The sequence below is a fragment of the Ectopseudomonas oleovorans genome (assembly GCF_029845265.1).
GTDB lineage: Bacteria > Pseudomonadota > Gammaproteobacteria > Pseudomonadales > Pseudomonadaceae > Aquipseudomonas > Aquipseudomonas oleovorans.
This window is the reverse complement of record NZ_JAOCLK010000019.1, coordinates 1-57164: the sequence shown is the minus strand read 5'-3', so window position 1 is coordinate 57164 and position 57164 is coordinate 1. Positions and strand designations below refer to the sequence as shown.

The following is a 57164-nucleotide window of genomic DNA, read 5'->3' as shown; positions in this document are numbered from 1 at the left end:
GCTCAACCCGCAACGCGCGGATTGGGTGGCCGCGCTGAACCAGGCGATTGCCGACGATCCACGCCCGCTTATCCTCATCGCCCACAGCCTGGGTTGCGTGACGGTGGCGCACTGGGCGGCGCAGGCGCCGCTCGAACTGCTGCGCCGTGTACGTGGCGCACTGCTGGTGGCGCCGGCCGATGTCGAGCGGCTGGGCTGCCCTGAACCGCTGCGCAATTTCGCACCGATGCCGCGCGATCTGCTGCCCTTTCCCAGCCTGCTGGTGGGTTCCGACAACGACGCAGCGGCCAGCGCCCTGCGCGCGATGGAGCTGGCGCGGGCCTGGGGTAGCGAGGCGGCGATTCTGAGTGGTGCCGGGCATATCAACGTGAAGTCCGGGCACCGCCACTGGGAGCAGGGCTTCGGCTATCTGTATCGCCTGCAGAGCCGCATTGAGCAGCAGGCGCGGCTGCGCGCCTGATTTTGCACAACTAGGTAGGAGCCAGCTTGCTGGCGATGCTTTTCGTCAGCGGACGCCGGATCGCCGGCAAGCCGGCTCCTACGGTTATGCCATTGCGCTTTCTTCCAGGGTGTCACTCGTGCCGAACACGTCATCTCCACTGACCTTCACCGACGCCGACAAAAGTCCACTGAGCATCCGCGCCAAGGCGCTGGTATTCGTCGATGCGCGTTCGCGCCAGTTGCGCGAGCGTGCCGAAGCCTTGGCGGGCAATGGCCAGCCGTTGCTGATCCTCGGTGAAACCGGCACCGGCAAGGAATTGCTGGCGCGCTATATCCATCGCCACAGTGAGCGCGGCGGCCTGTTCGTGGCAGTGAGCTGCGCGGCGCTCAGCCCACAATGGGGCGAGGCCGAGCTGTTCGGCCATGTTGCAGGCGCCCATGTCGGCGCCGCCAGCAGCCGCGCCGGATGGTTCGGTTCGGCCAATGGCGGCACGCTCTACCTGGATGAGATCGCCGACCTCTCGCGGCCTCTGCAGAGCAAGCTGCTGGCCGCGCTGGAAACCCGCGAGGTGTATCGCGTCGGCGCCAGTCAGGCGCTGCCGGTGGATGTGCGTCTGCTGGCGGCGAGCAGCATCGACCTGGCCCGCGCCGTGGCGGCCGGCACTTTCGACGAGCGCCTGTATGCCTATCTGTACGATGGCCAGTTGCTGTTCCCGGCGCTGCGTCAGCGCGTCGGCGATATTCTGCCGCTGGCCGAATACTTCCTCGGTATCCATGCATCGCGCCTGGGCCTGGGCATTCCGTCGATCAGCCCGGCGGCGCAGGTCGTGCTGGAGGCGCACCACTGGCCGGGCAATACCCGCGAGTTGGAGAACGTCATCCACTTCGCCCTGCTGCTGGCCGGTAACGCCGAAATCGGGCCGGAACATCTGGAGTTGCCCGGGGGCGTTTGATCGCCCCGGATTGCATCCGGACTACGAACCTGCGGCATCTGCGTGTGCTCGGTGCGCGCGGCGCACCCTAGGGCGCGAGCAGCGACACTGACTTGATCTGCGCCCAGAGCGCCTGGCCGACATGAATGCCCAACTGATCGAATGAATAGCGGGTGATGCGTGCCAGCAGGCGCTGCTCACCCAGGCGCAGGGTCAGCAGCATCTGCGCGTCCAGCGCCTGGCAACTGTCCACCTGCACCGGCAGCCGATTGAGCAGGCTGCTGCCCTCAGCGTGCTGCAGGCTGAGGCTGACGTCACGTGCCTTGATCTTCACCCGTACCCGGTGCCCGTCAGGCAGTGCTGTATGGGGTAGGCGCAGCTGGGCTTCGCTGCCGGGCAGGCGCAGATGCAGCAAGTGGTAGGCGGCATCATGGCAGCAGACCTCACCCTCGATCACCGCTTCGGCATCGTCCTCGCTGGCGAAGGGCAGGTCGGGCCGCAGCAGGATGTTCTTGAGCGGGCCGCTGGCACGTACCTGGCCTTCGTCGAGCAGCACCAGGTGATCGGCCAGGCGCGCCACTTCGTCCGGCGCATGGCTGACGTAGAGCACGGGGATGTCCAGCTCCTCGTGCAGGCGCTGCAGATAGGGCAGCACCTCCTGCTTGCGCTTGAGATCGAGCGAGGCCAGCGGCTCGTCCATCAGCAGCAGGCGCGGGCTGGTCACCAGTGCACGGGCGATGCCGACGCGCTGGCGTTCGCCGCCGGACAGCGCCGAGGGCATGCGCTCGAGCAGATGACCGATACCCAGAAGTTCCAATGCCTGATCCAGCGCCACCCTGCGCTGCGCGGCCGGGATGCGTTTCTGCCCGTATTCCAGATTGCCGCGCACGCTCAGGTGCGGGAACAGGTTGGCGTCCTGGAACACGTAGCCGATGGCGCGCTTGTGCGCCGGCAGAAAAAAACCACACGCACTGTCCTGCCAGCGCTCGCCAGCCACCTGCAGATAGCCCTGCTGCGGGCGATCCAGCCCGGCGAAGCAGCGCAGGCAACTGGTCTTGCCCGAGCCGGAATGGCCGAACAGCGCAGTGACGCCGCGCCCGGGCAGGTCGAGGTCGACATCCAGGGTAAAGCCCGCATGCCTGACTAGAAAACGCGCATGAATGCGCCCATCGTCAGCGACGACCGCTGCCGGGCGCTTGCCGAAACCGAACATCACAGCGCCCTCATCTTATGGCTGCGCCCGCTGTACAGCGTGAGCAGAACGATGAAGGAGAACGCCAGCATGCCGCCGGCCAGCCAGTGCGCCTGGGCGTATTCCATGGCTTCGACATGGTTGTAGATCTGTACTGACACCACCTGGGTCTTGCCAGGGATATTGCCGCCGATCATCAGCACCACGCCGAACTCGCCGATGGTATGGGCGAAGCTGAGAATCGCGGCAGTGATGAAGCCGGGCCGCGCCAGCGGCAGCACCACGCTGAAGAAGCTGTCCCAGGGGCTGGCGCGCAGGGTCGCCGCCGCTTCCAGCGGAGCACGGCCAATGGCCTCGAAGGCGTTCTGCAGCGGCTGCACGACGAAAGGCAACGAATAGAAGATCGAACCGATCACCAGGCCGGTGAAGGTAAAGGTGAAGGTACCCAGGCCCAGGCTCTGCGTCAGCTGACCGAAGAAACCATTGGGCCCCATGCTCACTAGCAAGTAGAAACCGATCACCGTCGGCGGCAGCACCAGCGGCAGCGCCACCACCGCGCCGACCGGGCGCTTGAGCCAGGAGTCGGTGCGCGCCAGCCACAGGGCAATCGGCGTGCCGATAATCAGCAGCAGCACGGTGGTCAGCGAGGCCAGCTCCAGGGTCAGGAGGATGGCGTCGAGGTCATTCTTCGACAGCGGCATGGGCGGGTTCCGGCACCTGGCGTCTGGACAAACGTAGCCCGGATGAAATCCGGGGCCTGTTCAGGCAACTGGCCCCGGATTTCATCCGGCTACGGGGATTAGAGTTTATAGCCGAACGACTCGATCACCCTGACGGCTTCCGGGCCTTTCAGATACTCAACCAGTGCCGCCGCTGCCGGGTTGTTCGCGCCCTGCTTGAGCATCACCGCGTCCTGCTTGATCGGGTCGTACATGGTGTCCGGGACGATCCAGGCCGAGCCGCTACTGACCTGGCCGTCCTTATACACCTGCGATAGCGCGACGAAACCCAGCTCGGCATTACCGGTGGAGACGAACTGATGCGCCTGGGTGATGTTCTGGCCCTCGACCAGCTTGGCTTTCACCGCCTCGCTCAGGCCCAGCTTGTCCAGCACCTGCATCGCGGCCAGCCCATAGGGCGCGGCCTTGGGGTTGGCGATCGACAGGTGCCTGAACTGGCCGGCCTTCAGCGCCGCGTCCGTGCCGTCGAGGTAGCTGGCATCGGCTGACCACAGCACCAGGCTGCCGATGGCATAGGTGAAGCGCGAGCCGGGCACGCTCGCGCCCTCGCGCTCCAGCCTGGCCGGCGTTAAGTCGTCGGCGCTGAGGAATACATCGAAGGGCGCGCCGTTATTGATTTGCGCATAGAACTGCCCGGTGGCGCCGAATGAGGCGACCAGCTTGTGCCCGGTGGCTTTCTCGAACGCGGGCGCGATGGCCTGCATCGGTGCGGTGAAGTTGGCGGCTACGGCGACCTTGACCTCATCGGCCGCCACGCCGCCGGTGAACAGCAGGGCGAGGCCGAGCAGGCTGCGTTGCACTGTCTTGATCATGGGAATGTTGCGTACCTGAATCTCGTTGCTCCGGTCTGTGGGGCCGTTGATGAATCACGCAGCCATACTACTTCGTTATATTTTTTTGTATATAGCGACAGGCACGATGCACGCCGGTGACTGGCCAAGCCATCATAGCAGGGCTCAGGCCGGGAGTAGATGGCGTTGTGCGTGCTGCATCAGGCCAAAACCTGACTTGCAAGTCAATGCGACAGAGATCAGCTGCGCCGCCAGACACTGGCCAGCCAGGGCTGCTGATCGCGAGGCAGGCCAGTGGGGCGGTAGTAATGTTCCAGCTCGACGAAACCGGCCGCGGTGAGACGCGCGCGCCAGCGTTCCAGATCGTGATAACTGCCGTAGCGCGGGCCGTTCCAGCCTTCCTGATTCTCGCCACGTGGGTTGGAGCTGAACAGCACGCCGCCGGCCTTGAGTGCCGCATGCAGCTCGCCGAGCACGCGCGGCAGCTCCTGATCGGGCACGTGGAACAGGCTGGCGTTGGCGAAGATGCCGTCGAAATGCCCGGCCGGCAGCTCCAGTTCGAGGAAGCTCTGCTGCCACACCTCGCAGGCGCTGTCGGCACGCGCCATGGCGACGAACTCGGCGCAGCCATCCAGGCCGATGGCTTCGTGGCCGAGGCCGCTGAAGGTGCGTAGGTCGCGCCCCGGCCCGCAGCCGAAATCGAGGATGCGCCAGGGCTTCTCGCCCTCGATATGCCGCAGCAGCGCAGCGATGTTCTGGCTCACGTCATGGTCGCGCGTGCCTTCGCGAAAGTCCTCGGCGCTGCTTTGGTAGTGGGCCAGGGTGAGAGCGCTGATCTGCGCGAGTTCATCGGGGCTGAGCGGCATGGCGGTGTTCCGGCAAAAAGGGCGATTACTCTAATACCTATCGGGCACGGCTACCAAAAACGCTTTTCGTAGGAGCTGCGGCCCGGGGCGAAGCTGTCCGTCCAGCACGGCCCTCGTTCGCGGCGGGGCGCCACTCCTACACCTGCCTCGCGCCACCTCCTGCAGCCATGCAGTCTCAATTGCGGCAGTGCGGTGGCCTGCTTCAAGCGTGTGTCCATCGTCGTCACGCAATGGCGCAACCTGCGCAACAGCCTGTTCGCCGGTTTGCCCAGAGCTGGCGCTTTACCGTAGATTGGCCGGCCCGCCTCGACCGGAGCCGACCGGTCATGCCCCGAGGTTTGCACCGTGTCCGCTGCTGTTCCCGCTTCCGTCTATCGCCTGCCCGGTTTCCTGGCGTTTCTCATCGCTCGCATCGTCGTGGTCTTCGCCGTACAGATCCAGGCCGTTGTGGTGGCCTGGCAGGTCTATGACCTGACCCGCGACCCGCTGTCGCTGGCCTATGTTGGCCTGGCCCAGTTCATCCCCATGCTGGTGCTGCTGATGCCGGCCGGCGACCTGATCGACCGCTACGACCGCAAGCTGATCCTGATGCTCAGCTGGCTGGTCGAGGGGGTGTGCGCGGCAGCGCTGCTGTGGCTGTCGCTGAGCGAGGCGGCGGTCAGTTGGTACTACGCGGTGCTGGTGCTCTACGGCTGTGGCCGCGCCTTCACCGGGCCGGCGTTGTCCAGTCTGCTGCCGCAGATCGTGCCGCGTGAGCGCCTGGCGGCGGCCATTGCCGCCAACAGCATGATCATGCGCGGCGCGACCATTTCCGGCCCGGTGATCGGTGGTGGCCTGTATGCCATCGGCGGTGGCGGGCTGACCTACTCGGTGTGCCTGGCCTGCTTCCTCGCCGGCTGCGTGCTGCTGCTGCGGGTGCCGGTGCGCTATGCCGAGAAAATGCAGGCACTGGAAGCCACTGCCTGGGCGCGCTTCACCGCCGGCATCCACTTTATCCGCACGCGCCCGATCATCCTCGGCACCATCTCGCTGGACCTGTTCGCGGTGCTGCTCGGCGGCGTGATCGCACTGCTGCCCATCTATGCCCAGGAAGTGCTGGAAGTTGGCCCGACCGGCCTCGGCCTGCTGCGCAGCGCCATGGCCATCGGCGAGGTATCGGTGGGGCTGTACCTGAGCATGAAACCCTTCAACCGCAATGTCGGCCTGGTGATGTTCGGCGCGGTGGCGTTATTCGGCGTGGCCAATCTGGTGTTCGCCTTGTCCAGTCTGTTCTGGCTGTCGTTCGCCGCGCTGGTGGTGGCCGGTGGTGCGGACATGGTGAGCATGTACATCCGCTCATCCCTGGTGCAGTTCTCCACCCCGGACGCCATGCGTGGTCGGGTCAATGCGGTGAACATGCTGTTCATCGGCTCTTCCAACGAACTCGGCGAATTCCGCGCCGGCACCAGCGCCGCCTGGTTCGGCGTGGTGCCGGCTGCGCTGATCGGCTGCGCCTGCACCCTGACCGTCACCGGCGGCTGGATGCTCGGCTTCAAGAGCCTGCGCCAGGTGAATCGCTTCGAGGATGCTTCGCCGGCGAAGGTGGGCTAGCGTCTTCGTTTCAAGGCGTAGCCCGGATGAAATCCGGGGGCTTTGTTTGTTCGAGGTATTTGGGTATGACGGGCATGAATCCGATAGTTTCATTCGAATAAAAGCGCTTTTCGTGCAGAGGGTAGCGGTCGCCTGGATTAACTGGTTGACCGATATTTCTGGTTTCGCCCCCTCGGGCGAGTCACTTTTGTCTTGGCAAAAGTAACCAAAACCGCCCGCCCCGCCATCCGGCCCCGGCTTCGCCGGGGTTCGTTCGCTCCATCATCGTTCCAGAGGCACGCGGCGAAGGGCCATCCTTGGCCCATCGCCGCTCTCGCGGCATCCATGCCGCTCAACCTCTTCCACGACGATTCCGCTCACCCTCCTGAAGGGGCTATTCGCGCGTCTGATATATCGGGGTTCTTATCGTAGGGTGCGCTGTGCGCACCGTGCTTTTAATGCTCTGTAGGTCGCAAGGACAGTAAATAAATCTGTCCCCTTTTCACTTGAAACCCATCACCGCAATTGCTCTGGGTATTGCTTTGCTCTAACCAGCCTAGTTGCTGTTCCGACACGTGGCACGGTGGACAAGCTCCGCGTTGTCCACCCTATGCGGCGGGTATTTCTGCGTAGGTTTTCATCCACTGTGGTGCGAGGTTGTCCGGGCTACTTGCTATTCCATCCAACGCGAGGCTGTCCACGCTTCGCGGGCAAAATGCCCTCTCGGTTGTTTTCTTGCGCCAGAGTCGGCAGTTCATACCTTGCCAAACCCACCCACAAATTCTGTTAACAGCGCTGTGGATAACCTTTGCAAAAGCCCTCTGCGCCTAGGGCCTGTTGCCGTTTTACATGGGCAACCATAGGAAGGCGCAGGCCATGGCCACCACGCTCTCGTAATTTCTCTTGAGCTTGTCGAATCGAGAGGCCACCGCCCGGTAGTGCTTCAGCCGGGCGAAAGCGTTTTCCACCAGGTGGCGATTGCGGTACAGACCTCTGTCCAGATTCGCGTTGCCTTTCACAGAGTTACGCTTCCTCGGGATCACGGCCTTGGCCCCTTGTCGCTCAACTTGCTCTCGGATTCTCTCGCTGTCATAGCCCTTATCCGCAACGATGGTTTCTGCCGCTGGGAGCTTGGAAATCAATGCGGGTGCCTGAGTGCAGTCATTGATTTGGCCTCCCGTGATTTCAAACTCGATGGGCAAGCCATGGGCGTCCACCGCCAGATGAATCTTGCTGGTATTGCCGGCTCGGCTTTTCCCTATAGCTTCATCGTTTGCGCTGGCAGCACCTGCGCTGTGCTGGTGAGCCTTGGCATAGCTGCCATCAATGAACACCCACTCCATGTCGGGCTCCTCCACCAGCATCTTGAAGACCTTGAACCATTTGCCGGCAGCAGACCATGCGTTGAAGCGTTTGTAGACCTTATTCCAGTTACCAAACTCCTTGGGCAGGTCTCTCCAGGGACATCCCGTGCGCATGCGGCACAGCATGCCCTCCACGGTCATTCGTAGATCACGCTTGTTGTAGATGGCCTTGTGCAGGAGAATTTCCCGCAGCTTCGACCAATGCTCGTCGTTGAGTAGTAATCGGGGCATTGCAAGCTCGTATCGATGTCGGGTCAGAGCTTCAACGATACGAGCTTGCTCTTATAAATCAATTGGTTAGCGCGAAACGGCAACAGGCCCTAGCATTCAAGCGGGTCTCGGCAGGCCGCTCAGTTTTTGCCCAATGACGCTTTGCTGGCGTTATCGCCGGGCGGAATATCGCTTCTAATCAATCACTTGGCTCATGTTTTCAACAGTAGGGCAAGGTGGGGGCGTGTTGCCGGGTGTCGTGCACAGAATCTGGGGAAAGTGCTGTGGATAAGATGCGGGAAAACTCGGCCGGGCCAGGTAGGGCAAGGGCTGCGTGGGGTTGGTGATTTTTCGTGCGCTGTCGCACGACGGTCACGTTATACGGCTATAGTACCCGGTCGATTTTGTCCACCGATGGAGCCCTTCGATGTCCGAGTCCCCTGAGCGTCCCGCCCCGGTCAGTCTGCTGCAGGCCTTCTGGTTCTGGTTGAAGCTGGGGCTGATCAGTTTCGGTGGGCCGGCCGGGCAAATTTCGATCATGCATCAGGAGTTGGTGGAGAAGCGCCGCTGGTTGTCCGAGCGGCGTTTTCTGCATGCGCTGAACTACTGCATGTTGCTGCCCGGGCCGGAGGCGCAGCAGTTGGCTACCTATATCGGCTGGCTGATGCACCGCACCTGGGGCGGGGTGATCGCCGGGGCGCTGTTCGTGCTGCCGTCGCTGTTGATCCTGATCGTGCTGTCCTGGGTCTATCTGGTGTTCGGCGATGTGCCGCTGGTGGCGGGGATCTTCTATGGCATCAAGCCGGCGGTGACGGCCATCGTGGTGCAGGCGGCCTGGCGCATCGGCGGGCGGGTGTTGAAGAACGTCTGGCTGTGGGCCATTGCAGCAGCGGCTTTCGTCGCCATTTTTGCGTTGCAGTTGCCGTTCCCGCTGATCGTGCTCGGTGCGGCGCTGGTGGGGTATATCGGTGGGCGGCTGGCGCCGCAGCACTTCGCGCTTGGTGCCGGGCATGGCAAGGCGGGCGGGGCGCATGCGCCGGCGCTGATCGATGACGAGACGCGCCTGGCGCATACGCATTTTCGCTCCAGCCGCCTGGCGCTGATCCTGCTGGTCGGCGCGCTGCTCTGGCTGCTGCCGATGGGCCTGCTGACCCTGGCGTTCGGCTGGCAGGGCACGCTGACGCAGATGGGCTGGTTCTTCACCAAGGCAGCGCTGCTTACGTTCGGCGGTGCCTATGCGGTGCTGCCTTACGTGTACCAGGGCGCCATCGACCACTTCGGCTGGCTGACGCCCCGGCAGATGATCGATGGCCTGGCCCTCGGCGAGACCACGCCGGGGCCGTTGATCATGGTGGTGGCCTTCGTTGCCTTCGTCGGCGCCTACGGCCAGCCGGTGTTCGGGGGCGATGCGGCCTTCGTCAGCGGTGCGCTGGCGGCGGTGCTGGTCACCTGGTTCACCTTCCTGCCGTCGTTCCTGTTCATCCTCGCCGGCGGGCCGTTGGTTGAGTCGACCCATGGTCAGTTGAAGTTCACCGCGCCGCTGACCGGCATCACCGCTGCGGTGGTCGGGGTGATCCTCAACCTGGCGCTGTTCTTCGGGTATCACGTGCTCTGGCCGGAGGGCTTTGCCGGGGCGTTCGACTGGGTGTCGGCGCTGATCACCCTCGGTGCGGGCGTGGCGTTGCTGGGTTTCAAGCGAGGGGTGATCGAGACCATTGCCGGGTGCGCTGTCGTTGGGCTGGTGGCGCATCTGTTTTGAGTTGAGTGGTGGGGGTATGCGGTGCATTGCGTGGCGGCGCTGTTGCGCGTCGCCACCCACCCACCAGGCTGGCGGGCTGTGATGGCCGGGCGCGCTGTTTGGCAGGCGCCATGTGCGGGCTTTAGGAGGGTGTGGCGAGTAAATCGAAATATTCTTTAGTTATAAATAAATCGTTATTTATTCCTCTTTAATTTCGTTCCTGAGCATAGTGAGCACCACGCAAGCGACTGCCAAGGAGCACGATCATGACCATCCGCCTGGGCGATATCGCCCCCGACTTCGAACAGGATTCCAGCAAAGGCCGCATTCGTTTCCACGAGTGGCTGGGCGATAGCTGGGGCATCCTTTTCTCCCATACGGCCGATTTCACCCCGGTGTGCACCACCGAACTGGGCTTTACCACCAAGCTCAAGGATGAATTTGCCAAGCGCGGCGTCAAGGCCATCGCCCTGTCCGTCGACCCGGTGGATTCGCACATCAAGTGGATCGACGACATCAACGAGACGCAGAACACTGCGGTCAACTTCCCGATCATCGCCGATGCCGACCGCAAGGTGTCCGACCTCTACGACCTGATCCACCCGAACGCCAACGACACCCTGACCGTGCGTTCGCTGTTCATCATCGACCCGAACAAGAAGGTGCGCCTGACCATCACCTATCCGGCCAGTACCGGGCGCAATTTCCACGAAATCCTGCGCGTGGTCGACTCGCTGCAACTGACCGACAACTACAAGGTCGCCACCCCGGCCAACTGGCAGGACGGTGATGAGGTGGTGATGGTGCCGTCGCTGAATGATGAAGCCGAGATCGCTCAGCGCTTCCCGCAAGGTTATCGCGCGGTGAAACCCTATCTGCGCCTGACCCCGCAGCCGAATCGCTAATGAAACGCTGAAAAAAACCATACCTCGTCACTCCCGCGCAGGCGGGAGTCCATGTACTGCGGGGGCTGGTTTCCCGCCTGCGCGGGAATGACGACTACTTCAGACCATCGCTAAGCATCGATCATGCATGTTGTGTTGCTTGCCGGCAGCCCTGCGGCGCGTTCGCGCACCGAGCTGCTGCTGGATTACTTACGCCAGCGCCTGGAAGCGCAGCAGGTGGAAGTGAGCCTGCTGCGGGTGCGGGATTTTCCCGCCGAAGATCTGCTGCATGCGCGCTTCGACAGCCCGGCTGTCCAGCAGCTGCAGGCCGTGGTGGCCAGCGCTGATGGCCTGCTGGTCGGTACGCCGGTGTACGAAGGCGTCGTTCACTGGCGCCTTGAAGGTGCTGCTGGATCTGCTGACTGAACGCGCCCCTGGCGCACAAGGTGGTTCTACCCCTGGCCAGTGGTGGCAGCCCGGCACATCTGCTGGCGGTGGACTACGCGCTCAAGCCGGTGCTGGCCGCGCTGAAGGCGCAGAAAATGCTCTCCGGCGTGTTCGCCGTGGACAAACAGATTGCCTACCCGGAAGGGGGCAGGCCCGCGCAGATCGACGACGAATTGCGCGAACGCCTCGATGATGCACTGGAACAACTGGGCGCAGCCCTGGCGCGACGGCCGAAGCCGATCGACCCGAACCTATTGAACGACCGGCTGGTAAACGCCCGCTGGAGTATTTGACACGGGCTTTGCCCGACTGTAAGCCCCGTAACACCCGAATGCTGTTCACTTAAGGTTGCACACGTTTGGCTCCCCTCTCCCATTTATTGGGGGCACGCCTAGTGGAGAGGGGCTGGGGGAGAGGGTTGAAAGCGCCGCAAAACTGCCAGTTTCCCCTCTCCTCTCCCCAAAGGGGCGAGGGGACTCATCGTAGGCAGTCGGCGCTTAACTGATCAGCATTAGGGGAGAGAGTGCTTTTATCAGTCGTAGCCCGGATGCAATCCGGGGCGGCTGAAGAATTCCCCGGATTGCATCCGGGCTACATCAGTGAACCATCAGGAGAAACACCATGACCATCAAAGCCATCAACGTGCGTAACCAGTTCAAGGGCAACATCAAGGAAATCGTCATCGGCGACGCGCTGTCGGAAATCGACGTGCAGACCGCTGCCGGCATCGTCACGTCGGTGATCACCTTCGTCAAATCCACCGAGGTGTCCATCGCCAAACTCTGATCGGCGAATGATGGCTCCCTCGCTTCAGCGTGGGAGCCCAAATCTGGGCGCTCTGATGCTGCACCAGCATCTGACGCGGAGCGTCTCAGGATGCATTCCCACGCGGAGCGTGAGGAACGATCAAATAGAATCCGGTTATAAGAAGAAAATAAAAAGATATTTTTCAGCTATATGTTTTTTCTGCAGAATCACGCCATCAAATAGCCTGCCTGCAGGTTCCTCTCGCGATAAGAAGGACGCCATAGATGCTGAAGAAGATCGTTCTGGCCACCGTGGCCAGTGCCACCCTGCTGACTGGCTCGCTGAGCCATGCTGCGGCCGACACGCCATTCCACAACGCCTCCTACGACATTGCCCGCGAACTGTTCGGCGAGATCAACCCGCTGTTCGTCGAGCACTGGAAGCAGCAGAGCGGCAAGGAAGTGAAGATCATCCAGTCTTTCGCCGGCAGCTCTCGTCAGGCGCAGGACATCATCCAGGGCAAGAAGGTCGACGTGGTCACCTTCAACCAGGTTTCCGACGTGGACATCCTGGCCAAACGTGGCTTGCTGCGTGAAGACTGGGCCAAGCAGTTCCCCAACAACGCCTCGCCTTACTACAGCACCACCGCCTTTCTGGTGCGCGAAGGTAACCCGAAGAACATCAAGAGCTGGGATGACCTGATTCGCGACGACGTGAAACTGGTATTCCCCAACCCCAAGACCTCCGGCAACGCCCGCTACAGCTACCTGGGCGCCTGGTTGTTCGCCAACGAGAAATTCAACGGCGACCAGGAGAAGGTCAAGGCCTTCGTCGGCAAGCTGCTGAAGAACGTCGAGAACTTCCCCACCGGCGGCCGTGGTGCCACCGTGGCCTTCGCCCAGAACGGCCAGGGCGACGTGCTGCTGACCTTCGAGTCGGAAGTGATCAACATCGCCAAGGGCGACGAGTTCAAATCCGCCAACCTGGAAATCGTGGTGCCGGAGGTCAGCGTACTGGCCGAGTTCCCGGTGGCCATCGTCGACAAGGTGGCTGACGAGCGCGGTACTCGCGAGCAGGCCAAGGCCTTCCTCGACTTCCAGTACAGCAAGGACATTCAGCAGCTGCTGACCCGCTACAACTACCGCGTGCACCACCCGGAAGTGGTCGAGGCGACCAAGGCGCAGTTCGCCCCGGTACGCCTGATCAACCCGACCGAGGTGCTGGGCAGCTGGGACGAGATCACCGCCAAGCACTTCGACAACGGTGGTATTCTTGACCAGCTTCTCGCAGAGGGTCGCTGACCTGGACGCTGGGCGGGGTAACCCGCTCTGGTGTTGTGCCACGGATCAATTCTCGGTCGGACGGCTTTTCGTAGGGTGCGCCTTGCGCACCCTACGTCAAAGCACCCGAGCACATGTCGATATCTGATCCGTGTTGTGACGCTGAGTACGTATCGTAATGGTCCATGGCCGCCTTATTGGCGGCCAACTGCATTTGTAGAGCCGAGCTTTTTCGTGAGTAAACCAACGCTGTTCTTCCTGCAGACTCCGCTGCTGCCTGGCTTCGGCCTGAGCTTCGGCGTCAGCGTGCTGTACCTGTCGCTGGTGATCCTGCTGCCATTGTCGGCGCTGCTGCTGTACGTCAGTGACATGAGCTGGGCGCAATATTGGTTCGCCATCAGCGATCCGCGCGTGGTGCAGACCTACAAGGTGACCATCTCGGCGGCCTTCTACTCGACCCTGGCGGTACTGGTGATCGGCCTGCTGCTGGCCTGGATCATCACCCGTTACGATTTTCCCGGTCGGCGCATCGTCGATGCGCTGGTCGATCTACCCTTTGCCCTGCCCACCTCGGTGGCCGGCCTGACCCTTGCCACACTTCTCGTGCCTAATGGCTGGATCGGCCAGTGGCTGGGCTTCAAGGTGGCCTACGCCTACGCCGGTATCGTGGTGGCGATGGTGTTCACCAGCATTCCCTTCGTGGTGCGTACCGTGCAGCCGGTGCTGCAGGATCTCGGTTCGGAATACGAAGAGGCCGCGCGCACATTGGGCGCCAGCCGCATGCAGACCTTTCGCAAGGTGATCCTGCCGACCCTGACCCCGGCGCTGGTCACCGGCGGCTCGCAGGCCTTCGTGCGCAGCCTCGGCGAGTTCGGCGCGGTGATCATGATCGCCGGCAACATTCCCTACCAGACGGAAGTCAGCTCGCTGATGATTTTCGTCCGTCTGCAGGAGTTCAACTACCCGGCGGCGGCAGCCATCGCTTCGGTGATTCTGCTCGCGTCGCTGACTCTTCTGTTCCTCCTGCAAGTCGTGCAGGGGCGTCTGTTCGCATGGCAACGGCAAGGTCGATGAAAAAACCTCAGGATTGGCGCCAGTGGGCGCTGGTAGTGCTCGGCCTGATGGTCGTCACGTTGATGTTGCTGGTGCCGCTGGCGCTGATCTTCACCAAGGCGCTGGCCGGCGGGCTGGATCTGCTGTGGAGCAACCTCGGCGAGGACTACATGCTCCACGCCATCGGGTTGACCCTGCTGGTAGCGGCGATCACCGTGCCGCTGAACCTGTGCTTCGGTATCTGCCTGGCCTGGTGCGTGACGCACTACGATTTTCGCGGGCGCAAGCTGCTGACCACGCTGATCGACATTCCCTATGCGGTGTCGCCGGTGGTCGCCGGTCTCTGCTACCTGGTGGTCTACGGCCTGGAGAGTTTCGTCGGGCGCTGGTTCTACGATAACGGCATGCAGCTGATGTTTGCCTGGCCGGGCATTGTCATGGTCACCGTGTTCGTCACCGCGCCCTATGTGGCGCGCATCCTGATTCCGGTGATGCAGGCTCAGGGGCAGGACGAGGAAACCGCCGCCTTGTGCCTGGGCGCCAGTGGCTGGCAGATCTTCCGCCGCATCAGTCTGCCGAAGATCAAGTGGGCGCTGCTGTATGGCGTGGTGGTGACTAACGCCCGTGCGGTCGGTGAGTTTGGTGCGGTGTCGGTGGTGTCCGGTACCATCATCAACCAGACCCTGACGTTGCCGCTGCTGGTCGACCAGCTCAACAACGACTACAAGCCGGCAGCGGCCTTTACCGCCGCCGGGTTGCTGGCGTGCATGGCGCTGCTCACGCTGTTCCTCAAGACCTTCATGGAGTGGCGTCAGCGCCAGCTGATGCAGCGCGCCGAGGCGTAAGCCGAGCGCAGCCCCGTGTGAGCGCACTGCACGGGTTCATCTGGTGTCGGTAGCGGGTGCAAATCGGGCAGATAAGGTCGCTAGGGCGGCTTTGCGCAGCTCTCGTCCCTTTACTGGTGCTGCGCCGCGGGCGCCGCTTCTGCGCAGCGCAGCGTCTGACAGGCATCAGGCCGTGGGCTGGTTTTTTCCGGCCTCGTCGGGCGAGCTGATGTCGGCGCATATAGCGCCTACTGGCTGTGGCCGACCGAAATGGTAGCCCTGGCCATAGTTGCACCCCAGCCCGCGCAGGAAGTCGGCCTGCTCGGGTTGCTCGATACCTTCGGCCAGCACCTTGAGGCCCAGGCTCTTGCCCAGCGCGATCACCGCGCGGGCGATGGCGGCGTCCTCGGGATCATCGGGCAGGCCGCGCACGAAACTCTGATCGAGCTTGAGCTTGTCTACCGGCAGGCGTTTCAACCGCGCCAGGGAGCTGTAGCCGGTGCCGAAGTCGTCAATGGCCAGGCGCACGCCCAGGGCGCGCAGGCTGATGAGCAGTTTCTGCGCTGCATCCGGGTCTCCCATGATGGCGCTCTCGGTGACTTCCAGCTCCAGCTGCTCGGGCGGCAGGCCGGTGGCAGCCAGCACGCCGGCAACTTTCTGGTCCAGCTCGCCTCGGCTGAACAGGCGGCTGGAGACGTTCACCGCGACGAAACTCAGTCCACGACCTTCGGCGTTCCAGCGCACCATCTGGCGGCAGGCCTGCTCCAGTACCCAGGTATCGATGGCGCCGATCATGCCGTTGTCCTCGGCAATCGGGATGAATTCGCCAGGCGCAATCAGCCCACGTTGCGGGTGCTGCCAGCGCACCAGTGCCTCCATGCCCACCTGGCTACCGGCACCCAGGTCATGCAGCGGCTGGTAGTAAACGCGTAGCTCGTCATTGTCCAGGGCATGGCGCAGGCTGCTGGCCAGTTCCACGCGCTGACGGGCGTAGTCGGTCAGCTCCTGCACATAGAAGGCATAGCCTTCGCGGCCGCTGCTCTTGGCCTTGAACAGCGCCGAATCGGCATTGCGCAGGATCTGCTCGACGCTATCCCCATCGTCGGGGAACAGGCTGATGCCGATGCTGGCGCCAATGTAGAGCTCGTGACCGTCGAGGTGAAAGAACGTTTCCAGGCTGCGCAGCAGGCGTTGTGCAAGCTCAGCTGCCTGAGCGGCGTCGGCGCAATTTTCGCTGAGCAGGCCGAACTCGTCGCCGCCCAGCCGGGCCAGCGTGCAGCCACTGGGCAAGTCCTGCTGCAGGCGTTCACCGACGCCCTTGAGCAGCAGGTCGCCGACGTTGTGGCCGAGGCTCTCGTTGATGTGCTTGAAATGGTCCAGGTCGATCAGCAGCACTGCGCCGCGCAGTTCCTCGATCTTGCTGCGCTCCAGTGCATGGGCGACGCGCTCGGTGAACAGCAGGCGATTGGGCAGGTTGCTCAGCGGATCGTGGTGGGCCAGGTAATCCAGCTCACGCTGCGAACGCTTGAGCGCCGTGATGTCGGAGAACACCGCCACGTAATGGCTGACGCGCCCCTGCGCGTCGTGGATGACGCGGATGCATTGCCACTGTGGGTAGATTTCGCCGCTCTTGCGTCGGTTCCACACCTCGCCACTCCAGGCCCCGCGGTTCTGCAGGGCGTGCCACAGGCTCTAGTAGAAGGCGGTGTCATGACGGCCGGATTTGAGCAGGCCGGGGTGCTGACCGAGGATTTCCTCGCTGCTGTAACCGGTGATGCGGCTGAAGGCCGGGTTGACGTGAACGATGCGTTGTTCGGCATCGGTAACCAGTACCCCTTCCTGGGTGGCATCGAACACCGCTGCGGCCTGGCGCATGCTGTCGTCGATGGCGCGTTGCTGGGTGATGTCGCTGGCGATGCCGATGAAGCGCTGTGGTTGGCCGTTTTCGTCACGCAGCAGGCGACCGCGCGAGTGAATCCAGCGATAGCTGCCATCGGCATGGCGCAGGCGATAGATGTTGTCGTAGTGCTGTTCGTTGAACTCGGTGTTGAGCGTATGCAGCGCGCGCTCCATGTCATCCGGATGCAGGCGCGCGGCCCAGTCTTCGCGGGTATCGCCCAGGGTTTGCGGAGTGAGGCCGAGGAGCCTGGCGTAGCTCTCGGAGAAGAATACCTTGCGTCTGGACACGTCCCAATCCCACAGGCCATCGCGCGTGGCATCCAACGCCAGGCGCAGACGCTCCTCGTTACTGGCCAGTTCCAGGCGTGCGCGGCGGTACTGCAGGGCATAGCGGTGCAGCACCAAGTAGAGCAGCGAACTGGTGAGCGCGACGAACAACAGGCCCTTGAGGGATTGCGCGTGCTCCTGCTGCGTCACGGACAGGCCCAGGGCGGTCAACAGATGGTCGCTGAAAAGAATCCACAGAGCGGCGAGCAGGAGGTAGCCCAGGGTCAGACGCAAGGCGGCGATGTCGATACGCATGGGCAGGCGGCAGTGCTCCCTGTAAATGCTGGCCAGTATATATGCTTCACTGCTGAAACATTCTCATCTAAAAGACCACCTGGTTTTCTGGCATGGGTCAGGGATAATGTGATCAGGTTCGTCCTTGCAGGACAAGCCGCGTTCCCCCCTTTCAAGAGACAACAGCGCCCATGTGGTACAACGGTTTACTCGACCTGTCGGTCTGGCAATTGGTGGCAGTCACTCTGCTGATGACGCATGTCACCATCGTCAGCGTCACCGTCTACCTGCACCGCTACTCCGCGCACCGTGCGCTGGAGCTGCATCCTGCACTCAAGCATTTCTTCCGCTTCTGGCTGTGGTTGACCACCGGCCAGAACACCCGTGAGTGGACGGCCATCCACCGCAAGCATCATGCCAAGTGCGAAACCGTCGATGACCCACACAGTCCGGTTATCAAGGGGTTGAGCACCGTGCTGCGCAAAGGTGCCGAACTCTATCAGGAAGAGGCGAAGAATCAGGAGACGTTGCGCATCTACGGCAAGAACTGCCCGGACGACTGGATTGAGCGCAATGTCTACAGCCGCTACCCGATTGGTGGTGTGACCCTGATGGCGATCATCGATCTGGCCCTGTTCGGTGTGGCTGGCATCACCGTCTGGGCGATCCAGATGATGTGGATTCCGGTGTGGGCCGCAGGCGTCATCAACGGTCTTGGCCATGCTGTCGGCTACCGCAACTTCGAATGCCGCGACGCTGCCACCAATCTGGTGCCCTGGGGCATCCTGATCGGCGGTGAAGAACTGCACAACAACCACCACACCTACCCCAACAGCGCCAAGCTGTCGGTGAAGAAGTGGGAGTTCGACATGGGCTGGGCCTGGATCAAGCTGTTCAGCTTCTTCGGCCTGGCTCAGGTGCAGCGTGTAGCGCCCATCGCCCATCGCGTCGAAGGCAAGCGCAATCTGGACATGGACACCGCCATGGCCATCCTCAACAACCGCTTTCAGATCATGGCGCAGTACCGCAAGCTGGTGATCGCGCCGCTGGTCAAGCAGGAAATGGCCAAGGCGGACGAGTCCGTGCGTCACCTGTTCCGTCGCGCCAAGCGCCTGCTCTCGCGTGAGCCGAGCCTGCTGGATGAACAGCACCACGCGCGTATCGCCGGTATGCTGGCGCAAAGCCAGGCACTCAAGGTGATCTACGAGAAACGTCTGGCGCTGCAGCAGATCTGGGTCAAGACCAGCAGCAATGGTCATGACATGCTCGAAGCCATGAAGCAGTGGGTGCATGAGGCCGAGGCCAGCGGTATCCAGTCGCTGCGTGAGTTTGCCGAGCAGCTCAAGACCTACTCGCTGCGACCGTCCAGCGCGACTGCCTGATCGCCGCTCGTTACAAGCAAAGGCCCGCCGAACTGGCGGGCCTTTGTGTATGTCCAACAGCTCGCACTATGTTCATTTCAATGCGAGGCGAAGGACGGATGGCCGCTGTAATGGACGATCAAGGCAACGCTGTTTCCGAGTTGGAAGAACTGACCTTGGCTCTACTGCACAGTCGGGCCGAAGTGGAGCGCCTGGGCGAGCGTGAGCAACTGTTCAGCAGCCTGCTTGGTAGCGTCAATGCCGTGCTCTGGGCCTTCGACTGGAACGAGCAGCGGATGATCTATGTCAGCCCTGCCTATGAGCGTATCTTCGGTCGTTCCGCCGCGCTGCTTTTGGCCGATTATGGCGAATGGCGCAACAGCATCTATCCGGACGATATCGACTACGCTGCCGAAAGCCTGGCCAAGGTGCTGGAAGCCGGTGCGGTGGAGTCTCGCGAGTACCGCATCATTCGCGCTGATGGCCAATTGCGCTGGCTCAGCGACAAGTGTTTCGTCAGCCCCCGCATGGGAAGCGCCGAGCAGGGCTGCGTGATTGTTGGTATTGCCGAAGACATCACCGAGAAAAAGCGTCTGGAAGGCGAACTGCATCGCCTGGCCACCACCGATGTGCTGACTCAGAGCAGCAATCGCCGGCATTTCTTCGAATGTGCCCGCAGTGAGTTCGAACAGGCGCGCCAGTTCGGCAGCCCGCTGGCTTTCCTACTGCTCGATCTCGATGATTTCAAGAAAATCAATGATCAGTACGACCATCAGGTCGGTGATGAAGTGTTGCGGCGCCTGGCGCATTGCGGCAGCAATGCCCTGAGGCGCGGCGATCTGTTCGGGCGTATTGGCGGTGAGGAGTTCGCGGCGCTGTTTCCTGGTTGTGAGCAAGATGTGGCCCTGCAGATTGCAGAGCGGCTGCAGCGTGAGGTGCAGCGCCTCGGCTTCCAGCATGAGGGCCGGCATTTCGGCATCACGCTCAGTCAGGGGCTGACCGTGATGCGAGCGACGGACGCCAGCCTCGATGCGCTTTATGCGCGGGCCGATGCCGCCATGTATACAGCCAAACGTCAGGGCAAGAACCGTATAGTCCTGGGGTGACGTGGCGGTTTTCCGCCTGAGAAGCAGTTATCATAGGCGAAAAATTGCCGGCCGATAGTCATCTTCGGCGGGTCACTGATCTGCAGAAAAACTGTAACCTACTGTTCTGGAAGCCTAAGTGGCGTGCCTAAAGAAGCTGGCGCGCTATCTGCATGGCTGCGTCATATGTCGGCCCCAGGTCGGCGAACAATAACAACGACTAAGCGAGTACCTCCCAATGCAGCGTGATTCTGCCTGTCCTGCCCCGGCCATCACCCTGTGCCCGCCGTTGTTCTGTTCAATCTGATGTTCATGTATCCCGAGCCAGGCTTCGCCGTGACCTGTCTCGCGGATACAGATGCCCCATTCGTGCCGGCCTGCCTCTTCGTGCCGAAGTCTGCGCCGGACGATGTGTCACCTTAAACACACTGGAGAGAAACATAATGAGAAAGACCTCCCTGGCACTGGCCGTAGCCGCCAGCACCCTGGGCCTGAGCCAAGTGGCCTTCGCCGACCTGGTCGGCGATACCAAAGTCAGCCTGGAAGCCCGTAACTTCTACTACAACCGTGATTTTCGCGAGGATGCTGGTCAGGCTAAATCCGAAGAATGGGCACAGGGTTTCATTCTGCGCATGAACTCCGGTTTCACTGAAGGCACCGTGGGCTTCGGTGCTGATGCCATCGGCATGTTCGGCTTCAAGCTGGATTCGGGGGATGGTACTGCTGGGAGTGGTCTGCTGGTTCCAGATCGTTCTTCGGGCGGTTCTCAGGATAACTACTCTGGTCTGGCCGTAGCGGCAAAAGCCAAGGTCTCCAACAGCACCCTGCGTGTTGGCCAGATGCAGTTCAAGAACGCTGCAATCGCGTCCAGCGATAGCCGTCTGCTGCCACAGGTCTTCCGTGGTGGTCACTTGGTTTCTCAGGAAATTGAAGGTCTTACTCTGGATGCGGGTTACCTGGATGAGGTAAACAACCGCAACTCGCAAGACTATGAAGACATGACGCTGAATACTTTCTCACTGAGTGGTATTCAATTCAGGGGTTTGAATCAGAGCAACGAGTTCATCTTTGCCGGTGGTAACTACAAGCTGACCAATGACCTGACAGCTGGTTACTACTATTCCAATTTGGAAGATATGTACAAGCAGCACTCTTTCAATCTGGTGCATGTACTGCCTCTGGGCGATAAGCAGAGCCTGAAAACTGACCTGCGTTACGCTCGCTCTACCGATGACGGTCTGAGCAATGTCGATAACAAAGCTTTTGGCGCCATGGTTACCTATGCGCTGAGCGGCCACTCGTTCGGTATCGGCTATCAGCAAATGGATGGTGACACTGGCTTTGCCTATGTCGGTGGTACCGATCCGTTCCTGGTCAACTACGTTCAAATCGGCAACTTCGCTGCCAAGGATGAAAAATCCTGGCAGGCGCGCTATGACTTCAACTTTGCCTCCATCGGTATCCCTGGTCTGACCTTCATGACCCGCTACCTGACCGGTGACAATATCGATCGTGGCGCTGGTGTTTCCGAAGGGCGTGAATGGGAGCGCAACACTGACATCGCCTATGTCTTCCAGGAAGGTGCACTGAAGAACCTGGGTGTTCGCTGGCGCAACGCCACCATGCGTAACAACTTCAGCCGCAACATCGACGAAAACCGTCTGATCGTCAGCTACACCCTGCCGCTGATGTAAGATCCGCATCTATCGGTGGGCTGACCAGATCAGTCGCTCCGAAGTGCTACGAAAAGCCCGCATCGAACGATGCGGGCTTTTTTTATTCTGCGCTCGCCACGTTCTCGCTCGTGTTCGCCGAGGCAGCAAGAATGGCGCTGGCCAGTGCCATATCGTCTGCTTCCTGCAACTGCGGGTTGGCGCTGCGCAGCTGCTGCATCGCAGCCTCCAGGTGCGGGCCGCGTATTTCGCCATTGCTGGCAACGAAGCTGCTGGCGTCTTCTTCGGCCGCTGCAACCAGCTTGCGATCCTTGAAGGTCAGGTAGGTCGAGGCCGTGGTGGCGCCGGAGGACAGAATGTCGCGCAGCAGGCCATCGGCGGCGGCAGTTTGGGCAAACAGGCAGGCACTGAAAGCCAGTGCAGCATGACGCGTTACACGCATGATGGAACTCCTTGTGGGGTGGCTCTGATCCTATGAGTGGTGCAGGCCAGCGATGGTTCCTCGCAGGCGATGGCCGGTTGCCCGTATCGGTGGTCTATCTAGCGGACAGTCCGGCGCTGGTGTCGCCGCCATAGCAATGCCGACAGTATCGCCAGCATGCCAAACAGCATGAGTTGCCAGGCCCAGTGCAACTCGGGAAGCAGGAAAACCACTGCGCCGACAGCGACAGCCATGAGGCCGACCCAGAGCAGGTAGCCGCCGGCACCAAACACTTCGAAAATCAGCAGCAGGGTAGCCAGGGCCAGCCAGTGCTCGAACGACAGGTTATGCAGATAGGTGATCATGAACGTATTGCACGACCCCGGCTGAGCGTGTTGCTTGCGCGCCCTTCAACAAGCATTGCATGGGCTCCTTTGCTTGCAGGCTGTTGAACAACTACCTGCCTTGTCTTGCCTGTCTCGCCTACGTTGTTCAACGGCGTGCCAGGGCGAACAATCTAAGCATAGTCACATGGCCGTTGCCGCCGACCCCTTCGCAGGGTGGGGGCGCATGCCTGTTGAGCGATGAGAACCCGTTCATATCGAAATGGTTTGTGCTTGCCGCGCTGGTGCGGCAGCTCAAAGAGGCTCAGTGTCTGCCCGCCTGGCCCCGCCGCTGGCGGGCTGCCACGCCTCAGCGTTGCTCGCTTTGTGGCGTGACGCGCAGCACTTCCTCGATGGTGGTCAGCCCTGCCGCGACCTTTTGCGCGCCGGACAGACGCAGGCTACGCATACCGTCCTTGAAGGCGGCGCGGCGCAGTGCGGTGAGGTCGGTGTCGGCGTTGATCAGCGGTTTGATGGCGTCGTTGATCAGCATGATTTCGTAGACACCGGCACGGCCACGATAGCCGGTTTCACGGCACTCCAGGCAGCCGACGGCATGATGGGCCTGCGTTGGCAGTGGCGAGCTCCAGGGACGGGTCAGGCTATTCCAGGCGTCCTCGTCCAACTGCACCGGCGCCTTGCAGTGTGGGCACAGGGTACGCACCAGGCGCTGCGCCATGACGCCGAGAATGGTGGCCTTGAGCAGGTAGTGCGGCACACCCAGTTCGAGCAGGCGGGTGATGGCGCTGGGCGCGTCGTTGGTGTGCAGGGTGGACAGCACCAGGTGGCCGGTCAGTGCCGCCTGTATCGCCATTTCGGCGGTTTCCAGGTCGCGGATCTCACCGACCATGATGATGTCCGGATCCTGACGCATCAGCGCGCGCACGCCGCTGGCGAAGGTCAGGTCGATGTTGTGCTGCACCTGCATCTGGTTGAAGGCGCCTTCGATCATCTCGATCGGGTCTTCGATGGTGCAGACGTTCACCTCCTCGGTCGCCAGTTGTTTGAGGGTGGTGTAGAGGGTGGTGGTCTTGCCCGAGCCGGTGGGGCCGGTGACCAGAATGATGCCGTTGGGCTGGCTGGTCATGCTGGCCCAGCGGCGCAGGTCGTCAGGAGAGAAGCCAAGCTGATCCGGGCTTTTCAGCAGTACTTCCGGGTCGAAGATACGCATCACCATCTTCTCGCCGAAGGCGGTCGGCAGGGTCGACAGGCGCAATTCCACTTCGCCGCCGTCCGGGGTCTTGGTCTTGACCCGGCCATCCTGTGGCTTGCGTTTCTCGGCGATGTTCATGCGCCCGAGGTTCTTCAGGCGGCTGACCACCGCCATGGTGACCTGGGCAGGGAACTGATAGACGGTATGCAGCACGCCGTCGATGCGAAAACGCACAGTGCCCTGCTCGCGGCGTGGCTCGATGTGGATATCGCTGGCACGTTGCTGGAAGGCGTACTGGAACAGCCAGTCGACGATGTTGACGATGTGCGCATCGTTGGCGTCCGGCTCCTGATCCTGGGCGCCGAGGCTGAGCAATTGCTCGAAGTTGCCGACCCCGCTGATCTTTTGATCGGTGGCATTGGCGCCGCTGACCGAGCGGGCCAGGCGATAGAACTCGGTGGTGAAGCGCTGGATATCGCTGGGGTTGGCCACCACGCGCTTGATCGGGCGCTTGAGTACGTGCACCAGGTTGGCCTCCCAGCTGTGCACCAGCGGCTGGCTGCTGGCGATGGTGACGCTTTCGCTGTCCACTGCCACGGCGAGGATCTTGTGACGCTGGGCGAAGGCGTAGGACATCAACGGGGTGATGGCCGGCACGTCGATCTTCAGTGGATCGATGCGCAGGTAGGGTTGGCCGGCGAAGTCGGCCAGCCAGACGGTAAGGGTTTCCAGGTCGAGCTTCTTGCCCGGGCGCGTCAGGTCGTTGACCTGCTGTGCGGCGAGGAACTCCAGCGGATGTTGGGTGTTGTTCAGTGAGCTGCGGCGAATCGCCAGGCACTGCTCGGCCACGTCCTGCTCGACCCGGCCCTGGGCCACCAGCTCACGCAGCAGGTCGCCAAGGTCCAGTACACGGTCAGGGGCGGTAGCGGTGAAGGCGGACATGCGGGCTCCTCGGGTCGGCCTGAACAAGGTTAGCAGGCCGTTTTTCAACGGCCTTGCAGCCTGGCTAGGATGCCCGAAAAGCAGCACAAGGGCGAAGGCCCATGCGTGATGAGTCGCCGCTTCAGGCCACCTCCGTGACCAGGCTGTGATCCAGGTGTTGCCAGGTCACCTCCCATACGCAGACCAGGCTGCGCAGTTTCTGCGCCAGCACGCCGGCGCGATGCAGCGACAGGCCAGACAGACGCAGGCTGATATGCAGGTCGTCCTGCAGGCGCTGCATGTGCAGGGCGTCGGGTAACACCTGCAACTGTGCGAACAGGCCGAGCAGGCGGCACATGACATCGGCTTCGGCATCGGTGCGCAGCTGGTACTCAACGCAGGCGTCAGGGCGATCCTGCCAGGGATCGCGTCGGGAATGGGCGGACGGAAACGGGGTGGTATCAGGCATGGCGATAACTCGGGCAGATTTTGCCTAAGTTTCCGCCTTATTCCGGCAAAAGGTTTGCCTGGTTCTCTGTGTTAATCCATGTTTAATGGATAAGCTTGCCTTTAATTTCGAGTATTGGGGATTATTTATGTCCATTGCGTTGGATGCCTACGATCAACGTATTCTCGCCCTGCTGCAGGAGGACGCCGGCTTGTCCACCGCTGAGCTCGCCGAGCGCATCGGTCTGTCGCAGTCGCCGTGCTGGCGCCGTATCCAGCGCCTCAAGGAGGAGGGGGTGATCCGCAAGCAGGTGACGTTGCTCGATCGCAAGCGCATCGGCCTGCACACGCAGGTGTTCGCTCAGGTCAAGCTCAACGCTCATGGGCGTTCCAACCTGACCGAGTTCGCCGAGGCTATGCGCGAGTTTCCCGAGGTGCTGGAGTGCCATGTACTGATGGGCGCGGTGGATTTCATGCTGCGCATCGTCACCCGCGATATCGAGGCGTATGAGCGCTTCTTCTTCGAGAAGCTGTCGCTGGTGCCGGGAATCCAGGAGGTGAACTCCATCGTCGCGCTGTCGGAGATCAAGTCCACCACCAGCTTGCCGCTTGCCTAGGAAACACTGAAAAAGCTGTCATGCCCGCGCAGGCGGGACAGCAGCCCTATCGCTGAACAGCGCTTGCGCTGGCCTGTAGATCTCGAGCCTTCGAATTTCCTGGGCTCCCGCCTGCGCGGGAGTGACGCAGGACATATTCAGGGTTTGATCACTACTGGCGGCGATTGCTCGACGTTGCGCCTGCTGGGTGGCGTGAGCCCCATGGACACATAGATGCTGGTCAGCTGATCCACCCCCATGTCGGCGGCGCGGATCCATTCTTGCGGTACGTAGAGCAGGCCGCCGCCCACCGGAATCGGCGCGGTGGGAATGAGGATGGCGCAGTAGGCACGGCCTTCCAGTTCCACCGTCTCCGAGCTTGGGCGCAGAGCCAGTACCGCTGCGCCGTCACCACCGAAGAAACACCACACCGGCGCCATGGTGGTGATGTCCGGGTTCTTGCTCTTGTCCAGCAGGCCGACGAAGCGGTCGGCCAGGTTATAGAAGTTGCCGATCAGCGGCGTGCGCCGCAGGGTGCGATCCAGCAGCCAGGACAGGGGCCGGCGCAGGCCCAGTTGCACGGCCAGGCCCAGTGGGTAGAGGCTGGCCAGCAGCACCAGGCAACCCAGTAGATAGGCCAGGTAACTGTTGCTGGAAAAGGGCTGGCCGAGGGCAGCGAATACTTGGCCGATCAGGGTCGAAGGTCCGACCAGGCGATTGAGCAGGCTGAATATCCAGGCAAGCAGTGCCAGGGTCAGAACCAGTGGCAGCAACGACAACAGGCCTGTAAACCAGGTGGTGACGATGGATTTCAGGCTGCGCTTGATCATGTGGCGGTTTCCTTGGCGATATCGAGCGTGACTTTACGTGACCACAGGCGCTTGTGTGCACTGCTGTGGAAATGTGCACGCACTCAAATGGCTACAGTAGTTTTCATCAGATTATTTCGCGCAAAAAAAGCCCGGCACTAAGGCCGGGCGGAGTGGGTACACGAGGTACCGAAGTAGCATCGTTCGGTTGAACCCTTACATGCCGAGCATGTTCGGCAGCGCCATGGAAACGGCCGGGATGTAGGTAATCACCATCAGGAAGCTGATCAGCAGCATCAGCCACGGCCAGGCCGCTTTGATCACCGATGTCAGCGGCATGCCCGTCACTGCCGAGGTGACGAACAGGTTCAGCCCCACCGGTGGTGTGATCAGACCGATTTCCATGTTCACCACCATGATGATGCCCAGGTGGATCGGGTCGATGCCCAGCTGCATGGCGATCGGGAAGAGGATCGGCGCCAGGATCAGGATGATCGCCGACGGCTCCATGAAGGCGCCGGCCACCAGCAGCACGATGTTCACCACCAGCAGGAACTGCCAGGGCTGCAGGCCCAGCTCCACCACCCAGGCGGTGATCTGTTGCGGAATCTGCTCGGTGGTCAGCACGTGGGCGAAGAGCATGGCGTTGGCGATGATGAACATCAGCATGATGGTCAGCTTGCCGGACTCCAGCAGCACCTTCGGGCACTCGCGGATGCTCAGGTCCTTGTACACGAACAGGGCGACGAAGCCGGCGTATACCGCCGCCACGGCCGCCGCCTCGGTCGGGGTGAACATGCCGGTGTAGATACCGCCGAGGATGATCACCATCAGCAGCAGGCCCCAGAACGCCTCACGGGCGGCGCGCAGCCATTCGCGGAAGCTGGCACGCGGCAGTGCCGGCAGCTTCTTGATGCGCGCGACGATGTAGATCGCGATCATCAGCACCAGGCCGAGCATCACGCCCGGGATCACCCCGGCCATGAACAGCTTGCCCACCGACTGCTCGGTGGCGGCGGCGTAGACCACCATCACGATCGACGGCGGAATCAGGATGCCCAGGGTACCGGCGTTACACACGATGCCGGCGCCAAACGCCTGCGGGTAACCGGAACGCACCATACCGGCGATGGCAATTGAGCCCACTGCGGCCACAGTGGCCGGCGAGGAGCCGGACAGCGCGGCGAACAGCATGCACGCCAGCACCGCACCGATGGCCAGGCCGCCACGGATGTGACCGACGCAGGCGTTGGCGAAGTCGATCAGGCGACGCGCCACGCCACCGGTGGTCATAAAGGCACCGGAGAGCAGGAAGAACGGAATGGCCAGCAGGGTGTAGTGCTCGGAGGTCTCGAACAGCTTGATCGCCAGCGAGCGCACCGAGTCGGGGCTGAACAGCATGATGGTGATCGAGCCGGCCAGGCCGAGCGACGCTGCAATCGGCACGCCGATGAACATCAGCAAAAAAAGCAGCAGGAAGAGGAACAGAACGGTCATTGCTTGGGCTCCTCATGCTCATTGATTTTCAGGGCGTCAGCGGCTTCATCCGCCAGACCGAGGCCGGTCTGCTGGTCACGCAGAATGCGCACGAGGATTTCCAGGAAGCGGATGAACACCATGGCGTAGCCGAAGGGCACGATCATGCCGATATGCCATTGCTTGATGCCGTAGTGACCGAGATCCTCGGCACCGATGCCGGCCTTGAACAGGGTGCTGACCCAGTCGTAGCTGCCGACCGCGATGAGGCCGGCGTAGCCCAGGCAGGCCGAGCAGGCGATGATGCCGATGACGCGCTGTACACCGCGTGGGGCCAGCTTGACCAGGGCATCGACACCGATGTGGCCGGCCGTGCGTACACCATAGGCCAGGCCGAAGAAAATCAGCCAGCCGAACATGGCCTTGGTCAGGGCATTGCTCCAGGTCATCGCCTGGGCCATGTCGAGAATGGCGTCGCCGATACCGAGCAGAAACTCGTTGCCGCCGAAATGATCACCCAGCCAATAGAACAGGGTGTAGAAGTTGTTGAGGATCACGTAGACGAATGTGATCAGCGTCATGGCCGCCAGGAGAAAAGCGATGAAGCCTTCCTCGAAGTGCTCCCAGACGCGCCGCAAGGCGTTCATGGTCGGTTCTCCCGAATGGAAAGGGCGTAAGGCGAACCGAGGGCCGGCTCACCGGTTGCTGCATGTTTCGATGCCCTTTGCGGGCGTCGTGGTGGAGCAGGGCAATTGCACCCTGCCCACCCGGCTCTCCGGCCTTATTGCTGGTTAGCGGCTTGCGCGGCCTTGATCAGGTCGGCACCGATCTCGCCTTCGAACTTCTGCCATACCGGCTGCATGGCGTCGCGCCATTGGCCGCGCTGCTCAGGCGTCAGGGTCAGGATTTCGGTGGTGCCGGCTTCCAGGATGCGCTGCTTGTCGCCTTCGTTGAGGGCGTCAGCCTGTTTGTTCACCTCGACGGTGACCTCGGCGATGATCTTGTTCAGCTCGTCGCGTACGTCAGCCGGCAGACCGTCCCAGAACTTGGTGTTGGTGATCAGCATGTAGTCCAGCAGGCCATGGTTGGACTCGGTGATGTACTTCTGCACTTCGTGCATCTTCTGGCTGTAGATGTTCGAGTACGGGTTCTCGGCACCGTTGACCACGCCAGTCTGCAGGCCTTGGTAGACCTCGGCGAAGCTCATCTTGCGCGGGTTGGCGCGCACGGCCTTGAACTGCTCTTCCAGTACGGCGGAAGCCTGTACGCGGAACTTCAGGCCACGGGCGTCCTTCGGCTCCAGCAGCGCCTTGTTGGCCGACAGCTGCTTCAGGCCGTTGTGCCAGTAGGCCAGGCCGGTGATGCCCTTGTCGGTCATGGAGGTCAGTAGTTTCTGGCCTTCGGGGCTGTTCTGGAAGCGATCGACTGCGGCCATGTTGTCGAACAGGAACGGCAGGTCGAATACCTGCAGTTGCTTGGTGTAATGCTCGAACTTGGCCAGGGACGGGGCGATCATCTGCACGTCACCGAGCAGCAGCGCTTCCATTTCCTTGCCGTCACCGAACAGCGAGGAGTTCGGGTAGACCTCGACCTTGACCTTGTCGCCCAGGCGCTCTTCAGCCAGTTGCTTGAACAGCACGGCGCCCTGACCTTTCGGGGTGTGCTCGGCAACCACGTGGGAGAATTTGATGACGATCGGGTCGGCAGCGTGAACCACGCCAGCGATGGACAGGGACAGGGCGCAAGCCAGCGCCTTGGCAGTCAGTTTGAACATGCGGATGCTTCCTCTTGTTGTGTTTATCGCATTGGCGCCAGTGGCGCTGCTAACGAACGGACAAGAGCAAGTCTAGGCGGCTTGGAGAAAAACGCCGGTGGCATCAGCGAGGCCTGGACTTTTGTGCTTGTGGGTTCGCTTGAGGCTAGCCTAGAGCAACCCTTGTGCCAGTCTGCTGCGAGCGAATGCCATGCATCATGAAAAGCCCGTGGCTACGGGCTTTGGCGGCGCTTGGTCTGAGGGCGCCCCTCGCTGTGGGGCGGTCTTTATCGATGAAGCTGGCGGTTTGCCGCCAGTTAGTCGAAGTCCTCTGGCGAGCTTCCGCCAGCGCCGGAGAAGGTCAGGCCATGTTTGCGCAGTTTGTCGTGCAGGGTCTTGCGCGGTACGCCCAGGGCTTCGGCCAGGCTGCGTAGCGAGCCGTGCGGACGGCTCAACTCGGCGGCGATCAGCGCGCGCTCGAAGGCTTCGACCTGCTCGCTGAGCCCGCCATTGACCGGCGGCAGACTGGGCGCGTTGCTGTCGAGTGCCAACTCCAGGCCCAGCGCAAAGCGCTCGGCGGCGTTCTGCAGTTCGCGCACGTTGCCCGGCCATGGATGACGCAGCAGCAGCGCACGCTGCCCAGGTTGCAGTTCACGTGGCGCCAGGGCGTGGCGGGCGGCCGCCCCTTCGGCGAAATGCTGGAACAGCAGCAAGGCGTCCTCGCCGCGCTCGCGCAGCGGCGGGATGGACAGCGGTGCGACGTTGAGGCGGTAGTACAGGTCGGCGCGGAAACGGCCGGCATCGGCAGCCTGGCGCAAATCTTCCTTGGTCGCGGCGATGACGCGTATATCCAGCGGGATCAGCTGGTTGCCACCCAGGCGTTCGACCACGCGCTCCTGCAGCAGGCGTAGCAGCTTGACCTGCACGTCCAGACTCATGCTCTCGATCTCGTCGAGGAACAGGGTGCCGCCGTTGGCGAACTCGAACTTGCCGATGCGGCGTTTCTGCGCGCCGGTGAAGGCGCCGGCCTCATGGCCGAACAGCTCGCTTTCCACCACCGATTCGGCTAGTGCGCCGGCGTTGATGGCGACGAAGGGCCCTTCGCGGCGGTTGGACAGGTCGTGCAGGGCGCGTGCGACCACCTCTTTGCCGGCGCCGGTCTCGCCGAGAATCAGGACATCGGTGGCGATGCTGGCCAGTGCATCGATCTGTTCGCGCAGGCGCTGCATGGCCGGCGATTGGCCGACCAGACGACTGGACAGCTGCTGGCGGTCATTGAGCGCCATCCGCAGGCTGCGGTTGTCCAGCACCAGGCGGCGCAGCTCCAGCGCGCGGCGTACGCTGTCGAGCAGGTCATCGTTGGCGAAAGGTTTTTCCAGGAAGTCGTAGGCGCCAGCGCGCATCGCCTGCACGGCCAGCGGCACGTCACCGTGGCCGGTGATCAGCAGCACCGGCAGCTCGGCATCACGCTCGCGCAGCTGCTGCAGCAGTTGCAGACCATCGATGCCGGGCATGCGGATATCGCTGACCACCACGCCCGGCCAGCCTGCCGGAATGCGTGCGGCCAGGCCCTGCGCATCGCCCAGGCTGAGCACCTTGAGCCCGGCCAGGTCGAGCGTCTGGCTGAGCGCCTGGCGCAGGTGGGCGTCGTCGTCGATCAGCAGTACCTGAATGCGGCTGTCGATGGCGCTGTCGCTGGTCATGGCGAAGGATCCTCTGAGGGTTGCAGGTTGACGCCGGGGCTGGCCAGGCGCAGGCGCAGGGTGATCAGCGCGCCACCCTCGGGATGATTGGCCAGCAGTAGCTCGCCGTCCAGCGCACGCACCAGACTATCGCAGATGGCCAGGCCCAGCCCCAGGCCCTGGGCGCTGGTCTTGGTGGTGAAGAAGGGCTCACGTGCGCGCGCCAGTGATTCGGGCGAGAAGCCGGGGCCATTGTCACGCAGCAGTAGGTGGAGATGCTCGGCTTGATGCTCGATGCTGATCCAGATGCGTCTAGGTGGTGCCTTATCGATCAACGCATCGAGCGCATTGCCGAGCAGATTGCCCAGCACCTGACGCAGCCGCGTCTCGCCAGCCTGGACCCAGAGGGTGGCGTCCGGCAGATCGCGAATCAGCTCTACATCCATGGCCCGGCGGCGCTTGGCCAATAGCGCCAAGGCATCGTCCAGCGCTGGCTGCAAGGCAACCCGCTCCGGCGCGTGGCGGTCACGGCGGGCAAAGGCGCGCAAATGGGTGATGATCGAGGCCATGCGCTCGGTCAGCTCGCTGATCAGCTTGAGGTTGGCGCGGGCATCGTCGCTGCGCTGGTGATCGAGCAGGGTGCTGGCGTTCTCTGCGTAGCTGCGGATCGCCCCCAGCGGCTGGTTGAGTTCGTGGCTGATGCTGGCGCTCATGGTGCCGAGCGCTGACAGTTTGCCGGCCTGGACCAGCTCGTCCTGAGCGCGCACCAGTTCTTGCTGCGTCTGTTCACGTTCGAGCACTTCCTGCTTGAGGCGGCTGTTGAGCAGCTCCAGATCCTGCGTGCGTTCAGCCACGCGCTGTTCCAGTTCGGCCTTGGCGCGGGCGTCGAGGGCGATGCGTTCGAGGTAATGGCGGCGGCGCAAAATCAGCAGGCCGAGCAGCAACAGCAGCGCCAGCAAGGCTGCCGCGCCCACGGCCACGGCGCTGCGCACGGGGCGGTCGAGGAGGATACGCGGGGCGAGAATGCTCACCGTCCAGCCGGTTTCGTCCAGAACACGACTTTGTGTCAGCCAGGCGTTTGGGTCGATATCCAGGCGAGGTGGCGCCTGGGTCGGATAGGGCTGATTGGCGGCGATGGCCGATTGCTCGACCCGGTCCAGCGGGCGGCTGGCGTGGAAGCGCCAGTCCGGCCGCGAGGTGAGGATGACCACGCCATTGGTATCGGTCACCAGCAACCGTTCAGGCGTGTTGCCCCACAGCGTTTCGGTGTGATCAAGGTCGACCTTGACCACCAGTGCGCCGATATTGTGGTCGTCCTCGTGCACTGGGTAGGCAAAGTAGTAACCGCGCTTGCCGGACGTTGTACCCAGGCCGAAGAAGCGTCCCAGGCGCCCGGCCAGCGCTTCACGAAAATACGGGCGAAAGGCGAAGTTGCCGGCGACGAAGCTGTCGGGCTTGTCCCAGTTGGAGGCAGCCAGGGTGACGCCGCGATTATTCATCAGGTAGATCACGTCGGCACCGGTCTGCCGCTTGATGCGCGCCAGCAGGCGATTGGCGGTGTCCAGTGCGGCAGGGTCTTCGGGCGCGTGCAGGGCTGCGCGTACACCTGGAAGATCACCGAGAATCTGCGGCAGCACCTCGTAACGACGCAGCGTACCGAGCAGGTTGGCCACATACAGATCGAGGGTTTGCCGGTTCTGCTCGATCAGTACTTCGCGGTAGTAGCGCTCGGCCAGGAAGTGGACCGGCCACAGCAGTGGCGCAAGCAGCAGCGCCAACAGCACGAGGCTGCGCCAGCGCAGGCGACGGGGAGTGGCAGTGTTCGTGCTCATGGCAAACCGTGCAGAAAGGAACGGCGCATTATGCACGTTAAGTGTGCGGCCGGTGATGGGCGCCGGCCGCGCGGATGAAACGCAGGCCTTCAGTTCATGCGTTGCAGGCAGGCATCCAGTGCTGTGCGCCAGTCCGGCAGGCGAACCTGCCAGTCTTGTTCCAGGCGCCCGCCATCCAGACGCGAATTGAGTGGGCGCTGTGCCGGCGTCGGGTACTCGCTGCTGGGAATGGGACGCAGCCTGGCGCAGGGTTTGCCGGCTGCACGCAGGCGCTCGGCGATGGCGCTGGCGAAGCCGAACCAACTGGTCTCGCCCTGGCAGGTCAGGTGGTAGGTACCCCAGCGCTGGCGTCCTTGTTGCCACTTTTCGATCAGCTCGGCGGTGGCGCTGGCGATGCTGCCGGCCCAGGTCGGCGCGCCGATCTGGTCGTCGACCACGCTGAGCTCTTCGCGCTCCTGCAGTAGGCGCTGCATGGTCAGGAGGAAGTTGCGCCCGTATTGCGAATAGACCCAGCTGGTGCGCAGGATCAGGTGATCGCAGCCGCTGATGCGCAGCGCCTGTTCACCGGCCGCCTTGCTGGCGCCGTAGACGCCCAGCGGATGTGGCGTATCGGCTTCACGGTAAGGCGTGGTCTTGCTGCCATCGAAGACGTAGTCGGTGGAGTAGTGAATCAGCGGAATGTCCAGTTCGAAGCAGGCATCGGCGATGGCACGCGGCGCCTCGGCATTGATGGCGAAGGCCAGCTCGCGTTCCTGTTCGGCCTGGTCGACGGCGGTGTACGCGGCGGCATTAATCATCAGCGCCGGTCGCTCGCGCAGGATGATGTCGCCCAGGGTTTCCGGGCGCGACAGGTCGAATGCCTGGCGGCCGAGACTGATCAGTTCATGCTCGCGCAGGGCCAATTGCAGCTCACGGGCGACCTGGCCGGTGTGGCCGCTGATCAGAATCTTCATGCGAAGGTCTCGGCATCGGTAAGGCTCAGGCCCTGCTGGTCTTTGACCGAAAGTTGCGGCGTCAGGCCGTCGAGCGGCCAGTCGATGGCCAGTTGTGGGTCGTCCCAGCGGATGCAGCGCTCATGGGCGGGGGCGTAGTAGTCGGTGGTCTTGTAGAGGAACTCGGCGTACTCGCTGAGCACCAGAAAACCGTGGGCGAAACCCTCCGGTATCCACATCTGGCGCTTGTTCTTGGCTGACAGATGCACGCCGACCCATTTGCCGAAGTTTGGCGAGCTGCGCCGCACATCCACCGCCACGTCATAGACCTCGCCAGCGCTGACCCGCACCAGCTTGCCCTGAGCCTGCTGCAACTGATAGTGCAGGCCGCGGAGCACGCCACACGCCGAGCGCGAGTGGTTGTCCTGGACGAACTCGCGGTTTACCCCGGTGGCTTCGGCAAAGCGTCGCGCGTTGAAGCTTTCATAGAAAAAACCACGCTCATCACCGAAAACCTGGGGCTCGAGAATCAGTACCTCCGGCAATGCAGTTGCGATGACTTTCACTGCGACTCCTCCGCCAGCTTGTACAGGTACTGACCGTAGCCGGTCTTGCCCAGTGCCTTGGCGCACGCGAGTAGTTGTTCGCGGTCGATCCAGCCCTGCTGGTAGGCGATCTCTTCCAGGCAGGCGACCTTCAGACCCTGGCGTTTTTCTACCGTCTGCACGTAATGCGAGGCATCCAGCAGGCTGTCGTGAGTGCCGGTGTCGAGCCAGGCGAAGCCTCGACCGAAACGCTCCACGCGCAGGTCGCCACGGGCCAGATAGGCGTTGTTCACGTCGGTGATTTCCAGCTCGCCGCGTGGCGAGGGCTTGACCGCCTTGGCGATCTGCACCACATCGTTGTCGTAGAAATACAGGCCGGTCACGGCAAAGCTGGACTTGGGTTGTGCCGGCTTTTCCTCGATCGACAGCGCATTGCCAGCCGCATCGAATTCGACCACGCCAAAACGTTCGGGGTCGCTGACCCAGTAGCCGAAGACTGTGGCGCCACTTTCATGGCTAGCTGCACGCAGCAGTTTCTCGGTGAAATGCTGGCCGTGGAAGATGTTGTCGCCGAGGATCAGGCACACCGAGTCGTCACCAATGAACGACTCGCCGATCAGGAAAGCCTGCGCCAGGCCGTCGGGAGAAGGTTGCTCGGCATACTGCAGTTCGATGCCGAACTGGCTGCCGTCACCGAGCATCTTGCGGAAGTTGGGCAGATCTTCGGGGGTGGAGATGATCAGAATCTCGCGAATGCCGGCCAGCATCAGCACCGACAACGGGTAGTAGATCATCGGCTTGTCATAGATCGGTAGCAGTTGCTTGGACACGCCGAGGGTAATGGGGTGCAGGCGGGTGCCGGAGCCACCGGCGAGGATGATGCCTTTCATGTTTTCTATGTTCCTTGTCGATGCGTAGGGCGGGTGCAACCCGCCGCTGCCTGGCTGGCGGGTTGTACCCGCCCTACGTCTTGAGCTCTAGAGTGCTCCGAGTCGCTGGCCCTGATAGCTACCATCCTGCACGCGGCGGCACCAGTCGAGGTTGTCCAGGTACCACTGCACCGTCTTGCGCAGCCCGGTTTCGAAGGTTTCCTGCGGTATCCAGCCCAGCTCGCGCTCGATCTTGCCGGCGTCGATGGCGTAGCGCAGGTCATGGCCCGGGCGATCCTGCACGTAGGTGATGAGGTCTTCATAGCGCGCGATACCGGCCGGCTTATGCGGCGCCAGCTCCTCCAGCAACGCGCAGATGGCGCGTACCACATCCAGGTTCTTCTGTTCATTATGGCCGCCGATGTTGTAGGTCTCGCCGACCTGACCTTCGCTGACCACCTTGAGCAGGGCGCGCGCGTGGTCTTCCACATACAGCCAGTCGCGCACCTGCTGACCGTTGCCATACACCGGCAGCGGTTTGCCCGCCAGGGCGTTGAGGATCATCAGCGGGATCAGCTTCTCGGGGAAATGATAGGGACCGTAGTTGTTCGAGCAGTTGCTGATCAGCACCGGCAGGCCATAGGTGCGCTGCCAGGCGCGTACCAGATGGTCGGACGCCGCCTTGCTCGCCGAATACGGTGAGCTGGGCGCGTAAGGGGTGGTTTCGGTGAAGAGGTCGTCGACGCCATGCAGGTCGCCGTATACCTCGTCGGTGGATATGTGATGGAAACGAAAGGCCGCCTTGCGCTCAGCGCTCAGGCCAAGCCAGTAGGCGCGGGTGCTTTCCAGCAGGCTATAGGTACCGACGATATTGGTCTGGATAAAGGCCGCTGGGCCATCGATGGAGCGGTCGACGTGGGACTCGGCGGCCAGGTGCATGATGGCGTCGGGCTGGAACTCGGCCAGCGTCTGCGCGACCACAGGGCTGTCGGCGATATCCGCCTGGACGAAGCGGTAGCGCGGGTTGTCATCAACGGGGGCAAGCGATTCCAGGTTGCCGGCGTAGGTCAACTTGTCGAGGTTGAGCACCTGATGCCCGGTGTGTTGGATCAGGTGGCGAATCAGGGCTGAGCCGATGAAGCCGGCACCGCCGGTAACAAGAATACGCATTTACTGTGTCCTTGGCAATGAGTGACGGCAGGCGAGGCCCTGGATCAATTGAAAGTCGCGGAAGCCGTGGCGCAGCAGGCCACGTAGAGGCTCAATAGCCATAAGCCTGAATGGTTGATGGCGCATTTTGTACATCAACCCGTTTCGGTTGCGCGAGTCTTTTTGGCGGTAGTACGAGCACATGGCGTTCTTCAACAAAGCTGCTTTTTTGCTGGCTTTCTGGCGCCAGAAATTAACTGTGCTATTCATCAGTGCGTATATTGAAATGCCATCATAAAAGTGGTTAAGTCACGGCACAAAACAATTTGACGATATTCTGTCGGAAATTTTATTTTTTGCATTTTCTGCCTGTTTTTTGACGACACCGGATGTTCATGAACGAAAAATAAGGTGGGGAGTGACTTTTCATGCTTCTGCAATCAGCCGGTGGTTCCTTGCTGGCGCGTCCTGGGTTCATCGAATATTTCTTGGCGGCCATTCGCCTGGTTCATGGCATTACCGCCATTTTGCCTGGGTTTGCGCTTCTGGTATGGCTATCGGACGAGCCCGTGCTGACACAAAGCTACACCACGGTACTGCTCTTCTTTGGCGTTCTTACGGTAATGATGTTTCAAGCCCTGGGCGTTTACTCCGAGGAGATATTCAGTAGCCTGTTGCGCTTTCGCATGATGTTTTTCGCCTGGTCTGCAGCGTTCTGTCTGTTGCTTTTCATGCATCAGGCTCTGGCCATGTTCAGCTTCATGGAATGGCATTTCTTAAGTGTCTGGTTTTTAGCCAGTCTCTTTGCTTTTGGTGCTGAACGGTTAGTGCTGTTGGCCATCTTTCGGTACTGGATGCGCGCTGGGCAATTTCTACAAAGCGCGGTCATTCTGGGGGCGACTGAAAATGGCCTGCGCCTGGCGGAATTCATGCAGCGTCATAGTGACATTCGTTCCGGGTTGATCGGCTTCATCGACGACCGTATTGATCGTTTGCCCGATACGTTGGGTGGCCTACCGCTGCTCGGAGATAGCTGTGCGCTCGAGCGTTTAGTGCGTCAGGACCGCGTAACTCAAGTGTTGGTGGCTCTGCCTTGGTCCGCCGAAAACCGCATCGGCCAGATTGTGCACGAGCTGCGCAAGTTCCCTGTGAACGTCCTTCTGGTGCCGGACATGCTGGCCTTTCGGCATGCGCGCAATCGCATTACCGAGGTTGCGGGGCTGCCGATGTTCAATGTCTCGGAAAGGCCGCTCGATGGCTGGTCTCCTTTGATCAAGCGGCTCGAAGACCTGCTCCTGGCGCTGCTGGCTCTTGCCTTGGCCCTGCCATTGATGACCTTGGTCGCTCTGGCTATCAAGCTCGACTCTCCTGGACCTGTACTGTTTCGCCAGAAGCGTTACGGCTACAACAACAAGCTGATTGAGGTGTTCAAGTTTCGTTCTATGTACTGTGACCGCGCCGACGCCAACGCAGAGCGGCAGACCACGCGCAATGATGACCGCATCACTCGAGTCGGGCGCTTTATCCGCAAGACCAGCTTGGATGAGTTGCCGCAGCTGTTCAACGTATTGCTCGGAAGCATGTCCATGGTTGGCCCGCGCCCGCATGCTACGGCGACCAAGGCGGCCGGCATCCTTTTTGAGGATGCGGTGAAGGAATACACCGCCCGGCATCGTGTGAAGCCCGGTATCACCGGTTGGGCGCAGATCAATGGCTATCGCGGCGAAACCGATACGCTGGAAAAGATCGAGAAACGTGTCGAGTACGACCTGCAGTACATCGAGAACTGGTCGGTCTGGTTCGACCTGTACATCCTCTTCCGCACCTTGCCTGCGGTCATCTTCACCCGCGAGGCCTACTGAATGAGTGCCCTGATTCCCTGTATTGTTGCCGGCGGGGCTGGCACAAGGCTTTGGCCAGTTTCACGCGAGGCTATGCCCAAGCCGTTCATGCGTCTGGCCGACGGGCGCAGCCTGCTGCAGAAAACCCTGGAACGTGTTGCCGGCTTGGATGACGTCGCTCAACTGCTGACGGTGATCAATCGGGAGCTGTTGTTTCGCACGCTGGATGACTATCGCGCGCTGAATCAGAAGCATCTGGGGCTGGATTTCCTCCTAGAACCCATGGGGCGCAACACCGCTCCGGCGATTGCGGCTGCAGCGCTGCATGTCGTGTGTCATTACGGTGAAGACGCCCAGTTGCTGGTGCTGCCTGCCGACCACTTGATTCGCGATCAGGCCGCTTTCGTCGCCGCCATCGGACGGGCTCGCGCTCTGGCCGATGCGGGTTGGTTGGTCACGTTCGGTATCCAGCCGGATCATGCCGAGACAGGCTATGGCTATATCCAGCAAGGCGAGGTGCTGGAGGGCGGTTACCGTGTCGCCAGCTTCGTCGAGAAACCCGACCTGGCGACGGCCGAGGCTTACCTGGCCGGTGGCAAGCACTTGTGGAATGCCGGCATGTTTTGCTTCCGCGCCGATGTACTGCTGCGTGAACTACGTGAACATGCGCCGCAGGTCGTCGAGGGTGTGGAGAAGTGTCTTGCCTTGAGCGCACCGGCGCAGGGCAAGCAGGGCGTGCAGTGCGAGCTGGATGCTGAAAGCTTCGCCGAAGTGACCGATATCTCTATCGACTATGCTCTGATGGAGCGCTCGGCCAAGGTCGCCGTGGTGCCTTGTGATCTGGGTTGGAGCGATATCGGCTCCTGGCAGGCATTGCGCGAACTGACTCCAGCAGATGCCAACGGCAATCAGGTCAACGGCGAGGTTATTCTGCATAACGTGCAGGGTTGCTACATCGACTCGCCCAAGCGCCTGGTCGGTGCCGTAGGGGTGCGCGACCTGGTAGTGGTCGACACTCCAGATGCCTTGCTGATAGCTGACGCCCACTGCACGCAGGACGTCAAGTACGTTGCCCAGGAACTGAAGAAGCGAGGCCACGAAGCCTATCGCCTGCATCGCACCGTGACCCGTCCGTGGGGCACCTACACCGTGCTGGAGGAGGGTGCGCGCTTCAAGATCAAGCGCATCATGGTGCGCCCTGGCGAGTCGCTGTCACTGCAGATGCACCATCACCGCAGCGAGCACTGGATCGTCGTCAGTGGTATGGCACGGGTGGTCAACAGTGAACGCGACTTTTTGCTGAATACCAATGAGTCGACCTTCATCCCGGCCGGCCACCGCCATCGCCTGGTAAATCCTGGAGTGATCGATCTGGTGATGATCGAGGTGCAGAGCGGCGAGTACCTGGGCGAGGACGACATCGTCCGTTTCAACGATATCTATGGTCGTGCGCCGGTGAGCGAGAAGACCAGCTGATGCGTGTAGCCCTGATCATCCCGACTCGCAACGCTGGCGCTCATCTTGATCGCCTGTTGCCGGCGCTCGCCATGCAGACGCTGCAGCCGGACGAGTTCCTGGTTGTCGACAGCGCCTCGCGTGACGATACGGTGGCGCGCTTTCGCGCTGCTGGTGCGCAGGTCGAGGTGATCGAACCGGCGCAGTTCAATCATGGCGGTACCCGCCGTTGGGCGAGCGAGCAGGTCGACGCGGACGCGCTGATCTACCTGACCCAGGACGCGATTCCGGCCGACGCCGGTACCTTCGCCAACATCATCGCCGACCTGCAGGGCGAGGCCGATATCGGGGTTGCCTATGGGCGACAACTGCCGCACCCGGATGCAGGCCTGCTGGGCGCGCAGTCGCGTCGTTTCAACTATCCGCCGCAGAGCCGCACCAAGCGCATGAGTGATGCACCTGAGTTGGGGATCAAAACCTGTTTCAGCTCCGATTCGTTTTCGGCCTACCGGCGTGACGCGCTGGTCGCCGTGGGCGGCTTTCCCGAGGACGTGATCGGCAGCGAAGACGCCTACGTTGCGGCCCGCATGCTGCTCGGCGGTTATGCCGTGCGTTATGCAGCGACCGCCGAGGTGTATCACTCGCACGATTACAGCGTGCTCGAGGAGTTTCGTCGTTACTTCGATATCGGTGTTTTTTACGGACGTGAGCGCTGGATCAGGCAGGCGTTCGGTTCGGCCGGTGGCGAAGGCATGCGTTATGTGAAGGCCGAGATGGCAGCGCTGCGCGCGGCCGGCTGCCTCTACCGTTTGCCCGAAGTCTTTCTGCGCAGTGCGATGAAGCTGACTGGTTACCGTCTTGGTCAGGTGGAAATGTCTTTGCCATCAACCCTCAAGCGTCGCGTCAGTATGTTTTCCGGGTACTGGCGTTAGCCCCTACTTTGCTACAGGAAGTTCGATAAATGAAACATGTGATCTTGTTGTTATCCGTCGTGATGCTGGGGGCATGCACCACACCTGCGAGGGTTATGCTGCCTGATACGGACACCATAGAGGCCGGGCAGCAGGCGCTCGATCAGCTTGCCCTGGTGCCGCCACCGCAAGAGCGTGTGCGGGTGGGCGATACGTTACGCATCGTCCGCGATGCCGGTGAGATGCCGACGTTATCTGCCTTCAATGTCAGCACCATCTACGAGCTGACGCTGTTCACCGTACTCAATGACGGTTCAATCTATTACCCGTTCATCGGCAACGTGCAGGCGGCGCGTCGCACGCCCGGCGAAATCGCCGAATCCCTCACCGAGCGGCTTAAGGAGGTCTACCGCCAGCCCAAGGTAACGGTGAACATCAACAACGCGCCGGGCAATACCGTTTTCGTCGGTGGTGCGGTGCGCAATCCCTCGGCCGTGCCGATTCCGGCGGCCAACAACATCCAGCAGGCCATCATCGGGGCCGGTGGCGTGCTTCCCACGGCGGACAGCCGCAAGGTCGCCTTGCTGCGAGAGGATTCCGAGGGGGCCTATCACGCCTATTTCCTCGACTACAGCCAACTGCTCGTCACCGGAGAGCACGGGCGCAAGACAGTCGGGCTGCAGCGCGGCGATATCGTCTTCGTGCCCAAGTCGGCGGTCGGCGAGCGAATCGAGGGCGTGGACGTCTATCTGAACCAGCTCATTCCTTTTACCAAGTCGATGGGAATCGGCGCCAGTTACACAATCAATCGCTGAGGAGCGACACACTCATGATCGAAATTCGTTCCTTTCGCGACCTGCTGCGTCTGCTGTTTATATTCTTGCGAGAATTCAAGTGGGCGATGGGGATAACCCTGGTTGTGATCCTGCTGGGCGCATTCCTGCTGCCCGCCAAATACGAGTCCAATGCGCGATTGCTGGTGAAGCCGGGGCGTGATGCTGCCTTACCGCTGGAAATCAGCGATCGCCAGGCTATGGTGATGCCCATCAGCCAGCGTGATCCGATTGTCGACGAAGAGCGCATGCTCACCGGCCGGCCGATCGTCCGCGAGGTGGCTGAGCATTACCTGGAAGTGCTGGCCAACCAGCCGCCTCCGCCGTGGGTATGGAAGCGCATTAAATATGAAGTGAAGCGCGTTGTCGGTGCGGTTATCGATGGGGTGCGCACGGTCTTCGAAACCATCGGCGTGATCGAGGAACAGACCGACGTCGAGCGTCTGGCACGTGCCTTGGAGAAGAACTTCGAGGTCGACCATGCGCTGGGCTCGAGCGTTATGGAGATTCGCTTCACCTGGAACGAGCCGGATGTGGCGCAAGCCATTGTCGAGCACTGGATCGAAATCTATCAGCGCCAGCGTACCGATGCACTTGGCCGAAAGAGCCTGTTCACGTTCTACGAAGCGCAGAGTGCGGCCAGCGCCCTGCAGATCAAGAGCTACAAGGAACAATTACTGCAGAAGATGACCGGGCTCGGCGCCGCCAGCATCACCGACCGTTTGGAGGACCTGTCGGAGCGTATCAACATCCTGCGTGGCGAACGCTTCAATACCCAGCGCCTGATCAGTTCTTCGGACAGCGTTCTGGAAAACACTCGCAATCAACTGAAGGGGCTGCCTCAGGAGGTCGTAACGGTTCGTCAGATCGCCCTGAACCCGGCCCAGCAGGACCTGCGTCGTCTGCTCAATCAGAAGCGTCTCGAGCGCGTCGATATGCTGCGCACCTATATGACCACCGCCGAGCCCGTGCGGGCGCTCGACGAGTCGATCGCCTCGCTGGAGAAGCAGGTGGCCGATGAGGGGGATACGGTGCAGAGCTCCGAGGACCGTGCCCCTAATACGCTGTCCATTCACCTGCAGCGTGTTCTGCTCGACGAAACCAGCAATAACAAGGCATTGCGCGCTCAGCTCGCGGCTCAGGAATCTCAACTGCATGAACTAGAGGCGCAGCGCAACGAGGCGATGCGCGAGGAGCCTGAAGTGGCTCGCCTGCAGCGTGAGCTGGATGCGGCAGAGAAGAACTATGTGCTCTATACCGACAGCCTGGAGAAGTCCCGGATTGATCGCGAACTGGACAACAGTCAGATCAGCAACATCGCAGTCATCGAGGCCGCGACGCTAAACCCTGCCCGGGTCTTCCCCAAGACGCTGGTGATGCTGCTGCTGGCTTTGCCATTCTCGGCGCTGGTGGGCTTGCTGGTGGTCTATGTGTGCTACTTGCTGGATCAGCGCATCCATGATGGCGGCCTAGTGGAGTCGCGCTTTGGCCTGCCCCTGTGGACGACGCTTCCCGAGCGGAACAATTCCAGTGCCCAGACTAGCAATGCCTTCGCTGCCAGTGTCTACCGGCTGTATGGTTTCATGCCGCTCAAGCGCATCGCCAGCGATGGTTTGATGCTTGGCCTGACCTCGGCACGTCATGGCGAAGGGGTCGGCTTCGTCATCGAGCAGATGCGTCAGTTGCTTGAAGAGAATGGCCTTAATGTACGCGTAGGCGGCGCAGAGCCGGCCCAACCCGGCGAGGTCGTGCTGCTCGATGCGTCTGCTCTGCTCGACAGCCGCGAGGCGTTTGTCACGCTGCGCCGCGCGGACATGATCGCGCTGGTGGTAGAGGCACGACAAAGCTCCATTCCAGTGGTCCAGCACGTGCTGTCGATTCTCACCACCGCGTTCGGCAAGGTGGACGGCATCATCATCAACCGTCGCTGCTTCGAGGTGCCGGGCAAGGTTCTGAAAGTGATTGATCGTTTCCGAGGCGCGTTCTGATGCGCATTGCCCTGCTGGCGCCGTTGCCCCCCGAGAAGAACGGCATTGCCGATTACGCGGGGCATTTCAAGGCGGCGCTGGAAGCCGACGGGGTCGAAGTACTGGCCCCGCTGGCCGGGTGTGGCGCAGAGCCGGGGGCCGTCAACGCCCGGGTGTCATCGTTCGACTGGAGCGGCGTCGATCTGGTTCATGGCGAGCTTGGCGGTGGGCGTCTGCGTGAGTTCCACGCGCTGGAGCTGCTGCGCATGCGCTATCCCGCGCTGCCGTTGACGGCGACCATCCACGATCCCGAGCGCCTGGTATGGCGTCAGGCGAAGTTGCCCCGTGTCCTGGCCTGGACGGAACGCTTTCCGGGCCTGCTGCAGCAGGCGGCGGTGGTGCTGAATGACCCGTTCACGTTGCGTCAGGAGCGCAAGCTGGCGCACGGCATGAATCGTCTGTTCACCCTGACCGGGCTCGGGGCATCCTGCCTGCGCCAGCGCATGGGGCTTGCCGACGGGCGGGTCGCCGTGGTCCCGCACGGCAATCTCGACATAGCGCCGGCTGCCCTGCCGGACCTGGATGTGATGCGTCTGCTGTATTTCGGCTTCATCTACCGGGGCAAAGGCATCGAGGATCTTCTGCAGGCCCTGGCCAGGGTTCTGCAGGCCGACGAGTCGCTGCACGGACGCCTGCGCCTCACGCTCGCTGGTGGTACCGCAGCCGAGATGGCATTTGGCGGGCGTAATGATTACCTCGACGAGCTTCGCGAGTTGATCGGTCGCCTTCAACTGCAGGAGAGCATTGATTGGCGCCTGGACCTGCCACGCGAGGAAATCGCCCAGGTCATTCAGCAGCACCATGTCATGGTTCTACCGTACCGGGAGTCGCAGAAGCTGCGCATCCTGGGTGAGCAACGTGGCACCAGTGGTGCACTTTCCTGGGCTGCGGCCTGCGGTCGTGGGGCGATTACCTCGGACGCCAGGGCATTTGCCGAAGAGGTCAGTAGCGGAAACGGCATGACCTATGCTCAGGGAAATGTCGAGGCGCTCGCGCAGGCGTTGCAGGGTATCGCTCGTCAGCCACAACTGGCTGCGGCCTGGGCGGACCGGGCAAGCTCGATCGGGCGTGAGCGCCGGTGGAGCAGTGTTGGGCGGCGTTTTCACGAGCACTTCGACGAACTGTGCAGACAGGAGCCGATGCCATGAGAAAGATAGCCGCCGCCTTGATGATCGTTCTGCTTGGAAGCCTGTTGTTGTGGGGGATGCGGGTGGACGCCCAGATGCACGCGCTCAAGGCGCCGCGTGAGGTCGTCTGGAAGGATTTCCTGGGCGTGAATGCACAGTTCCTGTGGTTCAGCCCGGAGCGGTACAACCAGCAGATGGAGCGTTTGAAGGCGCTTGGTCTGCAATGGGTGCGCCTTGATCTGCACTGGGACCAACTCGAACTGGCTGAGGATCAATATAATGTAGCGGCCCTGGATGTACTGGTGCGTGATCTGGAGCGCCAGCAGCTCAAGTCCGTTTTCTATCTGGTGGGCTCGGCCCGTTTCATCACTACCGCCCCGCCGGAGTCTCCGTACCAGGATCAGTATCCGCCGCGCGACCCGGAGGTTTTCGCCCAGCGCATGGCGCTGCTGGCCATGCGTTACCCCAGTGTCGATGCCTGGCAGGTCTGGAACGAACCGAATCTGATCGGTTTCTGGCGCCCCGAGGCAGATGCGGCCGGCTACGCCCGCCTGCTCGAAGCCAGTACCAGGGCTCTGCGCAGCGTCGCCCCCGACAAGCCGGTGGTGGGCGCCGGGCTGGCATTCTTCAGCGATCTGCCCGGTGGCGCGAGCATGTTCGAGCAGCTCGGCCAACTGGGTGTGCAGCGGCTGAACACCATCGTTGCCTATCACCCCTACACCCAGCTGCCGGAAGGCAACATGCGTGGCAGCAACGATTTCGCCCTGCGCACACGCGAGCTCAACGATGTATTGCGCCGTTCCGGTGTACCCGCCATCTGGGCGACGGAGTGGGGCTGGTCCAGCTATTCGGGGCCCAAGGAGGCTCAGGACATCATCGGCCGAAACGGCCAGGCCGATTACGTTCTGCGGCGTCTGGCCTTGATGAGTACGCAGGATTTCGACCGGGTTTTTCTCTTCACCCTCAATGACCTCGACACCCGTGCAACCGTCAGAGACCGTGACTATGGGTTGCTTGATCTTGAAGGTAATCCCAAGCCTGTCTACCTGGCGCTGCAACGGTTCCTGAAAATCACCGGGCCGCGCCTGTTACCCGCCGAGCCCCCGCAGATCGCAAAGAAGATCGACGGGCTGTACAACATCGCCTGGAAGGACGAGAAGGGACGGAACCTGCTGATGTTCTGGGCGGAGAAGGGCGCTGAGCTTGAGCTTCCGGGAGTCACCCGCGCCGTTCTCCACGATCCGCTCACGGGGCGCGAAACGGCGCTCGGCAATGGCAGCTGGGTGAAGGTGAAGACCAAACCGTCGCTGCAGATACTGACCTGGGACTGAACCTAGATGCGTTTATTGTGGGTTCTCCCTTATTCGCCCTGGCCCACCACCAGCGGTGGCAAGACCCGCCAGTACAATCTGCTGCGCAGTCTGGCCGAACGTGGGCACCGCATCACGTTGCTGGTGCAGAGCAAGCAACCACTGAGCGCCGACGACCGGGCTATGCTCGAGCCTTTGCTCGAGCAACTGATCGTCGTGCCGCGCCGCCCGCTGCGCAGCTTCGCAAGTCTGTTCGTGGCGCTGTTCGCGCCAGCCCCTCTGCTGGCTGGTGTGAATGGTTATGCCCCACGCATGCAGGCCGCGTTCGTCGAGTTGCTGCAGCAGCGATGGGATGTCGTGCAGGTGGAGCACAGCTATACCATCGAGCCGTTGCGGAAGCCGCTCCGTGAACAGCGGCAGCCGTTCGTGCTGACCGAGCACAATGTCGAGTCATCGCTGGGGGCGGCCACCTATTCCCGCTTTCCGACCTGGGCGCGGCCGTTCGTCTGGTTCGACCAGTGGCGTTACCGGCGCTGGGAGCGCCAGATGCTCAGGCAGGCGGCACGTGTGGTCGCCGTGACCGAAGCGGATGCGGCCGTGATGCAGCGCCTGGCTGGGCAACCGGTGGCCGTGGTGGTGAATGGCGTGGACTGTGCGCAGTTCGCTGGCGCAACGCCCGACAATGCTTGCCAGAGGATCCTGTTTCTCGGCAATTACGAGTACTCGCCGAACGTCGATGCCGTGCAGTGGGCGCTGGATGAGATCATGCCGCTGCTGTGGCAACGCAACCCGCGTGCGGTCATCAGCATCTGCGGGCATGCGCTGCCGGCCCAATGGCCTGAGCGCTGGCCTGACAAGCGAATCGAGTGGCAGGGGTTCGTCAGCGATCTCCCGGCGCTGCAGTCGCAGTCGTCGGTGTTTCTTGCCCCGTTGCGCCACGGCGGTGGCTCGAAGCTCAAAGTGCTGGAGGCCCTTGCCGCCGGCCTGCCGCTGGTAAGTACCGCGCAGGGGGTGTCCGGCCTGGCGCTGGAGCCGGGGAGCGACTATTTGGCTGGCGAGACGGCGCAGCAACTGGCCGTGGCGTTGTCCGAGGTGCTGGACCAGCCGGCGGATGCCGCGCGACTCGGCCAGGCCGGGCGCGAGTATGTCCGCGTCCATCACGACTGGGCGGTCGCTGCCAGTCAGGTGGAGGCCATCTACGAAGACCTGGCGCGCCAGCCGGTATCGGAGGCGTCATGCGCATAGGCCTCGACTATCGGATGGTGGCGTCTGCGCCGATGTCGGGTATCAGTCGTCAGGTGCTGGCGATGGAGCGCGTGCTGCGCGAACTTCCCGATGTAACCCTCACCCGCTATGCCGTCGCGCCGTCAGGAGCCGATCTGCGCCAGCAGGTCTGCTGTCCGCCCTGGGATTGCGCCTCGGCTTCGATGCACCAGCCTCACAACCGGCTGCGCTTCGAGGCCTGTTTTCTGCCAGGCGAACTGCGCAGGCAGGGTATCGATCTGTACATCGCGAACTTCAACATGGGTCTGCCCCTGCCTCCGCGTCCCAAGGGCACGCGTTACGCGCTGTTGCTGCACGATCTGTTTCAGATCACGCTCAAGAATTACCACGCCAACGCTTTCAAGGCTGCGGTCTACCGTGCCTGCGACCGCCTTTCGATCAGCTATGCGGTGCGGGCGGCCGATCAGATCTGGACCCCTTCGCGCTTCACGGCCGACGAGGCGGTGCGGTTGTTTCCTGGCGTGGCCGACAAGGTTCGGGTACTGCCCAACCTGGTAGAAGGTTTCAGTGGGCAACCTGCAGCGCTTGCCCGGCCATTGCCTTCACGTTACTGGCTGGTGGTGGGCACGCTGGAGTTGCGCAAGAACATCCCATGGTTCGTCGAAGCCTGGGCGCAGGCCAGGCGTGAGTCTGCTGAAATTCCTGATCTGGTGATGGTCGGCAGCCTGGACCACTTGCCTCAGGCGCAGCGTGACCTGCCAGGCCTGCATGCCTTGTCGGGACTCGATGATGCGCAGCTTCACGCCGTGTATGCGCGAGCGCAGCGGCTCTGGCAGCCCTCATACGCCGAAGGATTCGGTCTGCCGGTTGTCGAGGCCCTGAGCCTGGGTGTGCCGGTGGCCGTGGCTCGCGGCTCCTCCCTCGATGAGGTGGCGCCTGCGATCAGCCCGCGTTTCTCGCCCAGTGATGGGCCGGCACTGGTACAGCTCATGCTGGGGCTGTCTGCGGAGCCGGCCGAGGACCCACAACTGTTGCGTCAGTGGGCTGAGCGATTCGGCCCGGCAACCTATCGTAATCGCCTGATCGAATTGATCGCGGAAGTGAGTTCGTAATGCCAGGAAAGCTAATTGCCATCGTAGTTGGCGTCGTATTTGGTGCGCTGCTGCTGTTTCTGTCCCCGGTCAAGGCCGTGGCGGCCGTCTTCGCGGTGGCGGTGGCCGTGAGCGTACTGCGCTTTCCGCTGTGGGGGCTGCTGCTGTTCGCGCTGCTTGCCACCTTCATGCCCTACGCGACGGTCAACCTGGGAATTCGTACCACGGTCAGCGAGGCGCTGCTGGCGCTGACCTGGGGTGCCTTGCTGTGGCAGGCGTTCATCTCTCCGGCCTCCCGGGTCGCGGTCACCGGCACCACCGAGCGCTGGCTCATGGTGCTGATGCTGTTCAGTATCCTGCCCTTCGTGGTGGGGCAGCTCACGACACAAGGCACCGCCAGCGGTCTGTCCAACTGGCTGCGCTGGTTGCTCAACCTTTCCGTCGTGTTCCTCGCTGCCAAGCTGCTGCAGGAGCGCAAAAACCGGGAGTTGCTGGTTGTCTGCCTGTTGCTCGGCACGTTGGCGATGCTGCTCCTGTCGATCGCGGTATTCCTGAGGACCCGCTCGGCTTCCGGCATGCTGCCGGTGCTGACGTTCTTCAGTTACGGCAACCTGGATATGCTCGGCTTCGCCCTGAATGCGCTTTCATCGCGCATGGGCTCGCCCTGGATGCACCCCAATGCTACGGGCGGCATCATGGCGCTGTTGTTGCCCCTGGCGCTGTGTTTTGGCCTTGCCAATGAAGGCTGGCGGCGCTGGCTGGGGCTGTGCGTCGCCTTGCTGGGGGCTGCGGCACTGCTGCTGTGCAGTTCGCGCGGGGCGATGCTGAGCCTGACCGTGGTACTGATCTGGATGGCGGGACGGCGAGTTCCCTATACCGGTCGCCTGTTGATGCTCGGTGCCGTGCTTGTCGTTGCGCTGGTGATGAGTTACCCGCCTCTGCAGGAACGCCTGGCGACGATCTTCTCCTCGGATAACGCCAGTACACAGGAGCGATTCGACGAATACCGGATGTTCCCCAGGGCGGTGCTTGCCTACCCGTTCGGTCTGGGCTTCAAGCTGGAGCCGCCTATCGAAGGCACTGACCTGATCGGCATCTCCAACCTGTGGCTCAACTTCATGTACAAGCTGGGGCTTGGCGGCATGCTGTTGTTCATCGCCGTCACCTGGCGCTGGTGGCGCGAGAGCCGGCCTGAGCAGGGGGCTATCGTGCTGACGCGGGACAATGCGATCTGGCTGGGTAGCCTGGGTGGTGTGCTGGCAGCGCTGATAAGCGGTCTGTTCGACCATTACTTCAGCTTCGCGGTGGTGATGATCGGCCTGTTCTGGTTGCTGGTGGGTATCAATCTGCTGGAGGCCAGGCGGCTGTTCCCTGCTCGCAAGCTCCATCGCGGATTGCAGCGCCAGCGCCTGGGTGTCGTGGTCAACGAGCGAGGCTGAGGGCGACCATGCTTGGCTCCGCCGCGTCGCTCACCCTGGTTACCCTGTTCGGCCTGGCGCTGGGCTTTGCCCGTGAGTGGCTGCTGGTCAGCGCATGGGGCGCTGGCGCGCAGAGCGATGCCTTCCTTGTCGCACTGTTTCTGCCGGAGGCGGTTCGCATGTCGCTGGCCGGTGGGCTGCTCAGTGCCGCTGCGTTGCCTCTTTATCTGGCCGAGGACGAGGTGGGGCGTCGTCGCTGGATGGGGGCGCTGTTGCCGCAGCTTGCGTTGATCGGTCTGGCCGTCGCGCTGCTGGTAGTCGTTACGGCTCCATGGATTGTCGGTGTGATCGGCCTGGGCCTGAGCGATACCGGGCAGGTCCAGGCAGGTGACACCTTGCGGCTGCTCGCGTGGTGCATACCGGGTTTCGTGCTGCATGCGCTGCTCAGTGTGCCGCTGCAGGCCAGCGAGCGCTTCGTGATGGCGGGATTGGGCTCGGTGCTGTTCAACGCACCGCCCGTGATCTATCTGGCAAGCATGGGGGCGCAAAGCAGTGTCTCCGGTGTAGCCGAGGCCTGCGTGCTAGGCAGCGTGCTGATGGCCGGCTCGCTGCTGCCCTGGCAATGGAAACAGGGCTGGAGGCCATGGCGCAGCAACGGCTCCCTGCAGGCACTTCGGCTACTGGGGCGGCGCATGTTGCCGTTGGTTGGCAGCAACGCGGCGAGCCAGGGGCTTGCCCTGCTTGAGCGTTCAGTCGCGTCGCTGCTCGGGGAGGGCGCTGTTACCTGGGTCAACCTGGCCCGCAAGCTGGTGAACCTTCCGCTGGTGGCATTGATGAGCCTCAATCAGGTGCTGCTGGGCCTGATGAGCAGCCGAGCCGATACGCAGCGTATTCCGCTGCTCAGACGTGGGGTCGAGACGGCAAGCCTGCTCGCGTTGCCGGCCGGCATCGGCCTGGTGGGCGCCGCCCCTGCGCTGGTGGCATTGCTGCTGCCGTCATCGCTGGGGGCTGATCCGCTACCGGCGCTGCTTGCCTGGTTTGCCCTGCCGCTGGTGTTCGGTTGTTGGAATGCCTTGCTCGCCCGTTATGCCTATTCAACCGGCGACACGGTTCAGCCGCTGTACTGCGAACTTCTGGGCAGCGGCGTCAACGCGCTGTTGTTGCTGGCGCTGCCCTGGTGGCTGGGGTTGGCCGGTATACCGCTAGCAGCCGTGGCAGGCGTGCTGGTCACGGCCCTGGCGCTCATGCGCCGCCAGGCGCTTCTGGGCCAGTTGGCCTGGGTGCGGTACTGGCTGTGTGCGGGCTTGTTGCTGGGTATCAGCGCAGGAGGTCTTTTTGGCGTGGCAGACACCTGGTTGCAACTGGGGCTGACTACGCTATTCGCGGCGGCGACGCTCGCCGGCATGGCATTGATACTGCGGCCCTGGCGTGCCGCCTGAGCGGTGCGGGTACGTCTCACGAACACACACGAACAGTCAGAGCCCCGTAGCGGGCTTTCTTAAAGGGGAAGCAGGGTGGAGCAGCGCTGGATTCAGATGGATATCGCCAAGGGCGTGGGTATCCTGATCATTGTGTTCGGGCATGGATGGTTCGTGGCCAGCTCGCCGGATTTTCTCTATCCGCTGCTGGCGTCCTTCATTCTGCCGCTGTTTTTCTTTCTCTCCGGGGTTTTCTTCAAAACCACTGGTACCTTCGCTGAAACGGCTATTGGCAAGGCCGATGCCCTGCTCAAACCTTTCTTCTTCACGATGTTGTTGTATGTCGTGGTGCGTGATGTGTTGCGAGGGCAGCCCCTGCTACCGGATATCGGAGGCTTGTTCTATGCCTCGGTCAGCACACTGCCCTGGCAAGCATTGTGGTTCCTGCCGCACTTCTGGCTGGCAATTCTATACAGCTGGTTGTTGTTGCGCCTGCTTGAGTCGTTGCGGTGCCCCGCTCTGATCATGTGGCTTGTCGTGGTCGTTCAGATGCTGCTGGGAATCTGGCTGCTTGGCTGGTCGTGGCATTCGCCGGTCACCTTTTTTGGCCACTCCTATAGCATACCTGGGCTGCCGTTCAGTGCCGATGTTGTTTTTATCAGTAGCGCATACTTCTTGCTTGGCTATCTATTACGCTCGGCTCTGCGTGCACATAAAACCTCGGTGATAGGTCTATTAGTCAGCATCGTATTGTTCGGCATGATTTTCTTTTTTCATCCCGTGACTATGGATTTGGCGCAACGACGTTATGATCATTGGCTGTGGACCACGTTGTTGGCAGTTCTGGGGGGGTATATCTGTTGGGCGTTGTCAGGTCTGATGACACATTGGAGCTGGCTTTCCAAAGCTATGACATATATCGGGCAATCGACTCTGGTTATCCTGATCTTCCATGGTGAGATTCAAAACAAAAGCTTCGCCTTGCTGAGATGGTTTTCTGTTCCTGACCATTTAGGTGCCGCTATTGCGCTTGTGTTTACCGTGATTGCTTCCTTGCTGATTGGTGAATTTATTAAGCGATTTAGTTTTTTGCGTGTGATGTATTTGCCTGTTTGGAAGAAAAAGAATAAGAAAAAATTGAAAAAGGCGACAGCCAGTCAGGTCTCAGAGTAAGAGAAGGGTTTTTTAATATTACGTTGGATTTGAGTTGCTCCGGCTTTTTAGGTTTATTTGTTTAGGTCAGGCCGCCAAGGCCTGACCTGTTTGTTGTTTTGTTACTAGTGGGGTTGGGTTCGCCTCCACAGGCGAAGTTATCGTTTTGAGTTCAGGAGGCGTCGGTAGTTTTTACTAGTTGTCTCGTGGCTCCTCCTAAGCGACAACCAGTCCGGCCTTGTACATTTAAGGGCCTTAACCAAGGCTTTTTTGTAATTGTCGCCCGTCCTGCCAATTGAAGGCTCGACGCCGTCTCTGCCAGCCGCTTGTTGTGGCGTTTAGAGGCATTCTGGCATGGCCGCTTGATAGATCAGTCCACCGGCGCGCAGCATGGCGACCATGCTGAACGTGAAGTCTTGCTTCTAATAATGGCGCTGGCTGTTTAGCCGAGGGTGAGCGGTGCAAAACGCTCGAACGCCATCACATACAGCTAACCAGCTAGGTCAAGGCATAGGGGAATCTGGGACCCAAAAGGCGTCGGTGAGGTAGCGATGGGGGCGCTCGTCATGCACTCCGAGCTGCTGCGCTCGATATAGACGCCACGCCCCTCTTGTCTTCGGTGCGGCGTGCCCAGTCTTCGGCATCACGCTTGGTTCGGAAGGAATTGGAACAGGTTGGCCAGCCAGTCTTGCGGATGACTGCTTTCCATGTGTCAGAAGGGGTTTACGAGGGTCGCCATATGTTCTCCGAGATGTACTCGGTACGGGACTGTAACGAAACTCTACCTCGGGAACATATGATTACGGGGTTAGGAAATTCCAAAGCCCGTAGGCTTGATGTAAATGGTGCCGGCACCAGGAGTCGAACCCGGGACCTACTGATTACAAGTCAGTATTACACACCTTTTATCAACAGCCTGCGTGGAAAATATTTCCATGCAAGAGTTCTTTTAAATGCCTGAATTAGCTAGGGATTAGCGTAATTACTGGCTTTCGTGGGTGAATATACGCGCTGTTCAATAAGTAGTCAAATCCCTACCCCAACCCTACCCCAAGGACTATAATCCCTACCCCAACCCTACCCCAAAAACGGTCAGGATTTCGGTATGAACACGCGCGTCGCCATGAATGAGCACACCCTCAAACGGCTTAAATTTGACCCGCAAAAAGGCCGTGTAGAATACCTCGATCCCCCCATGCCAGGGCACGGTACTTTTGGTGTGCGGGTCAACAAGACATGCAAAAGTTTCATCTTCCTGTACAGCTTTCATAACCATCCGCGGCGCCTGACGCTGGGCAATTACCCCGATTTGTCACTCGCCGAGGCCCGCGCCAAGGCGGCGCAGGCCGCTGAACTGCTCAAGCAGGGGATCGATCCCGGGCAGAAGAAGATTGTCGAGTTGGTCGAGTACCGTACGAGCCCGACTTTTGAGGAGGCCGTTGAAAGCTATCTGGACTGGGCCCGGGCCAACAAGAAGTCGTGGCGTGAGGATGAGCGCATGCTGCGCACTGAGTTTGTACCCCACCTGGGCAGGGCCAAAATCGGTGATGTCAGGCGCAAACAGGTGGTGGCGTTGCTCGATGACAAGGCCAAGACCGCCCCGGTGCAGGCCAACCGTCTGCTGGCCGTGATCCGCAAAATGTTCAACTTCTGCGTCGAACGCGAGATTCTCGATGCCACACCTCTGGTGCAGATCAAGAAGGTGGCCAAGGAAACGCCGCGCGAACGCAGTCTCAATCGGCACGAACTGGTGTGGTTTCTGCACCAGTTGGCCGGAGCCTCGCTGACTCAAAACACGCGCTTTGCTCTGTTGCTGAGTCTGATGCTGGCGCAGCGCTCGGGGCGCATCGTGGCCATGCGCTGGGTCGACTTTGACCTCGATGACCGGATCTGGGATCGCAGTGGCAAGTTCGAGAAGAACAACAACCCCATTGCCATTCCGCTCTCGGACGATGTGTTGAACATTCTGAATTACCTGCGTGAGCGGCAGATTCAGAAAGTGATGGCGGCAGACCCTGCGCGTTGGGCTGACAGCAAAACGTTGCCCAGTCCTGGGCAGTATGTGTTTCCTGGACGGTGGCCTGCTAAGCCGCAGACGCAGCCTTCGCTCAATCGCGCGATGCGCCGTTTCTACGATGACTATGTGAAGGATTCAGATCGCGTCGAAGAAGAGGGTCTGCTGCGAGTTGCCGATGGCTATCCGCGTCCAACCGTGCATGACTTGCGTCGCACGGCGACCACGCACATGTCCAAGCATGGCTTGGGTAAGGAGGTGCGCAGTCGCATCCTCAACCACACAGATTTGTCGGTGGATGCGATCTATGACCGCTATGCCTACTTTGAAGAAAAGGCAGTGGCTCTCCAAGGGTGGCATACCTATCTGAAGGGGTTGCTGCAGAAGGAGTTTGGTGACGTGGATTGGGTTGAGTTCTACGGGCGGCGTATGGAGGCCCAGGTGCCAGACGAGGAGGGCGATGCGTGAGATTGGCCTCTGGGCCCGGGCGTGCTGATCCCGGGCCCAGACGGCGATGGCGCTGAGGAGGGGGCTAGCGCGCGTCAATCGGTCCGAGCTGGCGGGTCATCTCCGCGATCACAATGCTGACGATGGCGCGCAGCAAGCGCATCTCTCCGGCCAGTGTCGCTTTCAGTGTCGGGCGCTGTGCGGTCAGTACGCTGTTTTCCTGCGCCACTTCTGCCAACAACTGCTTTGCCTGTGTCGAAACTTTACTCACCAAGCGAGTGATCGCTGTGCGGGCTGTTCCGGGTTTGATGCCCATCACCTCGGCAGCGGCCAGCAGCAAGGCCGGGGTCACCTGGTTCAGATGCGCTTCGCCCTCGATGGGCCAGGCCAGGGTGACGGCCTGTGGCCAGGTGTCTTTGTCGAACGCGCGGGTGCCGTAGACCGACATGCACAGCAGGTCGTAGAACGGTGCCAGGCGGACTTTGGCACCGTAGGTCAGGAAACTGAGGTTTTTCAGGTGCGCGTCTTCGTTGCCGACCAGTACGTTGAACACCAGCCACTCGAACAGGGCCAAGCGGGCTACCGCCGCCGGGGCGCAGAGTGCGGCCACCTCGGCCAGTCGGGTGACACTGCCGGCGCTGTACTTGAACTCCCGTGACAGCCCCAGCAACTGGCAGGTATCCAGGCAGTGCTGGCGTTGCCAGTGCCCGGCATCGTGGGTGCGGTCAAAGCGCGCCACCAGATAGACCGGTTCCGGGACATACAGGCGCGTCACTTCGGGCACAGCCAGACCGACACGTTTGGCTAGGGTCATCACGAACCATTCGTTGATGACGGAGTGGGCCCAGGCCCGGTCCGGGTGATCGGGTTTCAGAATGTGCGTCGAGGGACTGGAGCCCTCCGGGTCGAACAAGGTGCCGTTCCGGTAGATGACCGCCATCTTGTGCTGCGCTCCGGCCAGCGACATCTTTTTTGCCGAGCGATAGGCCAGCGGTACCTGCGGCATCTGCTGGATACGCTGGGACAGCTCCTCGTAGGGCAGAGGTTTTTCGCTGCCGTTGGCGGGGCGGGTATCGGGCGGTAGCAAGGTGAGTGAACCGGCGGACTCGGCCCCGTATACCTGCAGCAAGGCAAAGGCATCTTCTACGTTGGCAGCCGAGGCTTTGGCGAGGAGGGCGCGTTGCCCCTCTTCCGGTAGGAGGTTGTCGAAATACCACTGTACCGGACGGTGGGAGGCGCCGTCGAGGTGTTCCTCGGGTTGCAGGGGCAAGCCCGGGCACACCGCGAAGGCACTGTTACTGGCCAGCCACGCAGGAGCATAACCGAACGCCCACAGCCCATTCTGCTCGCGGATGTAGCCCACAAGTGCGTCGTTGATCCAGACGTTCAGGGTGCGCGGGGTCATGTGCGTTCACCTTGGGGCGACTTCACTTGCGCCGTAGCGGACGGTGCCGCCTGCTGCTCGCGGCGTTTGGCGAGGGTGGCTTGGGTGTCCTGGGCATACGGTTCCGGCACCTCTACCGAGACGGTCAGGCCCAGCTCCTGAATCACCTGGAAGAGTTTTCCCCATTGCACGGTCTCGCCGCCGCGCTCGACCTTGCCGAGAAAGTTTTCGCTTACGCCGATGCTGCCCGCCGCATCGTCCTGGCGCATGCGCATGGCCTTTCGGCTGGCGCGGATGATTTCGCCGAGGTCGGCAGGGGACTCAATGTCGAATTTCATAAATCCTCACAAGTGAGCGGTTTTATGGCTGGTGTAAGGCCATAGGATAAAATTCCGCATGTTCGTAAGGATTTTATATGCTTCGTGCTGATCTGCAACATAATCCTCGCATTCATGAGGATTTATACGAGATGTGGGCAGAGCGGTTCGCGGTAGAGAAGAAGGCTGTAAATGCTATTGGGCCGGAAGGGGTGACGGCTTGTAGGCGCTGGTGCCGAATAGATCCACGTGCCGACGCAAGACTGACCTACCTTTGAGTGGCAAGAATCAAGCACAGACAATGGGTCGCAAGAAATCGGACGGGGCAGTGCCATCTCGGTAACTGGGTCAATTCGGCATCAGCGCCAACAATGATCCTTCTGGACTTCAATGCGGTTAGCCGCAAAGTCGGATTGAGTCGTAAAACTATCTACTGCCGTATCCGAGAGGGTGACTTCCCGAGGCAGGTGAAGATAGGCCGAGCAAGCCGCTGGCTTCAGCATGAGGTTGACGACTGGATAACCAGCGCCGCTGCAGCGAGATAGAAAGAGGCCGGTCAAATGACCGGCA

At 61.6% G+C, this 57164-nt stretch carries 48 protein-coding genes, 1 tRNA gene and 3 pseudogenes (1 of these 52 running past the window's edge); 28 read left to right on the top strand and 24 right to left on the bottom strand.

Annotated features, from left to right (window positions below; translation table 11 throughout):
* Window positions 1-460, top strand: the 3' portion of a protein-coding gene (locus tag N5J71_RS11950; RefSeq protein WP_279916910.1) for an RBBP9/YdeN family alpha/beta hydrolase. Its footprint begins 122 nt before the window's first position; the window shows 460 of its 582 coding nt (coding positions 123-582); its start codon lies beyond the left edge, outside the window; its stop codon occupies window positions 458-460.
* Between the two features lie 118 nt (window positions 461-578).
* The gene (locus N5J71_RS11945; protein WP_424960566.1) at window positions 579-1394 is read left to right on the top strand and encodes a sigma 54-interacting transcriptional regulator; all 816 of its coding nucleotides are present in this window, start codon (window positions 579-581) and stop codon (window positions 1392-1394) included.
* Between the two features lie 67 nt (window positions 1395-1461).
* On the opposite strand, the gene modC is transcribed toward N5J71_RS11945, so the two are convergent.
* The 4 genes from modC to N5J71_RS11925 form a co-directional block, all read right to left on the bottom strand.
* The gene (gene modC, locus N5J71_RS11940) at window positions 1462-2586 is read right to left on the bottom strand and encodes a molybdenum ABC transporter ATP-binding protein (RefSeq protein WP_206407571.1); all 1125 of its coding nucleotides are present in this window, start codon (window positions 2584-2586) and stop codon (window positions 1462-1464) included.
* Window positions 2586-3266: a molybdate ABC transporter permease subunit gene (gene modB, locus N5J71_RS11935; protein WP_104727137.1), complete on the bottom strand. Its 681-nt coding sequence runs from the start codon at window positions 3264-3266 to the stop codon at window positions 2586-2588. Before modB ends, modC begins: the two co-directional genes overlap by 1 nt.
* Before the next feature lie 98 nt (window positions 3267-3364).
* Window positions 3365-4117, bottom strand: a complete 753-nt coding sequence (modA, locus tag N5J71_RS11930; protein ID WP_279916908.1) for a molybdate ABC transporter substrate-binding protein — start codon at window positions 4115-4117, stop codon at window positions 3365-3367.
* A gap of 218 nt (window positions 4118-4335) precedes the next feature.
* Window positions 4336-4962: a class I SAM-dependent methyltransferase gene (locus N5J71_RS11925; RefSeq protein WP_125873976.1), complete on the bottom strand. Its 627-nt coding sequence runs from the start codon at window positions 4960-4962 to the stop codon at window positions 4336-4338.
* A gap of 345 nt (window positions 4963-5307) precedes the next feature.
* Here N5J71_RS11925 and N5J71_RS11920 point away from each other — a divergent pair, with 345 nt between their 5' ends.
* Entirely contained in the window at window positions 5308-6552 is a 1245-nt protein-coding gene (locus N5J71_RS11920; protein WP_147809906.1) for an MFS transporter, read from the top strand.
* Window positions 6553-7376: 824 nt separating this feature from the next.
* On the opposite strand, the gene N5J71_RS11915 is transcribed toward N5J71_RS11920, so the two are convergent.
* Complete coding sequence (locus N5J71_RS11915; protein ID WP_279916907.1) at window positions 7377-8126, bottom strand: IS5 family transposase; 750 nt, start codon at window positions 8124-8126, stop codon at window positions 7377-7379.
* A gap of 406 nt (window positions 8127-8532) precedes the next feature.
* Between N5J71_RS11915 and chrA the strand changes: the two genes are divergently transcribed.
* From chrA to cysW, 7 genes and pseudogenes are all read left to right on the top strand, one after another.
* Complete coding sequence (gene chrA, locus N5J71_RS11910; protein WP_279916906.1) at window positions 8533-9864, top strand: chromate efflux transporter; 1332 nt, start codon at window positions 8533-8535, stop codon at window positions 9862-9864.
* A gap of 245 nt (window positions 9865-10109) precedes the next feature.
* Window positions 10110-10748 carry a peroxiredoxin gene (locus N5J71_RS11905; protein WP_279916905.1) on the top strand — a complete coding sequence of 213 codons (639 nt, stop codon included), beginning with the start codon at window positions 10110-10112 and terminating at the stop codon, window positions 10746-10748.
* A 123-nt stretch (window positions 10749-10871) separates the two neighbouring features.
* Window positions 10872-11467: pseudogene (gene ssuE / locus N5J71_RS11900) on the top strand (NADPH-dependent FMN reductase).
* Between the two features lie 328 nt (window positions 11468-11795).
* Complete coding sequence (locus N5J71_RS11895) at window positions 11796-11960, top strand: TOBE domain-containing protein (protein ID WP_411161620.1); 165 nt, start codon at window positions 11796-11798, stop codon at window positions 11958-11960.
* Window positions 11961-12205: 245 nt separating this feature from the next.
* Window positions 12206-13222 carry a thiosulfate ABC transporter substrate-binding protein CysP gene (cysP, locus tag N5J71_RS11890; RefSeq protein ID WP_279531814.1) on the top strand — a complete coding sequence of 339 codons (1017 nt, stop codon included), beginning with the start codon at window positions 12206-12208 and terminating at the stop codon, window positions 13220-13222.
* 213 nt (window positions 13223-13435) lie between these two features.
* Complete coding sequence (gene cysT / locus N5J71_RS11885; RefSeq protein WP_003464417.1) at window positions 13436-14275, top strand: sulfate ABC transporter permease subunit CysT; 840 nt, start codon at window positions 13436-13438, stop codon at window positions 14273-14275.
* Window positions 14272-15099: a sulfate ABC transporter permease subunit CysW gene (cysW, locus tag N5J71_RS11880; RefSeq protein ID WP_039965373.1), complete on the top strand. Its 828-nt coding sequence runs from the start codon at window positions 14272-14274 to the stop codon at window positions 15097-15099. Before cysT ends, cysW begins: the two co-directional genes overlap by 4 nt.
* Before the next feature lie 165 nt (window positions 15100-15264).
* Here the strand turns inward: cysW and N5J71_RS11875 are convergent.
* Window positions 15265-17559, bottom strand: a pseudogene (locus N5J71_RS11875) (putative bifunctional diguanylate cyclase/phosphodiesterase).
* Between the two features lie 170 nt (window positions 17560-17729).
* Here N5J71_RS11875 and desA point away from each other — a divergent pair.
* From desA to N5J71_RS11860, 3 genes are all read left to right on the top strand, one after another.
* Complete coding sequence (gene desA / locus N5J71_RS11870) at window positions 17730-18920, top strand: delta-9 fatty acid desaturase DesA (protein WP_279916904.1); 1191 nt, start codon at window positions 17730-17732, stop codon at window positions 18918-18920.
* A 110-nt stretch (window positions 18921-19030) separates the two neighbouring features.
* Complete coding sequence (locus N5J71_RS11865) at window positions 19031-20005, top strand: GGDEF domain-containing protein (RefSeq protein WP_279916921.1); 975 nt, start codon at window positions 19031-19033, stop codon at window positions 20003-20005.
* A gap of 422 nt (window positions 20006-20427) precedes the next feature.
* Window positions 20428-21678: an OprD family porin gene (locus tag N5J71_RS11860; protein WP_116620286.1), complete on the top strand. Its 1251-nt coding sequence runs from the start codon at window positions 20428-20430 to the stop codon at window positions 21676-21678.
* An 82-nt stretch (window positions 21679-21760) separates the two neighbouring features.
* Here the strand turns inward: N5J71_RS11860 and N5J71_RS11855 are convergent, their stop codons facing one another.
* From N5J71_RS11855 to N5J71_RS11840, 4 genes are all read right to left on the bottom strand, one after another.
* Window positions 21761-22099 carry a DUF2388 domain-containing protein gene (locus N5J71_RS11855; protein ID WP_116620284.1) on the bottom strand — a complete coding sequence of 113 codons (339 nt, stop codon included), beginning with the start codon at window positions 22097-22099 and terminating at the stop codon, window positions 21761-21763.
* 98 nt (window positions 22100-22197) lie between these two features.
* Window positions 22198-22443, bottom strand: coding sequence for an NfeD family protein (locus N5J71_RS11850; RefSeq protein ID WP_147809896.1), 246 nt, complete (start codon window positions 22441-22443; stop codon window positions 22198-22200).
* A 328-nt stretch (window positions 22444-22771) separates the two neighbouring features.
* Window positions 22772-24556 carry a type IV pilus assembly ATPase TfpB gene (gene tfpB, locus N5J71_RS11845; protein ID WP_084340851.1) on the bottom strand — a complete coding sequence of 595 codons (1785 nt, stop codon included), beginning with the start codon at window positions 24554-24556 and terminating at the stop codon, window positions 22772-22774.
* A gap of 121 nt (window positions 24557-24677) precedes the next feature.
* Window positions 24678-25004, bottom strand: coding sequence for an ACT-like domain-containing protein (locus N5J71_RS11840; protein ID WP_104727122.1), 327 nt, complete (start codon window positions 25002-25004; stop codon window positions 24678-24680).
* Window positions 25005-25131: 127 nt separating this feature from the next.
* Here N5J71_RS11840 and N5J71_RS11835 point away from each other — a divergent pair, with 127 nt between their 5' ends.
* Complete coding sequence (locus tag N5J71_RS11835; RefSeq protein ID WP_084340853.1) at window positions 25132-25599, top strand: Lrp/AsnC family transcriptional regulator; 468 nt, start codon at window positions 25132-25134, stop codon at window positions 25597-25599.
* Window positions 25600-25736: 137 nt separating this feature from the next.
* On the opposite strand, the gene N5J71_RS11830 is transcribed toward N5J71_RS11835, so the two are convergent.
* From N5J71_RS11830 to rfbB, 10 genes are all read right to left on the bottom strand, one after another.
* Window positions 25737-26408: a DUF502 domain-containing protein gene (locus N5J71_RS11830; RefSeq protein WP_279916903.1), complete on the bottom strand. Its 672-nt coding sequence runs from the start codon at window positions 26406-26408 to the stop codon at window positions 25737-25739.
* A gap of 195 nt (window positions 26409-26603) precedes the next feature.
* Window positions 26604-27884, bottom strand: a complete 1281-nt coding sequence (gene dctM / locus N5J71_RS11825; RefSeq protein ID WP_279916902.1) for a C4-dicarboxylate TRAP transporter large permease protein DctM — start codon at window positions 27882-27884, stop codon at window positions 26604-26606.
* Entirely contained in the window at window positions 27881-28510 is a 630-nt protein-coding gene (locus N5J71_RS11820; protein WP_104727119.1) for a TRAP transporter small permease, read from the bottom strand. The genes dctM and N5J71_RS11820 overlap by 4 nt, the downstream gene beginning before the upstream one ends.
* A gap of 134 nt (window positions 28511-28644) precedes the next feature.
* A complete protein-coding gene (gene dctP, locus N5J71_RS11815; RefSeq protein WP_090337201.1) occupies window positions 28645-29637 on the bottom strand; it encodes a C4-dicarboxylate TRAP substrate-binding protein DctP in 993 nt (330 codons plus the stop codon).
* Window positions 29638-29933: 296 nt separating this feature from the next.
* Complete coding sequence (locus N5J71_RS11810; protein ID WP_279916901.1) at window positions 29934-31319, bottom strand: sigma-54-dependent transcriptional regulator; 1386 nt, start codon at window positions 31317-31319, stop codon at window positions 29934-29936.
* On the bottom strand, window positions 31316-33130 hold the full coding sequence (locus N5J71_RS11805; protein WP_279916900.1) for a sensor histidine kinase: 1815 nt from the start codon (window positions 33128-33130) through the stop codon (window positions 31316-31318). The genes N5J71_RS11810 and N5J71_RS11805 overlap by 4 nt, the downstream gene beginning before the upstream one ends.
* 89 nt (window positions 33131-33219) lie before the next feature.
* Window positions 33220-34083: a dTDP-4-dehydrorhamnose reductase gene (gene rfbD / locus N5J71_RS11800; RefSeq protein WP_279916899.1), complete on the bottom strand. Its 864-nt coding sequence runs from the start codon at window positions 34081-34083 to the stop codon at window positions 33220-33222.
* Window positions 34080-34628, bottom strand: coding sequence for a dTDP-4-dehydrorhamnose 3,5-epimerase (rfbC, locus tag N5J71_RS11795; protein WP_279916898.1), 549 nt, complete (start codon window positions 34626-34628; stop codon window positions 34080-34082). Before rfbC ends, rfbD begins: the two co-directional genes overlap by 4 nt.
* Complete coding sequence (rfbA, locus tag N5J71_RS11790; protein WP_279916897.1) at window positions 34625-35497, bottom strand: glucose-1-phosphate thymidylyltransferase RfbA; 873 nt, start codon at window positions 35495-35497, stop codon at window positions 34625-34627. The genes rfbC and rfbA overlap by 4 nt, the downstream gene beginning before the upstream one ends.
* Window positions 35498-35584: 87 nt before the next feature.
* Window positions 35585-36646: a dTDP-glucose 4,6-dehydratase gene (gene rfbB, locus N5J71_RS11785; protein ID WP_279916896.1), complete on the bottom strand. Its 1062-nt coding sequence runs from the start codon at window positions 36644-36646 to the stop codon at window positions 35585-35587.
* A 407-nt stretch (window positions 36647-37053) separates the two neighbouring features.
* On the opposite strand from rfbB, the gene N5J71_RS11780 reads away from it, so the two are divergent.
* The 12 genes from N5J71_RS11780 (at window position 37054) to N5J71_RS11725 (ending at window position 52453) form a co-directional block, all read left to right on the top strand.
* Window positions 37054-38487 carry an undecaprenyl-phosphate glucose phosphotransferase gene (locus tag N5J71_RS11780; RefSeq protein ID WP_279916895.1) on the top strand — a complete coding sequence of 478 codons (1434 nt, stop codon included), beginning with the start codon at window positions 37054-37056 and terminating at the stop codon, window positions 38485-38487.
* Window positions 38488-39942, top strand: coding sequence for a mannose-1-phosphate guanylyltransferase/mannose-6-phosphate isomerase (locus N5J71_RS11775; RefSeq protein WP_279916894.1), 1455 nt, complete (start codon window positions 38488-38490; stop codon window positions 39940-39942). It abuts the gene before it with no gap.
* The gene (locus N5J71_RS11770) at window positions 39942-40853 is read left to right on the top strand and encodes a glycosyltransferase family 2 protein (RefSeq protein WP_279916893.1); all 912 of its coding nucleotides are present in this window, start codon (window positions 39942-39944) and stop codon (window positions 40851-40853) included. Before N5J71_RS11775 ends, N5J71_RS11770 begins: the two co-directional genes overlap by 1 nt.
* Window positions 40854-40882: 29 nt before the next feature.
* Entirely contained in the window at window positions 40883-41647 is a 765-nt protein-coding gene (locus tag N5J71_RS11765; protein WP_003464321.1) for a polysaccharide biosynthesis/export family protein, read from the top strand.
* Between the two features lie 14 nt (window positions 41648-41661).
* On the top strand, window positions 41662-43653 hold the full coding sequence (locus N5J71_RS11760) for a GumC family protein (protein ID WP_279916892.1): 1992 nt from the start codon (window positions 41662-41664) through the stop codon (window positions 43651-43653).
* Window positions 43653-44840 (top strand): glycosyltransferase, encoded by a 1188-nt coding sequence (locus tag N5J71_RS11755; protein WP_279916891.1) that lies wholly within the window; start codon window positions 43653-43655, stop codon window positions 44838-44840. Before N5J71_RS11760 ends, N5J71_RS11755 begins: the two co-directional genes overlap by 1 nt.
* Window positions 44837-46150 carry a GH39 family glycosyl hydrolase gene (locus N5J71_RS11750; protein ID WP_003464315.1) on the top strand — a complete coding sequence of 438 codons (1314 nt, stop codon included), beginning with the start codon at window positions 44837-44839 and terminating at the stop codon, window positions 46148-46150. Before N5J71_RS11755 ends, N5J71_RS11750 begins: the two co-directional genes overlap by 4 nt.
* A 6-nt stretch (window positions 46151-46156) precedes the next feature.
* Window positions 46157-47374 (top strand): glycosyltransferase family 4 protein, encoded by a 1218-nt coding sequence (locus N5J71_RS11745; protein ID WP_279916890.1) that lies wholly within the window; start codon window positions 46157-46159, stop codon window positions 47372-47374.
* On the top strand, window positions 47365-48465 hold the full coding sequence (locus N5J71_RS11740; RefSeq protein WP_003464309.1) for a glycosyltransferase family 4 protein: 1101 nt from the start codon (window positions 47365-47367) through the stop codon (window positions 48463-48465). The genes N5J71_RS11745 and N5J71_RS11740 overlap by 10 nt, the downstream gene beginning before the upstream one ends.
* Entirely contained in the window at window positions 48465-49883 is a 1419-nt protein-coding gene (locus N5J71_RS11735; protein WP_003464307.1) for an O-antigen ligase family protein, read from the top strand. Before N5J71_RS11740 ends, N5J71_RS11735 begins: the two co-directional genes overlap by 1 nt.
* A gap of 8 nt (window positions 49884-49891) precedes the next feature.
* A complete protein-coding gene (locus tag N5J71_RS11730) occupies window positions 49892-51301 on the top strand; it encodes a lipid II flippase MurJ (RefSeq protein ID WP_003464305.1) in 1410 nt (469 codons plus the stop codon).
* Window positions 51302-51376: 75 nt separating this feature from the next.
* The gene (locus N5J71_RS11725; protein WP_279916889.1) at window positions 51377-52453 is read left to right on the top strand and encodes an acyltransferase family protein; all 1077 of its coding nucleotides are present in this window, start codon (window positions 51377-51379) and stop codon (window positions 52451-52453) included.
* A 541-nt stretch (window positions 52454-52994) separates the two neighbouring features.
* Here N5J71_RS11725 and N5J71_RS11720 read toward each other — a convergent pair.
* A pseudogene (locus N5J71_RS11720) lies at window positions 52995-53171 on the bottom strand (site-specific integrase); the annotation flags it as partial.
* Window positions 53172-53275: 104 nt separating this feature from the next.
* Window positions 53276-53352: transfer RNA gene (locus N5J71_RS11715), tRNA-Ser, on the bottom strand.
* Between the two features lie 185 nt (window positions 53353-53537).
* Here N5J71_RS11715 and N5J71_RS11710 point away from each other — a divergent pair.
* On the top strand, window positions 53538-54914 hold the full coding sequence (locus N5J71_RS11710; protein WP_003464301.1) for a tyrosine-type recombinase/integrase: 1377 nt from the start codon (window positions 53538-53540) through the stop codon (window positions 54912-54914).
* A gap of 64 nt (window positions 54915-54978) precedes the next feature.
* Here the strand turns inward: N5J71_RS11710 and N5J71_RS11705 are convergent, their stop codons facing one another.
* A complete protein-coding gene (locus N5J71_RS11705) occupies window positions 54979-56298 on the bottom strand; it encodes a HipA domain-containing protein (RefSeq protein ID WP_003464299.1) in 1320 nt (439 codons plus the stop codon).
* Window positions 56295-56615, bottom strand: a complete 321-nt coding sequence (locus N5J71_RS11700; RefSeq protein WP_003464297.1) for a helix-turn-helix domain-containing protein — start codon at window positions 56613-56615, stop codon at window positions 56295-56297. Before N5J71_RS11700 ends, N5J71_RS11705 begins: the two co-directional genes overlap by 4 nt.
* 350 nt (window positions 56616-56965) lie before the next feature.
* Between N5J71_RS11700 and N5J71_RS11695 the strand changes: the two genes are divergently transcribed.
* Window positions 56966-57139 carry a helix-turn-helix transcriptional regulator gene (locus N5J71_RS11695; RefSeq protein WP_082065062.1) on the top strand — a complete coding sequence of 58 codons (174 nt, stop codon included), beginning with the start codon at window positions 56966-56968 and terminating at the stop codon, window positions 57137-57139.
* The last annotated feature ends 25 nt before the right edge of the window (window positions 57140-57164 follow it).

Excerpts from the sequence above, each read along its gene's own strand:
- modC (WP_206407571.1), bottom strand. The coding sequence starts at position 2,586 with ATGTTCGGTTTCGGCAAGCGCCCGGCAGCGGTCGTCGCTGACGATGGG.
- modB (WP_104727137.1), bottom strand. The coding sequence starts at position 3,266 with ATGCCGCTGTCGAAGAATGACCTCGACGCCATCCTCCTGACCCTGGAG.
- modA (WP_279916908.1), bottom strand. The coding sequence starts at position 4,117 with ATGATCAAGACAGTGCAACGCAGCCTGCTCGGCCTCGCCCTGCTGTTC.
- N5J71_RS11925 (WP_125873976.1), bottom strand. The coding sequence starts at position 4,962 with ATGCCGCTCAGCCCCGATGAACTCGCGCAGATCAGCGCTCTCACCCTG.
- N5J71_RS11915 (WP_279916907.1), bottom strand. The coding sequence starts at position 8,126 with ATGCCCCGATTACTACTCAACGACGAGCATTGGTCGAAGCTGCGGGAA.
- chrA (WP_279916906.1), top strand. The coding sequence starts at position 8,533 with ATGTCCGAGTCCCCTGAGCGTCCCGCCCCGGTCAGTCTGCTGCAGGCC.
- N5J71_RS11905 (WP_279916905.1), top strand. The coding sequence starts at position 10,110 with ATGACCATCCGCCTGGGCGATATCGCCCCCGACTTCGAACAGGATTCC.
- N5J71_RS11895 (WP_411161620.1), top strand. The coding sequence starts at position 11,796 with ATGACCATCAAAGCCATCAACGTGCGTAACCAGTTCAAGGGCAACATC.
- cysP (WP_279531814.1), top strand. The coding sequence starts at position 12,206 with ATGCTGAAGAAGATCGTTCTGGCCACCGTGGCCAGTGCCACCCTGCTG.
- cysW (WP_039965373.1), top strand. The coding sequence starts at position 14,272 with ATGAAAAAACCTCAGGATTGGCGCCAGTGGGCGCTGGTAGTGCTCGGC.
- desA (WP_279916904.1), top strand. The coding sequence starts at position 17,730 with ATGTGGTACAACGGTTTACTCGACCTGTCGGTCTGGCAATTGGTGGCA.
- N5J71_RS11865 (WP_279916921.1), top strand. The coding sequence starts at position 19,031 with ATGGACGATCAAGGCAACGCTGTTTCCGAGTTGGAAGAACTGACCTTG.
- N5J71_RS11860 (WP_116620286.1), top strand. The coding sequence starts at position 20,428 with ATGAGAAAGACCTCCCTGGCACTGGCCGTAGCCGCCAGCACCCTGGGC.
- N5J71_RS11855 (WP_116620284.1), bottom strand. The coding sequence starts at position 22,099 with ATGCGTGTAACGCGTCATGCTGCACTGGCTTTCAGTGCCTGCCTGTTT.
- N5J71_RS11850 (WP_147809896.1), bottom strand. The coding sequence starts at position 22,443 with ATGATCACCTATCTGCATAACCTGTCGTTCGAGCACTGGCTGGCCCTG.
- tfpB (WP_084340851.1), bottom strand. The coding sequence starts at position 24,556 with ATGTCCGCCTTCACCGCTACCGCCCCTGACCGTGTACTGGACCTTGGC.
- N5J71_RS11840 (WP_104727122.1), bottom strand. The coding sequence starts at position 25,004 with ATGCCTGATACCACCCCGTTTCCGTCCGCCCATTCCCGACGCGATCCC.
- N5J71_RS11835 (WP_084340853.1), top strand. The coding sequence starts at position 25,132 with ATGTCCATTGCGTTGGATGCCTACGATCAACGTATTCTCGCCCTGCTG.
- N5J71_RS11830 (WP_279916903.1), bottom strand. The coding sequence starts at position 26,408 with ATGATCAAGCGCAGCCTGAAATCCATCGTCACCACCTGGTTTACAGGC.
- dctM (WP_279916902.1), bottom strand. The coding sequence starts at position 27,884 with ATGACCGTTCTGTTCCTCTTCCTGCTGCTTTTTTTGCTGATGTTCATC.
- N5J71_RS11820 (WP_104727119.1), bottom strand. The coding sequence starts at position 28,510 with ATGAACGCCTTGCGGCGCGTCTGGGAGCACTTCGAGGAAGGCTTCATC.
- dctP (WP_090337201.1), bottom strand. The coding sequence starts at position 29,637 with ATGTTCAAACTGACTGCCAAGGCGCTGGCTTGCGCCCTGTCCCTGTCC.
- N5J71_RS11810 (WP_279916901.1), bottom strand. The coding sequence starts at position 31,319 with ATGACCAGCGACAGCGCCATCGACAGCCGCATTCAGGTACTGCTGATC.
- N5J71_RS11805 (WP_279916900.1), bottom strand. The coding sequence starts at position 33,130 with ATGAGCACGAACACTGCCACTCCCCGTCGCCTGCGCTGGCGCAGCCTC.
- rfbD (WP_279916899.1), bottom strand. The coding sequence starts at position 34,083 with ATGAAGATTCTGATCAGCGGCCACACCGGCCAGGTCGCCCGTGAGCTG.
- rfbA (WP_279916897.1), bottom strand. The coding sequence starts at position 35,497 with ATGAAAGGCATCATCCTCGCCGGTGGCTCCGGCACCCGCCTGCACCCC.
- rfbB (WP_279916896.1), bottom strand. The coding sequence starts at position 36,646 with ATGCGTATTCTTGTTACCGGCGGTGCCGGCTTCATCGGCTCAGCCCTG.
- N5J71_RS11780 (WP_279916895.1), top strand. The coding sequence starts at position 37,054 with ATGCTTCTGCAATCAGCCGGTGGTTCCTTGCTGGCGCGTCCTGGGTTC.
- N5J71_RS11775 (WP_279916894.1), top strand. The coding sequence starts at position 38,488 with ATGAGTGCCCTGATTCCCTGTATTGTTGCCGGCGGGGCTGGCACAAGG.
- N5J71_RS11770 (WP_279916893.1), top strand. The coding sequence starts at position 39,942 with ATGCGTGTAGCCCTGATCATCCCGACTCGCAACGCTGGCGCTCATCTT.
- N5J71_RS11765 (WP_003464321.1), top strand. The coding sequence starts at position 40,883 with ATGAAACATGTGATCTTGTTGTTATCCGTCGTGATGCTGGGGGCATGC.
- N5J71_RS11760 (WP_279916892.1), top strand. The coding sequence starts at position 41,662 with ATGATCGAAATTCGTTCCTTTCGCGACCTGCTGCGTCTGCTGTTTATA.
- N5J71_RS11755 (WP_279916891.1), top strand. The coding sequence starts at position 43,653 with ATGCGCATTGCCCTGCTGGCGCCGTTGCCCCCCGAGAAGAACGGCATT.
- N5J71_RS11750 (WP_003464315.1), top strand. The coding sequence starts at position 44,837 with ATGAGAAAGATAGCCGCCGCCTTGATGATCGTTCTGCTTGGAAGCCTG.
- N5J71_RS11745 (WP_279916890.1), top strand. The coding sequence starts at position 46,157 with ATGCGTTTATTGTGGGTTCTCCCTTATTCGCCCTGGCCCACCACCAGC.
- N5J71_RS11740 (WP_003464309.1), top strand. The coding sequence starts at position 47,365 with ATGCGCATAGGCCTCGACTATCGGATGGTGGCGTCTGCGCCGATGTCG.
- N5J71_RS11735 (WP_003464307.1), top strand. The coding sequence starts at position 48,465 with ATGCCAGGAAAGCTAATTGCCATCGTAGTTGGCGTCGTATTTGGTGCG.
- N5J71_RS11730 (WP_003464305.1), top strand. The coding sequence starts at position 49,892 with ATGCTTGGCTCCGCCGCGTCGCTCACCCTGGTTACCCTGTTCGGCCTG.
- N5J71_RS11710 (WP_003464301.1), top strand. The coding sequence starts at position 53,538 with ATGAACACGCGCGTCGCCATGAATGAGCACACCCTCAAACGGCTTAAA.
- N5J71_RS11705 (WP_003464299.1), bottom strand. The coding sequence starts at position 56,298 with ATGACCCCGCGCACCCTGAACGTCTGGATCAACGACGCACTTGTGGGC.
- N5J71_RS11700 (WP_003464297.1), bottom strand. The coding sequence starts at position 56,615 with ATGAAATTCGACATTGAGTCCCCTGCCGACCTCGGCGAAATCATCCGC.
- N5J71_RS11695 (WP_082065062.1), top strand. The coding sequence starts at position 56,966 with ATGATCCTTCTGGACTTCAATGCGGTTAGCCGCAAAGTCGGATTGAGT.